41 protein-coding genes and 1 pseudogene (1 of these 42 only partly in view) are annotated in these 51,019 nt (G+C 48.7%); 30 read left to right on the plus strand and 12 right to left on the minus strand.

The features are described from left to right. The 7 genes from C7R73_RS07040 to C7R73_RS07070 all read left to right on the plus strand — a co-directional run. Positions 1 to 8, plus strand: the 3' end of a protein-coding gene (locus tag C7R73_RS07040; protein ID WP_106449815.1) for a polysaccharide biosynthesis protein. The gene continues 1,825 nt to the left of window position 1, outside the view; 8 of the gene's 1,833 nt are visible here — the last part of the coding sequence; the start codon falls outside the window, past its left edge; it ends in the stop codon at positions 6 to 8. A gap of 394 nt (positions 9 to 402) precedes the next feature. After that, a complete protein-coding gene (locus tag C7R73_RS07045; RefSeq protein WP_161525889.1) occupies positions 403 to 1,650 on the plus strand; it encodes an LCP family glycopolymer transferase in 1,248 nt (415 codons plus the stop codon). A gap of 40 nt (positions 1,651 to 1,690) precedes the next feature. Beyond that, on the plus strand, positions 1,691 to 2,632 hold the full coding sequence (locus C7R73_RS07050) for an LCP family glycopolymer transferase (protein ID WP_239992591.1): 942 nt from the start codon (positions 1,691 to 1,693) through the stop codon (positions 2,630 to 2,632). Positions 2,633 to 2,878: 246 nt separating this feature from the next. Next, on the plus strand, positions 2,879 to 3,928 hold the full coding sequence (locus tag C7R73_RS07055) for a glycosyltransferase family 2 protein (protein WP_106449817.1): 1,050 nt from the start codon (positions 2,879 to 2,881) through the stop codon (positions 3,926 to 3,928). Between the two features lie 33 nt (positions 3,929 to 3,961). Then, the gene (locus C7R73_RS07060) at positions 3,962 to 4,936 is read left to right on the plus strand and encodes a glycosyltransferase family 2 protein (protein WP_106449818.1); all 975 of its coding nucleotides are present in this window, start codon (positions 3,962 to 3,964) and stop codon (positions 4,934 to 4,936) included. A 75-nt stretch (positions 4,937 to 5,011) separates the two neighbouring features. Then, positions 5,012 to 6,535, plus strand: a complete 1,524-nt coding sequence (locus C7R73_RS07065; protein WP_106449819.1) for a lipopolysaccharide biosynthesis protein — start codon at positions 5,012 to 5,014, stop codon at positions 6,533 to 6,535. 22 nt (positions 6,536 to 6,557) lie between these two features. Continuing rightward, positions 6,558 to 7,364, plus strand: coding sequence for a glycosyltransferase family 32 protein (locus C7R73_RS07070; RefSeq protein ID WP_106449820.1), 807 nt, complete (start codon positions 6,558 to 6,560; stop codon positions 7,362 to 7,364). Between the two features lie 91 nt (positions 7,365 to 7,455). Here the strand turns inward: C7R73_RS07070 and C7R73_RS07075 are convergent, their stop codons facing one another. Beyond that, complete coding sequence (locus tag C7R73_RS07075) at positions 7,456 to 13,002, minus strand: polysaccharide deacetylase family protein (RefSeq protein ID WP_106449821.1); 5,547 nt, start codon at positions 13,000 to 13,002, stop codon at positions 7,456 to 7,458. A gap of 451 nt (positions 13,003 to 13,453) precedes the next feature. Between C7R73_RS07075 and C7R73_RS07080 the strand changes: the two genes are divergently transcribed. The 9 genes from C7R73_RS07080 (at position 13,454) to C7R73_RS07120 (ending at position 27,937) form a co-directional block, all read left to right on the plus strand. Then, positions 13,454 to 14,539 carry an LCP family glycopolymer transferase gene (locus C7R73_RS07080; protein WP_161525890.1) on the plus strand — a complete coding sequence of 362 codons (1,086 nt, stop codon included), beginning with the start codon at positions 13,454 to 13,456 and terminating at the stop codon, positions 14,537 to 14,539. Positions 14,540 to 14,610: 71 nt separating this feature from the next. Next, positions 14,611 to 15,624, plus strand: coding sequence for a UDP-glucose 4-epimerase GalE (gene galE, locus C7R73_RS07085; protein WP_106449823.1), 1,014 nt, complete (start codon positions 14,611 to 14,613; stop codon positions 15,622 to 15,624). Between the two features lie 528 nt (positions 15,625 to 16,152). Next, entirely contained in the window at positions 16,153 to 19,893 is a 3,741-nt protein-coding gene (locus C7R73_RS07090) for a glucosaminidase domain-containing protein (RefSeq protein ID WP_161525891.1), read from the plus strand. 115 nt (positions 19,894 to 20,008) lie between these two features. Continuing rightward, positions 20,009 to 20,890 carry a UTP--glucose-1-phosphate uridylyltransferase GalU gene (galU, locus tag C7R73_RS07095; protein WP_338064718.1) on the plus strand — a complete coding sequence of 294 codons (882 nt, stop codon included), beginning with the start codon at positions 20,009 to 20,011 and terminating at the stop codon, positions 20,888 to 20,890. A 94-nt stretch (positions 20,891 to 20,984) separates the two neighbouring features. Continuing rightward, positions 20,985 to 22,028, plus strand: a complete 1,044-nt coding sequence (locus tag C7R73_RS07100) for a glycosyltransferase family 2 protein (protein ID WP_106449826.1) — start codon at positions 20,985 to 20,987, stop codon at positions 22,026 to 22,028. A 21-nt stretch (positions 22,029 to 22,049) separates the two neighbouring features. Next, positions 22,050 to 23,156 carry a glycosyltransferase family 1 protein gene (locus tag C7R73_RS07105; protein ID WP_239992592.1) on the plus strand — a complete coding sequence of 369 codons (1,107 nt, stop codon included), beginning with the start codon at positions 22,050 to 22,052 and terminating at the stop codon, positions 23,154 to 23,156. Next, positions 23,153 to 24,223 carry a hypothetical protein gene (locus tag C7R73_RS07110; RefSeq protein WP_106449827.1) on the plus strand — a complete coding sequence of 357 codons (1,071 nt, stop codon included), beginning with the start codon at positions 23,153 to 23,155 and terminating at the stop codon, positions 24,221 to 24,223. Before C7R73_RS07105 ends, C7R73_RS07110 begins: the two co-directional genes overlap by 4 nt. A 20-nt stretch (positions 24,224 to 24,243) precedes the next feature. Continuing rightward, positions 24,244 to 25,296, plus strand: coding sequence for an EpsG family protein (locus tag C7R73_RS07115; protein ID WP_106449828.1), 1,053 nt, complete (start codon positions 24,244 to 24,246; stop codon positions 25,294 to 25,296). Between the two features lie 175 nt (positions 25,297 to 25,471). Continuing rightward, positions 25,472 to 27,937: a GW dipeptide domain-containing protein gene (locus C7R73_RS07120; protein WP_106449829.1), complete on the plus strand. Its 2,466-nt coding sequence runs from the start codon at positions 25,472 to 25,474 to the stop codon at positions 27,935 to 27,937. 61 nt (positions 27,938 to 27,998) lie between these two features. On the opposite strand, the gene C7R73_RS13680 is transcribed toward C7R73_RS07120, so the two are convergent. From C7R73_RS13680 to C7R73_RS07130, 3 genes are read right to left on the minus strand one after another with little or no spacing between them, the layout of a single operon-like run. After that, entirely contained in the window at positions 27,999 to 28,277 is a 279-nt protein-coding gene (locus C7R73_RS13680) for a hypothetical protein (protein WP_153060372.1), read from the minus strand. 41 nt (positions 28,278 to 28,318) lie between these two features. Beyond that, entirely contained in the window at positions 28,319 to 29,005 is a 687-nt protein-coding gene (locus tag C7R73_RS07125; protein WP_192875248.1) for an HAD family hydrolase, read from the minus strand. Between the two features lie 2 nt (positions 29,006 to 29,007). Beyond that, positions 29,008 to 29,787: a DeoR/GlpR family DNA-binding transcription regulator gene (locus C7R73_RS07130; protein ID WP_106449831.1), complete on the minus strand. Its 780-nt coding sequence runs from the start codon at positions 29,785 to 29,787 to the stop codon at positions 29,008 to 29,010. A gap of 232 nt (positions 29,788 to 30,019) precedes the next feature. Between C7R73_RS07130 and lacG the strand changes: the two genes are divergently transcribed. From lacG to C7R73_RS07150, 5 genes and pseudogenes are all read left to right on the plus strand, one after another. Next, positions 30,020 to 31,420: a 6-phospho-beta-galactosidase gene (gene lacG / locus C7R73_RS07135; protein WP_106449832.1), complete on the plus strand. Its 1,401-nt coding sequence runs from the start codon at positions 30,020 to 30,022 to the stop codon at positions 31,418 to 31,420. A 34-nt stretch (positions 31,421 to 31,454) separates the two neighbouring features. After that, positions 31,455 to 31,769 carry a PTS sugar transporter subunit IIA gene (locus C7R73_RS07140; RefSeq protein ID WP_106449833.1) on the plus strand — a complete coding sequence of 105 codons (315 nt, stop codon included), beginning with the start codon at positions 31,455 to 31,457 and terminating at the stop codon, positions 31,767 to 31,769. A 12-nt stretch (positions 31,770 to 31,781) separates the two neighbouring features. Further along, a pseudogene (locus tag C7R73_RS07145) lies at positions 31,782 to 33,054 on the plus strand (PTS transporter subunit EIIC); the annotation flags it as partial. A 35-nt stretch (positions 33,055 to 33,089) separates the two neighbouring features. After that, positions 33,090 to 33,470 carry a lactose/cellobiose PTS transporter subunit IIB gene (locus C7R73_RS13925; protein WP_414718261.1) on the plus strand — a complete coding sequence of 127 codons (381 nt, stop codon included), beginning with the start codon at positions 33,090 to 33,092 and terminating at the stop codon, positions 33,468 to 33,470. 239 nt (positions 33,471 to 33,709) lie between these two features. Beyond that, positions 33,710 to 36,757, plus strand: a complete 3,048-nt coding sequence (locus tag C7R73_RS07150) for a GW dipeptide domain-containing protein (RefSeq protein ID WP_106449835.1) — start codon at positions 33,710 to 33,712, stop codon at positions 36,755 to 36,757. Between the two features lie 254 nt (positions 36,758 to 37,011). Here the strand turns inward: C7R73_RS07150 and C7R73_RS07155 are convergent, their stop codons facing one another. Together C7R73_RS07155 and C7R73_RS07160 are read right to left on the minus strand one after the other, a co-directional pair. After that, entirely contained in the window at positions 37,012 to 37,713 is a 702-nt protein-coding gene (locus tag C7R73_RS07155) for a metal-binding protein ZinT (RefSeq protein WP_106449836.1), read from the minus strand. A gap of 323 nt (positions 37,714 to 38,036) precedes the next feature. Then, positions 38,037 to 38,663, minus strand: a complete 627-nt coding sequence (locus C7R73_RS07160; RefSeq protein ID WP_106449837.1) for an FMN-dependent NADH-azoreductase — start codon at positions 38,661 to 38,663, stop codon at positions 38,037 to 38,039. Positions 38,664 to 38,857: 194 nt separating this feature from the next. On the opposite strand from C7R73_RS07160, the gene C7R73_RS07165 reads away from it, so the two are divergent. From C7R73_RS07165 to C7R73_RS07175, 3 genes are all read left to right on the plus strand, one after another. Beyond that, positions 38,858 to 40,015 (plus strand): acyltransferase family protein, encoded by a 1,158-nt coding sequence (locus tag C7R73_RS07165; RefSeq protein WP_161525892.1) that lies wholly within the window; start codon positions 38,858 to 38,860, stop codon positions 40,013 to 40,015. Between the two features lie 74 nt (positions 40,016 to 40,089). Continuing rightward, positions 40,090 to 41,064: a glycosyltransferase family 2 protein gene (locus C7R73_RS07170; protein WP_106449839.1), complete on the plus strand. Its 975-nt coding sequence runs from the start codon at positions 40,090 to 40,092 to the stop codon at positions 41,062 to 41,064. After that, positions 41,057 to 41,455 carry a GtrA family protein gene (locus C7R73_RS07175; RefSeq protein ID WP_106449840.1) on the plus strand — a complete coding sequence of 133 codons (399 nt, stop codon included), beginning with the start codon at positions 41,057 to 41,059 and terminating at the stop codon, positions 41,453 to 41,455. Before C7R73_RS07170 ends, C7R73_RS07175 begins: the two co-directional genes overlap by 8 nt. A gap of 259 nt (positions 41,456 to 41,714) precedes the next feature. Here C7R73_RS07175 and C7R73_RS07180 read toward each other — a convergent pair whose 3' ends face one another. Then, positions 41,715 to 42,476 (minus strand): glucose 1-dehydrogenase, encoded by a 762-nt coding sequence (locus tag C7R73_RS07180; RefSeq protein WP_106449841.1) that lies wholly within the window; start codon positions 42,474 to 42,476, stop codon positions 41,715 to 41,717. A gap of 166 nt (positions 42,477 to 42,642) precedes the next feature. On the opposite strand from C7R73_RS07180, the gene C7R73_RS07185 reads away from it, so the two are divergent. The 4 genes from C7R73_RS07185 (at position 42,643) to C7R73_RS07200 (ending at position 45,678) form a co-directional block, all read left to right on the plus strand. Further along, positions 42,643 to 43,293: a YdcF family protein gene (locus C7R73_RS07185; RefSeq protein WP_106449842.1), complete on the plus strand. Its 651-nt coding sequence runs from the start codon at positions 42,643 to 42,645 to the stop codon at positions 43,291 to 43,293. 183 nt (positions 43,294 to 43,476) lie between these two features. Continuing rightward, positions 43,477 to 44,706, plus strand: coding sequence for an AAA family ATPase (locus tag C7R73_RS07190; RefSeq protein WP_106449843.1), 1,230 nt, complete (start codon positions 43,477 to 43,479; stop codon positions 44,704 to 44,706). Beyond that, complete coding sequence (locus C7R73_RS07195) at positions 44,696 to 45,310, plus strand: RloB family protein (RefSeq protein WP_106449844.1); 615 nt, start codon at positions 44,696 to 44,698, stop codon at positions 45,308 to 45,310. The genes C7R73_RS07190 and C7R73_RS07195 overlap by 11 nt, the downstream gene beginning before the upstream one ends. Positions 45,311 to 45,423: 113 nt before the next feature. Further along, on the plus strand, positions 45,424 to 45,678 hold the full coding sequence (locus C7R73_RS07200) for a hypothetical protein (RefSeq protein ID WP_106449845.1): 255 nt from the start codon (positions 45,424 to 45,426) through the stop codon (positions 45,676 to 45,678). Between the two features lie 289 nt (positions 45,679 to 45,967). On the opposite strand, the gene C7R73_RS07205 is transcribed toward C7R73_RS07200, so the two are convergent. The 4 genes from C7R73_RS07205 to C7R73_RS07220 all read right to left on the minus strand — a co-directional run bounded on the left by C7R73_RS07205 (position 45,968) and on the right by C7R73_RS07220 (position 47,911). After that, entirely contained in the window at positions 45,968 to 46,678 is a 711-nt protein-coding gene (locus tag C7R73_RS07205; protein WP_106449846.1) for a LysM peptidoglycan-binding domain-containing protein, read from the minus strand. A 104-nt stretch (positions 46,679 to 46,782) separates the two neighbouring features. Continuing rightward, positions 46,783 to 47,016: a DUF2922 domain-containing protein gene (locus tag C7R73_RS07210; RefSeq protein ID WP_161525893.1), complete on the minus strand. Its 234-nt coding sequence runs from the start codon at positions 47,014 to 47,016 to the stop codon at positions 46,783 to 46,785. Positions 47,017 to 47,073: 57 nt separating this feature from the next. After that, the gene (locus C7R73_RS07215) at positions 47,074 to 47,280 is read right to left on the minus strand and encodes a DUF1659 domain-containing protein (RefSeq protein WP_086985959.1); all 207 of its coding nucleotides are present in this window, start codon (positions 47,278 to 47,280) and stop codon (positions 47,074 to 47,076) included. Positions 47,281 to 47,371: 91 nt separating this feature from the next. Continuing rightward, positions 47,372 to 47,911, minus strand: a complete 540-nt coding sequence (locus C7R73_RS07220; protein WP_106449848.1) for a sigma-70 family RNA polymerase sigma factor — start codon at positions 47,909 to 47,911, stop codon at positions 47,372 to 47,374. A 273-nt stretch (positions 47,912 to 48,184) separates the two neighbouring features. Here C7R73_RS07220 and C7R73_RS07225 point away from each other — a divergent pair, with 273 nt between their 5' ends. Both C7R73_RS07225 and C7R73_RS07230 read left to right on the plus strand, forming a co-directional pair. Next, positions 48,185 to 49,204 (plus strand): competence protein ComK, encoded by a 1,020-nt coding sequence (locus C7R73_RS07225; protein WP_106449849.1) that lies wholly within the window; start codon positions 48,185 to 48,187, stop codon positions 49,202 to 49,204. 116 nt (positions 49,205 to 49,320) lie between these two features. After that, entirely contained in the window at positions 49,321 to 50,325 is a 1,005-nt protein-coding gene (locus C7R73_RS07230) for a general stress protein (protein ID WP_161525894.1), read from the plus strand. Positions 50,326 to 50,528: 203 nt separating this feature from the next. On the opposite strand, the gene C7R73_RS07235 is transcribed toward C7R73_RS07230, so the two are convergent. Continuing rightward, on the minus strand, positions 50,529 to 51,019 hold a 491-nt coding region (locus tag C7R73_RS07235), incomplete at its 5' end, for an IS3 family transposase (protein WP_153060373.1).

Consider the following 51,019-nt stretch of genomic DNA (forward strand, 5'->3'; position numbering starts at 1 on the left):
ATGTCTAAGTAGATTGCGTTTAAAATTGAAGAGGGGAGGGGGCTGGGCTGTTAAATGTCTCAGGCCTCTTTTCTGTTTTGCTTGAAATCCATATTCAATGACATTACTCTGAAATATTGTAATTATGTTACAGTCAACGGTACCATCTTGAAAATTTATTGATTTATTGGTACTATGGAAAAGATTACTCTGCCTCATTGTGTAAATCATGCAATAGATAGTATGCTCACTATTTATTTTATTGTTTATCTGTAGCTAATGAGGCAAATGGGATAGAAAATTTTGACTTAGCATGTTTCAGGGAAACTGTATCACTTGATGAGAATGGATAGAGAAAAGGAAAATCGGAAAGCGTACCTATGCGGACTCAGAACTCTCAAAGAGAAAGAGGATAAATACAAGATGAACGAAACCAGAAAAAAGTTCCAAGGGAAAAAGCGAGGCATCAAAATTACTTTAGCACTTTTATTGTTAGTTGGCGTAGGTGTAAGTGCGTATCTGATCAAAGCTTACAATGATGTAGGAGACACGGCATCTTCAATTTATAACGAGGTAAGTATTGAGAAGAAACGGGAGGATGCTGTAGATGTAGCGGACGCTACGCAACCAATCTCATTCTTGCTTCTCGGAGTGGATACAGGGACCGCTGAAGAAGAGCGGGTCGAGCAAGGCAGATCTGATACTGTCATGGTTTGTACAGTAAACCCAAATACTCGGACAACAACGCTGTTGAGCATCCCTAGGGACACCTACTCAGCGATTGTCGGATATGAAGATGAGTATGATTACGTTGGGGATTATTATGATAAGATAAATCATGCCTATGCATATGGCGGCGTAGAGATGGCTATTAATTCCGTCCAAAATTTCTTGGATATTCCAATCGACTATTACGTCGAAGTTAACTTTGACGGTTTGGTTGATGTTGTGGATGCTATAGGGGGAATAGAAATTACCAGCCCCTTGACGTTTGATTTTTATGGACCACAATTCATTGAAGGCGAAACAAGAGTGCTCACTGGTTATGAAGCTCTGCAGTTTTCGCGTATGCGAAAACAGGACCCTGAAGGGGATCTTGGTCGCCAAAAAAGACAACAAATGGTCATCAAAGCGATTTTGGATAAAGTACTAAGTATGGGCAGTCTGGTGAATTACAAGGACTTATTGACATCAGTTGAAGACAATGTGCAGACAAATGTTACTTTAGATGATATCATTTCAATCGCATCCGGTTATCGAAATGCGCTAGAGAGTTTTGAACAAACTTACTTGTCCGGCACTGAAATGTATATTGATGAAATTTACTATTATTATGTCGATCCGGAAGAAAGATTGCGGTTATCAAACATGCTGAGAGCACAGCTGGAATTACCGGAAATCAGCTTGGATGAACTCGAAACATCATCTAATGAGCCTTATTTTAATCCTGATACTTATTATGAAGACGAATATGAGGACTCTTCAAGTGAAGTATATTCAGACCCGTATGTAGATCCGAGTACTGACTCCGAAGAATACTATTATGTGGAACCGGAGACTTCCTATTATTCAGAAGAATCCTATTATCCAGAAGAAACATATTCTTCAGATGAAATCATTTACTCGGAAGAATACGATGATACAGGTGCATATACCGATTCAGGCTATTAAAACCGGAAAACGGTATATAACAAAAGTAAGGAGAGAAATCATGGCTGAAAAAAAGAGAAAAAGTAAGAAGAAAAATTTGGGGTTGAAGATATTCTTAGGTGTTATGTCGACCCTTATACTCGTCATCGGGGGTTATGTTTATTCTGTTTATCGTAACCTTAATTATACAAATGATGCCATCTATAATCCTGTTCAAACACAAAATTTACGTGACAGTGCAGTCGATTTGAAAAATCAAGATTCCATCTCCATATTGTTATTAGGAATTGATAATGGCACAGAAGGTCGGACGGAAGAAGGGCGATCTGATACGATGGTTGTAGTAACAATCAATCCGAAGACACAGAGAACAACTTTTGTGAGTATTCCCCGTGATACTTTTTCAGAAATTGTCGGAAACAATTCGTACGATAAAATCAACCATGCCTACTGGTACGGTGGAGCAGAAATGTCAATAAATACAGTGCAAAAACTATTAGGTATACCTATTGATTACTATGCATCAGTGAATATGGAAGGGATACAACAGATTGTTGACGTACTAGGCGGAATCGAGGTCCAAAGTCCATTGGCGTTTACGATTGGTGAATACACTTTTACTGAAGGAGCGAATCAATTGGATGGCGCTGCTGCTTTGGCTTTTTCCAGAATGAGATCTGATGACCCTGAGCAAGATACTGGCCGTCAAGAAAGACAACGGATAGTCCTTGCGGCAATCATCAAAAAAGTACTTTCCATGGACACGTTACAAAATTATCAAGATATCCTACACTCCCTGTCTGTAAATATGAGCACGAATCTCCAAGCAACTGATTATATAGCGCTCCAGAAATATGGATATGTGGATGCAACAAGAAATATCCAGCAAGACCATTTAGGTGGGGTAGGCGGTTTGCGTGACGACATTTACTATAGTTTTGTCGATGGTGCCGAATTAGCGCGCGTGCAAGATTTATTGCAGGTGGAATTGGAACTGAAATAAACCAAGCAGCGTTTGTTAAGGAAAGCAGCGCAAAAGAGAATAGTGTGAGGCCGTAGCGGCTCATCCTATTCTCTTTTTTTTTATGTTTTATTTTTTAAGATTGTTATTTCGGCTTTTTCAATTCTGTTTATTGTTCTATACTAGAGAATAGTGGCAGTAAGACAAAATATTCAGGAATGAGTTCGTGTCATTTAACGGCTATCTAGTAAATATCCCTAGTTAAGAGGGGCTAGGAGGAAAATAATCATGAAACCAATGGTCAGCATCATCGTGCCGGTCTACAATGCGGCACCTTATTTAGATCAATGCATCAGCAGTCTGACAGCTCAGACGCTGAAGGAAATCGAAATCATATTGATAAACGACGGGTCGACGGACAACAGCCTGGACGTGTGCGTCGAACTTACCGCCAAAGACGACCGAATCCGCTTGATCGACAAACTGAACGGTGGTGTCTCAGAAGCGCGAAACGATGGTCTGCGCGCAGCGACTGGGGACTATGTAGGCTTCGTCGATCCGGATGACTGGGTGGATGCGGACATGTACGAACGGATGCTTGCGACGCTGACGACGGCGCGGGCGGACATCTGCATGTGCAATTATGTCAAGGAAACTAAGGAAGACACCGTGCCTGTTCTGTTGAAACAAACCGGGATCATCGAAAAGGAAGCTATCCTCGGGGATATCGTCGCGAACGTCATCGCCAAGCCAAGCTTCCGAAGCGGCGAAACGGACATCATGGGCAGTGTCTGCCGGCTTCTGATCAGCCGCAAGCTGCTTGAAAGGGAGAATATTTGGTTCGATAAAGAAGTCGTCTTCATGGAAGACTTGCTTGTCTGCGTCGAAGCTTTCCTGAAAAGTGAACGCATTGTCATCGATGCCGGTGCTTATTATCACTATCGCGTCCATGAAAGTTCGACCGTGATGGCCTTTAAGCCGCATTTCTACGATCGTCAGAAACAGGCTTTTGCGAAGCTGCAGGAGCTGTTGTTGCGAGAGGATAAAGCAGCCGCACTGGCGCCGCGCATGGCGAACCGATACATCATCATTGCCTTGCTGTCGTTGGCGAACGAAGCGCATAAGGATAATACGGCGCCATTCAGCGAGAAAATCGGCAATGTCGGTAAGATACTGGCAGATGACGAATTGGCCGCCATACTCGAAAAAATGGACTTGAAAGCAGTGGAATCGCGAAAAAAATTGGAACTGAACCTGATGAAGAAAAAAGCGAGTGTTATGCTGTACTTGTACTATAGCGTGTTCAATAAAATAAAGTCCGCATTGGGTAAGGGCTGATGCCCGGTCGATGCCACAAGAAAGGATATTGAGATGAATGAATTGATCAGCATCATCGTGCCGGTCTACAAAGTGGAGGCGTATTTACCGCGCTGCGTAGATTCGATTTTGGCACAGACTTACAAAAATCTGGACATCATCCTGGTGGATGACGGATCTCCGGATAACAGCGGGATAATCTGTGATGCCTACGCCAAACAGGACAATCGCATCACGGTCATCCATCAAGCCAACGGTGGTTTGTCGGATGCCCGCAATGCCGGCATCGATGCAGCGAAGGGTGCATATCTAACCTTCCTGGACAGCGATGATTGGGTTCCGGCAGACTACATCACCTATCTTTATAATCTGTTGAAGGAAACCGGCAGCGCCATTTCGCTCTGTAATTTCCTGAAGACGACGACGGAGGAATTGCCGCAGATGACCGAGCCGGAAATGGTGACGGTCATGAAGAATGATGCTATCTTGGCGAAATACATCGACTTGGGGGATGAGTTCCATCCGCAATTGGTCATGGCCTGCGGAAAACTGTTCGAGGCCAGCTTATTTGAAACGATCCGTTTCCCGGTCGGCAGACTGCATGAGGATGAGTTCACGACGTACAAACTCTTCCATTTCGCTCCGCAGACGGTGCTATCCAAGAAGCCGCTCTATTATTATTGGCAGCGTGAGGACAGCATCATGGGGGAATCCGGCTTCCGACTGCAGAGCAAACTCGATTATATGGATGCCTTGGCCGAACGAGCAACCTTTTTCCGTGAGGTAGGCAGATTGGCCCTAAGCGATCGTACCTACAAATCGCTTTTCTCCGAAGCTTTGTCGGTCAATCTGCAATTGGACAAGCGCAAAGACACAACAGTCAAAAAGTCGATCTTGGGAAAATTGGATAAAGTGCATAAGGAATTGAAGCGTACTGGTCGATCGAAACTGAGTTTCCTTTATGGCAGCTACTTGAAGTTCGAAATACCGATTGTCTGGGCATACCGCACTTATAAAAAATTGAAGTAATCAGGAGTCGAGTACGGCGGCCCCGATTACTTCGGTGCCGCTAGAATCTCCTTCCTGATTGAAAAGAGGGTTACAGTGGATAAAAATAAACAATTCGCCATCAATATGATAGCGCAGGTCGTTGGCTTCGTCGTGATGATGGGTATCAGCTTCCTGTTGACCCCGTTCATCGTGGAGCATGTCGGTAGCGAGGCCTACGGGTTTGTCGGCTTGGCCAACAACTTCGTCAGCTACGCGCAGGTCATCACCGTCGCTTTGAACTCGATGGCCAGCCGGTTCATCACGATCAAAATAACGGAAAACGATGTGGAAGGATCGAACCGCTACTTCACCTCGGTTGTCATTGCCAACGTCGTGACAGCCTTGGTATTGAGCGTACCGTCGGCCATCATCATTCTGAATCTGAACAAAATCGTGAACGTGTCAGAGGCGATTCTGATCGATGTCCAGTGGTTGTGGGCATTCATCTTCCTGAATTTCCTGGTCAGCATCATCTCTTCAACTTACAGTGTGGCGACTTTCGTCCGCAATAAACTGTACTTGACCTCGCTGCAGGGCATCATCTCCAACATCCTGCGGGTAGCGGTGCTGATTGCGGCATTCAGCTTTTTTGTTCCGTCCATCTGGTATGTCGGCCTGGCTGCATTTGTAGCCACCGTCTACGTCTACATCTGGAATGTCTATTACACGCGCAAATTGACTCCCGACATCAAGGTGAGGAAGCGATATTTCGATGTGAAAGTCATTAAAGTACTGCTGTCATCGGGTATCTGGAACAGTTTTACGCGGTTGAGTTCGATCCTGTCGACCGGACTTGATTTGCTGGTGACGAACCTGTATGTCAGTTCGGCCGCGATGGGCGTGCTCTCGGTCGCCAAAACGGTGCCGAGTGCGATCCTGACCCTGTTCGGGACTTTGGCGAGCGTCTATGCGCCGCAGCTGACGATCAGCTATGCGCAAAAGGACTACAAGGAAATGAAGAACCAGTTGATGTCGTCGATAAAATTCCTCGGCCTGTTCGCCTGCATCCCGGTAGCGGCTCTGTTCGCCTACGGGGAAATCTTCTACAGACTGTGGGTGCCGACACAGGATGCTCATCTCTTGTACATGCTGACGATTTTGTCCTGCATCGAGTTCATGTTCGTCTTGCCATTGGAAGGGCTGTGGAACCTCTTTACGGCCACAAATAAGGTCAAACAGACATCGATCTACATGTTCGCGAACTCGATCGTTACGATCAGCATTGTCCTGGTCGCGTTGCAGTTCACAACCGATGACACATTGAAGCTGTACATCATTGCAGGGACGAGCACAGCCTTTGCGGTGATCCGCTCCCTGTTCTTCCTGCCGATTTACGGGGCGCATTGCCTGAACATCAAATGGACGGCCTTTTATCCGTCCATCCTGAAGAACACTTTGTCGGTCATCGTGGCTTCGGTCTTTTCGCTGTTGGTCCGGAACATCCTGGCGATCGACGGCTGGGTGATGCTGATCTTTGCCGGCATCCTGACTAGCATCTTTGCGATCGGCTTCAACTTCATCGTCCTTTTGAATAAAGAGGAACGCTCTGCGGTCGTCAAAAAAGTGTTGCGCAAATAAAAGAGAACGGAAGGGGAAACTCATGACGAAGATACCAAAAATCATCCATTACTGCTGGTTCGGCGGCGCGCCGATTCCGGAAAAAGACAAAACCTGCATCGAAAGCTGGAAGAAATTCTGTCCGGATTACGAAATCATCGAATGGAACGAAAGCAATTATGCTATAGCCAAAAACCGCTACATGAAGGAAGCCTACGACGTGAAGAAATGGGGGTTCGTGCCGGATTATGCCCGTTTGGACATCGTCTATACGCAAGGCGGCATCTATCTGGATACGGATGTGGAGATCATCCGCAATATGGATCCGTTGTTGGAGGATGAAGCCTTCATGGGCTTCGAGGACGGAAAATTTGTCGCGTTGGGGCTTGGCTTCGGTGCCGCTAAGGGAAATCCGCACATCAAGGCGATGCGCGATGTATACGAAGGCGTCTCCTTCATCAACCCGGACGGCAGTTTCAACACCTTGCCGAGTCCTCATTATACGACCGATTATTTGTTGGAGAAGGGCTTGAAGCAAAACGATAGCTATCAGGAAATCGAAGGCATCAGCATCTACCCTAAAGCCTATTTCTGCCCGCGTGATTACTACACCGGCGCCATGAGCTTGACCGAAAATTCCTACACGATCCACCACTACAATGCATCCTGGTTATCCGACAAGGAGAAGAAGAATTATGAACGCAAGCTGCGCCTGATCGAACGCTACGGAAAAACGGTCGGTACCGGCCTACATTACGTCCTGTCGGTACCGGATATCCTGAAACGGAACGATATCGGCGGTTTGGTTGGGAAGGCGTTGAAAAAGTTTGGCGGCATTTTCCGGAAATAACCCGCTAAGCACCTGATATAAAAAACACCACCCTTATTGCGTATTATCGCGGTAAGGGTGGTGTTTTGCGTTTTCGGACGCTATTCAGGAATTAGGCTATTTCTGTGTAGAGGCCGATTGTGTATTCGGCTTGACCGGTACTTGCTGCGTAATAGGCAAACCCATCGACAACGTATACGTAGCCGTCACCGTAAGGGGCATGAGCGATATGGTGCATCGCGAGATCGTTCCACTGTCCATTATCCTGTGCACCAACTGCTTCACCAAGGTATTCAACAGTTACGGTTGTCGTTGAGAAATCGGACAGTTTGTACCAACTCGTATATTCGCCGTAGACATTGGTTGCGACCGGTGTCACCTGTACTGGCATCACGATGTAATCTTCAAACACGAATGGATTGCCGGCGCCGCGGTAACCTTTTTCCGACCAGTCCTCTTCGATGATGAGACCGGCTGGATGAAGTTGCCATTGATTATTGCGCCAGTCGCCAGATGTGTTGTAGTACAAAGAGATGCTGTTGTATGGTTGTTCGGATGTCGTTAAATACCAAGTGCCCCCAACTTCGAAGACGTTCGTGTCGACGAAGTTTCCTTCCAACAAAGTGGAGTGGTAATCCCAACCGAGTGGGAAAGAAGTTGCAAAGTAGGCTTCGACATTGCCGGCTTGATCGGGAACCATGTAGTAGTTTTCATTGTATTCGAAAACACTGGGATAGGCTGCCCGAATGCCATCGGTTTCCGGACCGAGGACTACTTGGGTGTAGGTCCAGTTGACGAGGTCGCTGCTGTAGGCGTGGGCGACACTGTCCGTGAAGCTTTGCGTTGCAATGTTGTAATCCCTCAAAACCTCGAAGAACATGTGGTAGACACCATCGACTAGGATGATGAACGGGTCGGCTGTTCCCAGCGGATTGGAGACATCGGTCACATCGTTCCGGGTGATGACTGGATTGGTGATGTTTCCGAAATCGTCCAGCACAGGGATATTGAATTCCGGCTCAGGTTCTACGTAGCTGTAGTCACCTTCATAAGCAAGCAACTTGCTGATGGTCGTGAATTGATAACCAAGGGCGCGGGCTGCTGTGATCATTTCCAACAGTGCGGTAGGGGTTGTGCTGGCTGAGCTGTTACCGTGCAGCAAATAGATGGCACCAGCGGAAAGGTTGTTCAGGACCGCCGCACTTACTTGGCTGGCTGAAAGTGTTCCGGACCAGTCGCGGGTGTCGGTCGTCCAACCGATCGTGTAGCTGTAGCCAAGACTGCCGGCTGTCGCCAATACGGTTGCGTTCGTTTCGCCCATCGGAGCGCGGAAGTAAGGCGTTGTGCTTTCGCCGGTTGCGGTCTTCACCAATTGTTCCAGTTGATTCAGATCGGCCGTCAATTCCGCAGTAGTCATCTGAGTGGCATCGTCTTGGGTAAAGGTGTGATTCCCTATCTCATGACCTTGGGCAAGGATGTCATCGATCAGAGTCGGATCTGTCAGTCCGTTAAGGAAGAAGGTCACTTTGACGTCCAGCAGCGCCAAGTTCGCCAATATCTGACGCAGATTAGAGGCACTGGAAACATCACTGATGGTCAAGGAAATGATTTGCTGATTAGTATTGACTTGATTGATCAACTGCGAAGGTATTGTGATAACCGGCGGATTAGGATCTACCGGGTCTACGGGATCAACCGGTGTTTCCGGATTGATAGGATTTTCCGAATATACGCCATCCAGTTGGATCAAATCACTGATGGTTGCGAAGGAGTAACCAGCGTCGCGGGCCGAAGTGATGATTTCGTACAAAGAACCTGGTGTACTGAAGGATTCCGGAACGGCATGCATCAAGTAGATGGCACCTGGTGCTAATTGGTCCAATACGTTGAAGGCGATTTCTTCAGAAGATAATGTTCCAAGGTAATCCAAGCTATCGACTGACCAGCCTACAGTGTAGGTATAGCCAAGGCTGCCAAGAGTTTCCAAAACAGACTGATCGTAATCCCCATATGGCGGACGGAAGAGCGGTCTTGAGGTTGCACCGGTCGCATCTTGGATTTTATTTTCCAGTGCATTCAGATCAGCGGTGAATTCTTCTATGGTCAAGTAGGTAGAGAATTCATGCGAGTAGCTGTGGTTCCCTAATTCATGACCTTGTGAGACGACTTGATAGAGCATATCCGGATCAGCTGTGCCGTCCGCGAAGAAAGTCGCTTTGACATCCAATTCAGCCAAAGCATCGAGGATTCCTTGGAGGACTTCGCTGTCACCCAGATCGTCAAAGGTCAAGGAAATTACTTTTTGGTTCGTGTCAATTTGTTCAATGAATTGTGATACGCCATCAGCAACGTCACTGGAGCCATCACTGCCATCGTCATAGACACCTTCCAGAGCCATCAGTTCGTCGACCGTGACGAATTCGTATCCCTGGTTGCGGGCTTCTGCAATCATGTACCACAAAGATTCAGGCGTTCCGACAGCTGTTGGGTTGGCATGCAGCAGATAGATGGAGCCTGCATCCAGATAATCGGTTACGCTGGATGCAATAGTAGTATCTGAATAACCTTCCCAATCGCGTGTATCCTGCGTCCAACCGATCGTGTAGGCATAGCCGAGGCTGCCCAGCGTTTCGAGTACGGCGTCGTTATAGACTCCTGCTGGAGCACGGAAATAGGGTTTGGAGGATACGCCTGTCGTATCAAGGATGTACTCTTCCATCAGCTCCAAGTCATAAGCCAACTCATCAGCTGAAAGGGAGGTGGAATCGTCATTGTGCGAATAAGTATGGTTCGCCAGTTGGTGCCCTGAGGCGACGATTTCAGCCATCAATCCAGGATCGGTTGTGCCATTGAGGAAGAAGGTAGCTTTCGCACCGAGTGAATTGAGATTGTAGAGTATATCATGCAGGTTTGTGTAATCATCTCCATCATCAAAGGTGAGGGCGATGACGTTCCGCCCGGTATCAACATGATCTACGTATCGGGATGGTCCGGTCCCGTAGTCCGTTTCACCGCTATCCGGTTCGACTACGACTGGCACTTCTCCGGTATATATACCTTGGTAAGCAAGCAATCCGGTGATGGTCTCAAAGCGGTAGCCGAGTGCTTGTACCGCTGCCACCATCTGCAGGATTGCAGCAGGTGTAGCAACTGCGTCGGCGCTACCATGCAAAAGAAGGATCGCTCCTGGCGCGATGCTGTTCACGACAGCAGAACTGATTTGTGCTGCCGTCTGTGTTCCGCTCCAGTCACTTGTTGAGATTGTCCAACCAATGGCGTATTGATAACCAAGACTGCCGGCTGTCGTTAAAACGGTTGCGTTGGTCTCGCCCATAGGTGCACGGAAGTACGGAGTTGTGCTCGTGCCGGATGCATCTTGGACGAGTTTCTCAAGGGTGTTGAGGTCCGCCGTCAACTGTGCTTGGGTCATTTGTGTGGCGTCTTCGTGGCTGAAGGTATGGTTGCCGATTTCATGGCCTTGGGCGATGATGTCATCAATCAGGCTCGGATCGGTGAGGCCATTCAGGAAGAAGGTTGCCTTGATACCCAACAGCGCAAGGTTGTTGAGAATTTGCCTTACATTCTCGGTTCCGGATGCGTCACTGATCGTCAAGGAAATGACCGGTTCGTCAGTGTTGATTTGATTGATGAGTTCCGCCGGAGAAGTGCCGATTGGCGTTTGCGGATCCGGATCGGTTTCTTGATCACCAGGTAAAGTAGTGACCGGTGGTTCCGGATCAGGTTCTGTTACTGTTGGATCCTCACCCGGTGTTGTCGGATAGGCGCCTTCCAAAGCGAGCAAGCCGCTTATGGTAGCGAAGTTGTAGCCGAGTTGACGGATCGCCGTGATCATCTGCAATAAAGCTGCAGGGGTCGTGCTGGCGGATGCATTTCCGTGCATCAGGAAGATGGCTCCTGGTGCCAAATTATTCACGACTGCTGAGCTGACTTGTGCTGAGGTCAAAGTGCCGCTCCAATCACGGGTATCGACTGTCCAGCCAATTGTATACATGTATCCCATGCTAGCTGCGGTCGCAAGGACTGCGTCATTTGTCGCTCCCATCGGTGCCCGGAAGTAAGGGCGGGTAGTAGCTCCGCCTGTGCTGTCCTGCACCAAGGTTTCCATAGCATTGAGTTCCCAGACGACTTCATCCACGCTCATCGCAGTGGCATCATCGTGTGTGTAGGTATGGTTACCGATTTCGTGTCCTTGTTGAATGATTTCGTTGATCACAGTGGGATCAGTCAAACCGTTCAGGAAGAAAGTGGCTTTCACATCCATTGTGGCCAAGTTGGCAAGAATATCGCGGACGTTTTCGGCATCTGATGCATCGCTGATAGTCAAGGAGATGGTTTTCTCGCCGGTAGAAACTTGGTTGATGACTTCTGATAGGATATCATCCGAATAATCCTCTTCGATTGGCGCTTCTTCTTCGAGTGCGAAATAACCGCCCAATGCCAACAGGTCGCTGACTGTGGAGAAGCTGTAGCCAGCTTGTTTCAAAGCTGCAATCGAATACCACAAAGATTCAGGTGTGTTGGCTGCGCCTACGCTGGCATGCATCAGCACGATGGATCCCGGTTTTACGTTATTGACGACTGCATTGCTGACTTCAGTAGCAGAAATGCCGGTCCAATCGAGTGTATCGACGTCCCAACCAATCGTGTATTGGTAACCTAGGCTTCCGACTGTATCCAAAACGGAACTGTTGTACGAACCGTAAGGAAGGCGGAAGAAAGGAAGGGAAGACGTTTCGGTTGTTGTTTGGATGTAATCCTCCATTAGATTGATGTCGTTCGCTAAGACGGATGAAGATAATGTCGCGGAGTCACCATGAGAGTAAGTATGGTTCGCCAATTGATGGCCGTCCGCAACTATCTGTTGCAGCAACGAAGCGTCAGCATCACCGTTCATGAAGAATGTAGCCTTTACGCCTAAATAGTTCAAATTATATAGAATGTCGGAAAGGTTTCCGTAAGAATGGCCGTCATCGAAGGTCAGTGCGATCACGTTATCTGTGATATTCACTGAGTTGATGATTTGCGAAGTTCCCGAAAAGTCGCTGACTGCGGCTGCAGCCATCATTTGCATCGGTTCTTCGTAGATGATTTCGGCTTCTTGTTCTTCCGTTTCTTCTGGTTCTTCAATCGGTGCAATTGCTGCGGGTTCTTCTGGAACTTCAACAGGTTCTATCGGGTCGGTCGTAAAGGTCGGATTTTCCACAGGCACTTCCGTTACGATCGGGTTTTCTGTTTCTTCTGCAGGTGTTACCTTGTTAGTTGGTGTTGTGCCGGTTGCTTCCTCAGTAGGCGTGATCGCCGGTGGGGTTGTTTCTGTGGCGGTTGGTTGCGGTTCGGCCGGTTCCATCAGAGGCTGTTCTGTAGACGATGCAGGTGTTTCCGTCATCTGCTCATCTACCGCAGTCGGTTCTGTGGGCGGAGAGCCCGTGGGTGTTGTCGCGGTTGCGCTTCCGTCATCGGTTTCCAACACTGTTTCCGGCAGCTGAATACCTGGCGGCTGTTCATTGAGTATGGGCTCTTGGAGTGTCGTTTCAATTATCCCTGTTGTCCCTTCCGTTGCTGCAGATACGTCTGTCAGCGCGCCGTACATCGTAAATATGACTAAGAAAGGAGGCAGTATCATAAATCTTTTTTTCATAATTCAGCCCTCCTTCAATCGCTAAATCTGAAAACAAGCCTATTCGGTTAAATGATTCTATTTCTGTGGCGGGGTGTATGCTATGTAACCATCAGGACCATCTCCTTAAAATTGTAAATAAAAGTGGAATGAGCCGGAAACAGTGTAAGAGGTCAAGTGTTGATAGGTTTATTTGCCTGATTAACTTAACCACTTTATGTTATTATAACGCATATGTAAGCGTTTTAAAAGAATTTGAATGAATAACTGAAACCCGGAAAGAAACGTGCTAAAGGGTTTCTGGAGTTATCTGAAAATTGAATGGTGTTATTTTGCGATAGGTTTGCTTTTTTGTTAAGTTTTTGAATAGCCCTTTTTCATTCGCCTGAATTGTTCTATACTTGATGAAGCGATATTAAGTAGGGTGATGGGCTGTCATGCAGCAGCATTGCTCAGAAAGAGGCTCGAACCGATGAATGACACAAGAAGCAATTATTTTAAGAAGAAAAAACGGAACCGAATCATTATTCTATCATTGATGAGCCTTGTCCTCGTCGCTTTCGCATTGTTCTGGACTGTCTACGACGATGTGGAGAGCACGTTGAAAACTGTTTTCGAAGATGTCGAAACGGAGAATATGCGGGAAGAGGAGGTTTCGGTTGATGCGACCCATCCGATTTCATTCGCACTGTTGGGGATCGACATGTATGGGGACGGAATCGCGGAAGGTGGTGGTCGTTCGGACACGATCATCGTTGCGACGGTCAATCCAAAGACCAAAACAACTACAATCGTTAGTGTGCCGCGCGACAGTTATGCCGAGATGGTGGGCTATGAAACGAATATCTATCCGGAGTACAACGACAAAATCACCCATGCTTATGCGTTCGGCAGTACCCAGATGGCTATCAACTCCATTCAGGAATTCCTGAATGTGCCGATCGACTATTACGTCGAAATCAATATGCAAGGGCTGCATGATATTGTAGAAGCAATCGGTGGCATCGAATTGACGAGTCCGTTGACGTTCGAGTTTGAGGGGTCTTCCTTCGTCGAAGGCGAAACCGTCACAGCGGATGGTTGGGATGCTTTGGCTTTCGCCCGGATGCGCAAAGAGGACCCAGAAGGCGATTTAGGCCGTCAGAATCGACAACGGATGGTCATCAAAGCGATTTTGGATAAGCTGATCAGCATCGACAGCGTCACGAATTACAAAAAAATCCTCAGTGCAGTGGAAGTGAACATCCAAACCAATCTTTCCTTTGAGGATCTGCTTGATATCAAATCAGGTTATGTGGATGCACTCGACACGTTCACGCAACTTTCGATCGCTGGGGAAGAACTGTATTATGATGAAATCTACTATTACTATGTCGATCCGGAAGAGCGTCTGCGCATCGCGAATACGCTGCGTGATGAATTGGAAATTGATCAGGTGAAGTTGAGCGATATGAACCTTTCGGATGCCGACTCATCCTTTGGTTTTGGGAAGATGACCAGCGCCGGATTGATTACAGAAACGTCCGATTTCGACATTGTCCAAGAAACTGAAGAATAAGCAAACGAGTCGTTCGCTGCAACAATGAAAAATAATATAAACGATTACAGCCAATTGGAAAGAGGGATCATATGTCAATATTAGTAACAGGCGGCGCCGGTTATATCGGCAGCCATACAGTAGTGGAATTATTGAAAGCAGGCCAGGAAGTCGTCATCGTCGACAACTATTCGAACAGCAAACCGGAAGTATTGAACCGGATCAAAACAATTACGGGCAAAGCACCAACTTTCTATGAAGTTGACGTGTTGGACCGCGAAACGTTGGATGCTGTCTTCGCAAAAGAGGACATCGATTCGGTCATCCATTTCGCGGGCTACAAAGCAGTGGGTGAATCTGTCGCCAAACCAATCGAGTATTACCACAACAACATCACGAGCTCTTTGGTACTGTGCGATGTGATGCGCAGCCACGGAGTGAAGAAGATTGTTTTCAGTTCCTCAGCTACGGTCTATGGCATGAACAACATCTCGCCATTGACGGAGGACCTGCCTACTAGCGCAACGAACCCTTACGGCTACACGAAAGTGATGATTGAACAGATCCTCCAAGATGTGGCCGTTTCCGATTCCGAGTGGAGCATCGCCTTGCTGCGTTACTTCAACCCGATCGGCGCCCATGAATCTGGCTTGATTGGCGAAGATCCAACAGGCATCCCGAACAACCTGATGCCGTACATCACTCAAGTGGCGGTCGGCAAATTGCCGCGCTTGAGCATCTTCGGGGACGATTATGATACCCCGGATGGCACCGGAGTCCGCGACTACATCCATGTCGTCGACTTGGCGTTGGGCCACATCAAAGCTCTGGAAAAAATCAAAGAGACAAGTGGTGTCGGCATATACAACCTCGGGACGGGGATAGGATACAGCGTGCTGGACTTGACTTATAACTTCCAGAAAGCCACAGGCGTCGAGATTCCGTACACAATCATCGACAGACGCCCAGGGGATGTCGCGACTTGCTATGCGGATGCGACGAAAGCGAAAGAAGAATTGGGATGGATAGCCCAGAAGACTTTGACGGACATGTGCCGTGATTCCTGGAATTGGCAAAAGAATAATCCGAACGGTTATGAAGCGTAAGTCGGCGGATGGACTGCAATAACTTTTCAAAAAGGAGGAAGCCAAAGCGGCTTCTTTTTTTTGACCATCAAAGAACACAGCAACTTAATAGTAGCATCGGGCTTGGCGCGGCTATAATTTAGATAATGGTAAAATAGACTGGAAGAGGCATTTTATGAAAAAATAATCATACTAATGACTGTATTGGCATCTTTAAGCTTCCTTTTTCTTGGTTATCGTAAGGAAACTCCCACACTAATAGGTTTGGGTGATATACCTTCTGCAACCGCGATTCACTACGCCAATACAATTGCCGGACTTAAAAAAACAGGATTATGCAGAAAGAGACATTGTCAAAACAATAGGCTACTACAAAATGCTTTCGTTTAGTTCAATTTCATCGTTTCATCGCATGCGCGTTTGTGTTGTGAACAACAATGGTCTAATTAGTGTTTTTTTGTTAATTAAATATTAATTAGATTGTATTATTTATTTTTATTTAATGTTAATATTGTGATGTTTTTATCTTTTCATTTCAGGAGGGAAATAATGAGGCAAGTACTGCACAAGGTCAAATCACAATGGATAGTGGTAGGTGTAACGGGTGCTACAGTTGTTGCTTTAGGAATAGCAAACGTACAGCAAGTTTCAGCTGCAGAGATGGATGATGTAGGAATTGCCGGAAATACTGGACAAGCAGGCAACCCATTGATACCTAATGAACCAATTACACTTGTATCGGGAGAGACTCTTATCGAAGATGCTCCTAATTTTACAGCAGAGATCGATGACAGCACTCTCGAAGAAGGTAAAACGGAAGTGCTACAAGATGACAATGCTCCGGTTATTGACAGTTCTTCGATTAACATATCTAAAGTGGAGGTTATGGAAGGAGAGAGCATTCGTGTTTCAGTAAGAATTACGTATGATGTAGGTATCGCTTCGGCTTCTATTGCTTATCTATCACCAATCACAGCGCGAATGGAAACGATACCACTCTTTAAAAATGAAATCAGCGGCTTATTCGAAGGAGCGTTCACGGTTACCGACGCCACCGAGTTAGGTGCTTGGGAATGCAGCATCATAGAAGCCTTCGATACCCAAGGACATTCAACCTTGTTATCCGGTTCTGATACTGATTTATCCGGAGCAGTTTTCACTGTCAATGAAACAACGGCAACAACTGATACAAAATCAGTAACGGAAGCCACCTCTGTTGAGGTGCTCCAAGCATCAGCTGCCTCAGAAGAAGTAACTGCAATTTCTGCTGCGGTAATCGCTCCGATGCAAGTGCAGGAAACACCTGTTGTCAATCTGGAAACTGAAGGAACCGTCAGCACATCTGTTAACTTTGACAATATCTCTTACGCTACCGATACGCAGACGGATAATACCGCTGATTATGCGCGTGGCGCGTCCGGTTTGCAGTGGGTGCAGGTGGATTTGGGCGCTTCCTATGATCTAAACGGAATCCAGTTGTGGCATTACTATGGTGACGGCAGAAGCTACCACGATGTGGTCGTGCAGCTTTCGGATGACGCAACTTTCTCCAGTGGAGCCGTGACCGTCTTCAACAATGACAAGGACGGCAGCGCCGGTATGGGAGTGGGCGCGGACAGCGAATACAACGAAACGAGTGCCGGCAAGACGATAGTCTTCGATACCCTCAATGCCCGCTACGCAAGGTTCTACTCCAACGGGAGCACGGTGAATGGGGCGAATCACTATGTGGAAATCGAAGTATACGGCAGTGAACCGCAGGCAGCACCAACCGTAAACCTGGTGCCGGAAGGCACCCTCAGCAGTTCCGTCCCATTCGACAACAGCTCATTCGCAACTGATAAGCTTGCGGATAATACCGCCGATTATGCACGAGGTACCTACGGACTGCAGTGGGTGCAGGTGGATTTAGGGTCTGCTTACGATCTCGATGAGGTCAAATTATGGCATTATTTTGGCGACGGCAGAAGCTACCGCGATGTGGTCGTGCAGCTTTCGAACGATGCAAGCTTCTCCAATGGCACCGTGACCGTTTTCAATAATGATAAGGACGGCAGCGCCGGCTTTGGTGTGGGTACCGACAGCGAATACAGCGAAACGAGTGCAGGGAAGTCAATCGCCTTCGATATTGTCAATGCCCGCTACGCAAGGCTCTACTCCAACGGGAGCACGGTGAATGGGGCGAATCACTATGTGGAAATCGAAGTATACGGCAGTGAACCGCAGGCAGCACCAACCGTAAACCTGGTGCCGGAAGGCACCCTCAGCAGTTCCGTCCCATTCGACAACAGCTCATTCGCAACTGATAAGCTTGCGGATAATACCGCCGATTATGCACGAGGTACCTACGGACTGCAGTGGGTGCAGGTGGATTTAGGGTCTGCTTACAATCTCGACGAGGTCAAAATATGGCATTACTTTGGTGATGGCAGAAGCTACCGCGATGTGGTCGTGCAGCTTTCGAACGATGCAATCTTCACCAATGGCGCCGTGACCGTTTTCAATAATGATAAGGACGGCAGCGCGGGTTTGGGCGTGGGCACCGACAGCGAATATAGCGAAACGAGTGCCGGCAAGATGATCAGCTTCGCTGCCGTGAATGCCCGCTACGCAAGGTTCTACTCCAACGGTAGCACAGTGAATGGTGCGAATCACTATGTGGAAATCGAAGTATATGGCAGTGAGGCGGAGGTAGTGGAAGTAAGGACGGAAACGTTTATTGAAAATAAAATCGGATTTGTCAGTAGAGAGCAGAAAGACAATGAAATTCCCGCGGGTGAGCGCGTGATCATTCAAATCGGAGCAAACGGCTATGACACAGTGACGTATGATGTGATGTATATCAATGGTGTCGAAATTAACCGTGCGGAAGTGAAACGATTAACTGTAGCACCGGTAAATGAAGTCGTCAAGGTGGGTGCTTTTATCGATAGCCAAGTTCCTACTGCCATCGTCGATACTCAGTACGATAGTGAACGGAATGTCGTAAATATTCATCTCTCTGTAGCTGATGATGATCAAGTCAAGTATATGTATGATCCAACCGGAAAAGTATACGAAGGTAACGAATTATTCTATAGTGTTGGGTCAAATGGGATATATGAATTTATTGTGGTGGATGATTCCGGAAACTCACTGACCATAAAGGTGGATGTCACTGCAATTATTATGGACACATCAATCGATTATGCTCTTGTAGAAAATAGAATTATGGAACTTCTCAATAATTTACGGGCAGAGCAAGGACTATCCATCTTGATCAAAAACGATATTCTTAAATTAGCTGCTGATCAACGTGCTATTGAGACGGAAGCACTATTTTCTCATACGCGGCCAAATGGAACTGCAAACAGTACAATAGTAGAAAATAAACCCTATTTCTACAATTATCAAGCATTCGGAGAGAATCTGGTGATGTTTACTTATTCTGGCAATGAAAAGATTATGGCGGAGTTTTTATTCGAAGCATGGTTGAACAGCTTGGGTCATTTAGCAAATATGCGCAGTATAAATTACCAAGAAGTAGGCATAGGCATCCATTACAGTAAGGGCATCCTATATGCTGTGCAGCTTTTCGGCACCCAGCAAGTTGTACCCATAGCAGGTGCTGATGTCAGCACAGCTGATGGAGGGGGAAAATACCATCGTGTAGTGGATGGAGACACACTTTGGGATATTGCATTAACTTACAATCAAACGATGAAACAATTATTGATTTGGAATGATATCTCGGATGCAAATGCTCTATTTCCTGGAAATCTGATAAGTATCGATGGCTATAACCGTTATGATGAAATCGTTAAAGAAAACCAACATTTTGCATCGAATGATGAATTTTTTGAATACGTGGTACCTTTAGCTAAGCAAATGGCAGTTGAAAATGGATTGTACGCTTCAGTGATGATTGCCCAGATGATATTGGAGTCTTCGTGGGGTACGAGTGATCTCACCACTTTGGCAAACAATTTATTCGGCGTCAAAGGCTTATATGATGGGAATACAATCGTTATGCCAACTTGGGAAGAAGAAAATGGTGAAAAATATTTGATTGATGCTGGTTTTCGTGTGTATCCCGATTTAGCTGCATCCATGCTTGACTACGTGGAGTTGCTTTTAAATGGGGTGGATTGGGATACGAATCGTTATGCTGAAACATGGGTGGCAAATACGGCATCATATGAAGATGCAACTGCATGCCTGACAAATAGATATGCAACAGATTCAGCTTATGGGGAAAAATTAAATAACCTTATTGTGATGAATAAATTATGGCAATATGATTCAGAATAAGCAAACAGGTAAATTAAAAAAAATAAACGACTCGCATCTTCCGTAAGATGCGTTTTTTTTTGGCGTCATCTTTGTTATAATGAAGCAGACTATACATGAAAGAGGGAGACACATGATAAAAGTACGGAAAGCAGTTATACCTGCAGCAGGATTGGGAACACGTTTTTTACCAGCAACAAAAGCAATGGCCAAAGAAATGATGCCGATCGTGGATACGCCGAGCATCCAGTATGTTGTTGAAGAAGCCATCGCCGCCGGTATCGAAGAGATTGTCATCATTTCCGGAAAAGGTAAAAGCCCGATCGAGGACCATTTCGACGCGAACTTCGCCTTGGAGCAGAACCTAAGAGAAAAAGGCAAGACCGCGATGCTGGATATGGTGCAGAAAACAAACATTCCGCACATCCACTATGTACGCCAAGCTTATCCGCACGGACTGGGGGATGCGATTCTGCAGGCTGAAGCTTTCATCGGCAATGAGCCATTTGTTGTACTTTTGGGCGATGATATCATGCCGAATGAAATCCCGCTAACGAAATCCTTGGTGGATACCTACGACGAGACGAAGTGCGGAGTCGTTGCGACGATGCGCATCCCTGAAGACATGACGAACCGCTACGGCATCATCGACATCAAGGAGAAGATCGGCGAACATATCTATAGCGTCAACCACTTCATCGAAAAGCCGGCTCCGGAAGAAGCTCCAAGCAATCTTGCCATCATCGGCAGGTATCTGTTGACACCGGAAATATTCGACATTCTGCGCAACCAAGCACCGGATACAGGCGATGAAATCCAACTGACTGATGCGATTGAATCATTGAACGCGATTCATCCGCTGGTCGCTTATGAATACACCGGCAAGCGCTACGACGTAGGCGATAAATACGGCCTGTTGATCGCAAACATCGAATTCGGTCTGGAGAACAAAGACACAGCCGACAAGATGCGCCCTTATCTGAAAGAGTTGGCGAAGGAATTAAAGAACAAAGCATAACGCGTTGCAGCGACAGGAGCAGCTTCTATCAACCCAGACCTGGATCAAGCCGGGTCGGGTGCTCCGTCAAGCCCAACGTCAGGAAGGAAAACTAATGGAAAATAAACCTTTTTTCAGCATTGTGATCCCGGCCTACAACTGTGCCGGCACCATCCGTGCCACTTTGGAAAGCATCGCCGCACAGACGGTCAGCGATTTTGATGTCATCATCGTGAACGACGGTTCGAAGGACGCGACAGCGGACGTTTTGCAGGCAGTTGCTGCCGAAGACAGCCGCTTCTCTTTCATCACCATTCCGAACAACGGGCCGGGGAATGCGCGCAATCAAGGGATTGCGCGCGCGAAGGGGACCTATCTCTTCTTGATGGATGCGGACGATGAAATCGAGTGCCATACTTTGGAACGCTACCAAGCGATTATCAAAAGCGAGGCACCGGACCTGATCGTGGCTTCCTACAATCTGCGGGTGCTAGACAACCAGGAGATCGTTTCGGAAAAGCAGGTCATCGCCGAAAATCGGGTCTATGCTTCGAACGCGGCGTTTCTGGAGAATCTGTATCCTTTGATGAACAAGCAATTGATGTATGTCATCTGGAACAAGATTTACCGTCTGGACATCATCCGTGAGCATCAGATCGCCTTTCCGAGCTACAGCAGCTGTGAGGACCGCCTGTTCAACATCGCCTACTACCGTCATGCCGAAAAAGTCGTGACGACCAGCGAAGTGCTGTACCAGTATGCCTTCGAAGGCAAAAGCAGCTTGACCAACAAATATTTCGACAATAAATTCGAGACGTTCCTGGAATTCTACAATGAATTGCTGGAACTGACCGACAAGGATCTGGGCGGTTTCAGCGCGCTTTTCCTGAAAGGCACGATGTCCTGCATCATCCCATTGCACGGCGCAAGTTGCCCGTTGGATTGGGCAGGCAAAAGGGCCTATATCCAAAAAATACTGCAACATCCGCGCGTCCAGTATGCAACGGCGCACAGCCTGACCGATACGCCGATCCGGAAAATCATGCAGTTCCTGTTCCGGAGAAAATCGGTAAACTTGAACTATATCGCTTCCGGCATGATGCATCTCTTGAGCAATGCGTCGCCGAAACTGATCGAAAAACTCAAAGGAAATTTCTAGACAGATGGGAGAACTACACTAATGACTCAACCTAAACGTGTCCTGCATTTCCAGGGCAGAATGGGAAAAGGCGGGGCGGAAACCTTCATGATGAACGCCTACCGCAACATCGACCGCTCCAAGTTCCAATTCGATTTCGTCATCTATGAAGAATTTGCCGATGTGCGTCCCTACCATGACGAAATAGCCGCATTGGGGGGCAAGATTTTCGTCGTGCCGAACCCGAACAAGCATCCGCTGCGCTACATCAAAACCGTCAGCAAACTGCTGCAGGAGAACCAAGTCGATATCGTCCACAACGAAATCTTCTTCGGCGGCGGCCTGAACCTGTGGCTGGCTGCCAAAGCCGGCGTCAAAAAACGCATCGCCCACAGCCATGCGACTTCCGACGGCAAAGGCAACCGATTCCCGTACAGCGTCGTGCGCCCGATTTTCAACAATCTGATGATGAAATATGCGACTGATTTCATTGGTTGTTCAGATGAAGCCGGTATCGGCCTGTTCGGCAAGGAACAGCCTTTCGTTATGCTTCCGAACGGCATCGACCTCGACCGCTACCGCAACGTGCCGGTGACGAAGGCAGTGATGCATGCGCAGTTGGGCATTCCGGAAGACGCCTTCGTGATCGGTCACATCGGCCGTTTCGAGGAACAAAAAAATCACCGGCTGTTGCTGAATATTTTCCAGCACATCCTGAAGAAACACCCGAACACGTATCTTTTGTCGGTCGGGGCCGGCAGCCTGGAAAAAGAAATCCACGGCTTGGCCAAGGATCTAGGCGTATCCGACCATGTGGTTTTTTTGGGCGAGCGCGAAGATATCGCCGAACTGCTGAAAGCGATGGATGTCTTCCTGTTGCCTTCGTTGTATGAAGGTTTGCCGATCGTGGCGGTGGAAGCGCAGGCCGCCAACGTCAAGTTGGTGATGTCGACGGAAGTGTCGGAGGACACGGTGTTATCCGAGAATGTCCGGTTTGTGCCACTGGATGCGGACTTGGACCGCTGGGAAGCCGAAGTCATGGGCGAGCCGAAAGGCAACAGTCCAAAACCGGAAATGGAAGCTTTTGGCATGCGGAAGACCGCAAAAGCTCTGGAAAAAATCTACGACGCGACGGAGGGTACAGCATGAAAAACTTACCTACAATGAAGGAAACAAAGGGATTTCTGCAGGACAACAAAAAGACGATCTTCGGGACTGCTTTTGCACTTGTTCTCCTGTACGCATTGGCGATCGCCTACACGCTGTTCAGTGATGATAAAGTCGAAGAAATCAAGGAAATCGATCCGGCCACCGGCTTGGAGCTGCAGCTGATCACTGACACTGAATATGAAGCATTGTTGGAAGATGCCGTCCGTTTCGATTTCTATGTGGAGAATACGGAAGGTTATGCTTTCACGAACTTTAATCTATTGGAAGCGGTGCTGTTGTCTCCGCAGGTCTACGAGGCTATCAATTCATTCGAGCCAATCGCTTCAACCGATGAAATCGAAGCGATGGAGGAAGGCGACATTCCGGCGAACTACATGATCGATGTGGATACGGATTATGATACGAGTGAGCTGCATATCACGGTCGGAACCGGGGATGAAGCAAAGAATGAAGCCATCGCAACAGTGCTCTATGAAGCAATGCAAGAAGGAACGATCCCGTTCTTTGAAAATAAGAGCATTTACCTTTTGTCAGAGCCGCATGTTGTCCAACTGGAGAAAGGTCCGGAGCAGACGGATGAAACAGGAAGCACTAGCTTGTTGCTGTATCTCGTCATGGGAGCCGGCCTTTTCATCGGCGGCTTGTTGTTGGGCATGTTGTTGGGATTCTTCCGTCTTTTCTTCAAAAAAGAGATCACGGATGTATTCAACTATCGCATGAGCGATGACGATACCGTGCTGGACTTGTCCCGTACAACTGCTGCAGATCAGGAAACAGCATTGGTGCACGGCATACAGCATCCGGCGGCAACCCGCAAACTGATCCTTTCCGAGGAACCGTTTGCGCCGACTGTGCAAAAACGCTTGGAGCAGCTGGAAGGAACGCCGTACGTATTCGCGCAATCCGTCCTCTCGGCAGACCCACTGTTGAGCTTCGATGAAGTTATTTTTGTTTCCCGTAAGAACGGCACAACGAAGGACTGGTACAAGAACCAACGCACGCTATTGGAAAATTATGCCACTCCAATCAAAATCATCTTAGTCTAGCATTGGAGGAGGAATAAAGGATGGCGCTCTACGTCTTTACGTTCATCACCTTGCTGCTGCTCAGCATTGCTGAAGTGTTCTATGATAACAAAAAAATCGTCCTGATCGGTGGCGGCCTCTTGGCTATCTTGGCCGGGTTGCGCTATTACTCGGGATACGATTTCGTTTCTTATTATTACTTTTTCTACGACTTGACCGGTTTGTCGGATGTCTTCAACGGCAGCATCGATGCTGAACCCGGCTATCTGTTATTGAATTATCTTTTCCTTAAGCTAGGTTTGAATTATTATGCGTTCATTCTCTTCTTCGCCTTCCTGAGTATGGGGTTGTTAATCAATTATCTCTACAAGAATGTCCCGTATCCGTCCTTGATCCTGTTCTATTATTTCTCGCGCTTCTTCTTGGCGAGGGATATGGGACAGATCCGCGGTTCGATTGCCAGCATCATCCTGCTTTATTCGGTGAAATACCTGAAGCAGAAACAGCTGTTCCGTTTTCTGCTCGTGGTGGGGATTGCGTCGCTGTTCCACATCACCGCGCTCATCTTCATCGTCGGCTACGTCTACGAGAACTATCTCTATGCCGGCAGCCGGCTGCAGGTGATGGTGCTGTTCGGCTTGGCGGTCGCTGCAGGAATTGTTGTGCAGATGCCGCAGCTTTACTTATGGGCAGTGCCGGATCGTTACGCTCCGTATTTCACGAATCCGGCCTATACTAGCGGTCAATGGCTGATGAATCCGGTCCTGTTGATGCAGCTGCTGATTTTCTTCGGGACATTGCTGTTCACGAATGTCCGCAAGGATGAAAAATATCGGACTTACCATAATCTCTACTTCCTGGCGTCGTTGATCCTGATCGCTTTCGGGAATTTGGCGACGGTGGGAGGGCGTCTGAGTTCGCCTTTCGCAACCTATGAAATGTTTGTGGCGCCGTATTTCATCCTGAATTTCACGAAGAACAAAATGGTCAATCTGATTTTCTGCCTGGGATTCACGGTCGTCATCTTCCTGCTGATCTTCATCCTGTCAGGGGATTACACCTACTTTATCCCGTACGATACGCTTTTGAAATAGTAATTACAGCCACGCTAGCTTTCCTAAGGCATTATGGGAAGGCAGTGTGGTTTTTTTTCGGATAAAGTGAAAGCGGATTCTGAAAAACAGGGTGTCATGCGGATTAAAAAATGGTAAGATAACGTTGTATTGTTAAAATATATGAATGGACTAATTATCTGGTTGGAGGGGTACAATGAAGAGGAAGTTTCAGAAAAATACATTGGATTGGTGCACATTTTCTTTGGTAGGGGCTGTGCTTTTGGCTTTAGGCACGTCCAACATTCCGGTTGCATCGGCCACTGAAATAGATGGCGCAGCCGCGGTTTCGGCAACGGCTTATGTCCAAATCTTATCAACGACGACTGCGGATTACGAAGCTACGGTAACACGCGGTACCGACGGAATCAATACGCTGCCTTGGGGAACGCAAGGGTACCAGACGGTCGGCTCCAGTTCGAGTTACCTTGGCAAGACTGTCACGGTCAGCCAAGAAAAGTTGGCCGATAACGGTGTGACGTGGGCGTTGATTTCCTTGGATGGAAAGCAGCTAGGCTGGATCGCCAAAGATGCTTTGACCGAAGCGGCCTATCTGGCTGTTCTTTCGACAACGCCTGTGGATTATCTGGCAACGATCACACGCGGAACGGATGCGATCAATGCAGCGCCATGGGGCACACGCGGGTTCAAAACGCTCAGCCAGAGCGCCGCTTATCTGGGTAAAAGTGTGACCGTCAGCCAAGAAAAAGTTGTGGAAAACGGTGTGATCTGGGCCTTGATTTCCTTGGATGGCACACAACTGGGCTGGATCGCCAAAGCCGCTTTGACTGAGCCGACTTATCTGACTGTACTATCCACGACAACAGTGGATTATCCGGCGACAATCACGCGCGGAACGGATGCGATCAATGCAGCACCATGGGGCACGAAAGGATTCAAGACGCTGGGGCAGAGCGCCGCTTATCTGGGCAAGAGCGTGACCGTCAGCCAAGAAAAAGTTGTGGAAAACGGTGTGATCTGGGCCTTGATTTCCTTGGATGGCACACAACTGGGCTGGATCGCCAAGGACGCCTTGACGGAGCCGACCTACGTGCAGATTTTGTCGACGACCAATGTGGACTACGAAGCGACGATCATCCGCAGCTCCGATGCAATCAATTCGCAGCCATGGGGCACGAAAGGCTACAAAACGATCGGCAACAGCAGCACTTACGTGAACAAACAAGTGACTGTCAGCCAAGAAAAAGTGGCGGACAACGGCGTAACGTGGGCTCTGATTTCTTTTGACGGAACGCAGCTCGGCTGGATCGCCAAGGATGCGCTGAAGAAGACTGTCTATGTGCAAATCCTGTCCACGACCAACGTGAATTATCCGGCAACGATCACACGCGGAACGGACGGCATCAACACGCAACCGTGGGGCACAAAAGGCTATCAGACAGTCGGAACAAGCGTCGCTTACCTCGGCAAGCAAGTGACCGTCACGCAGGAAAAAGTGGCGGACAACAGTGTGACGTGGGCGTTGATTTCATTGAACGGCACACAGCTCGGTTGGATATGCAAAGCCGCTTTAACGGAGCCGACCTACGTGCAGATCTTATCGACGACAAATGTCAATTACCAAGCTACAGTGCTCCGCGGCACCGATGGCATCAACACGCAGCCTTGGGGTACGAAAGGCTATCAGACGGTAGGCTACAGCTCGGCTTATCAGGGTCGAACGGTTACGGTCAGCAAGGAACAGAAGACGGACAACGGCGTGACGTGGGCACTGATATCGCTGAACGGAACGCAATTGGGCTGGATCGCGAAAGATTCACTATTCAATCAAGTGGTTTCAACGATGAATGTTTCCTACAATGCGACCGTCACGCGTGGAACTGATGGCATCAATACATTGCCATGGGGCACCGAAGGCTATCAGACGGTAGGCTACACCTCTACATACCTCGGCACCGGCGTTACCGTGAGCCAGGAGAAAGTGACTGCCGATGGCGTGACGTGGGCATTGGCATCGCAGAACGGCAAAGTGTTGGGTTGGGTGGCCAAGTCTGCTTTGACGGTGACGCCGACGGGGAAGGTCGTTTTCCTTGACCCAGGCCATGGCGGTTCAGAAGCTGGCGCTGCCTACAGCGGTGTCATGGAGAAGACAATCAATCTGGCCGTCTCGAACAAAGTGAAAGCGAATCTGGAAGCTTTGGGATTCACGGTCATCATGTCGCGCACAACGGACGCTTATGTCGGGTTGTTGGAGCGATCGGAAGAAGCGAACGCGTCGGGAGCGGACATTTTCGTCAGCATCCACCACAACGCGATGCCTTCAAATGCGACCGTCACCGGAATCGAAACCTATTACTACGAAGCTAATCCGTATTATCCACCGGTAATCAACGAAGAAATGCATAACGATCCCACGCGGATTATGGAGAGCGCGGAACTGGCGGTGGCCATTCAGGATGCGCTAGTCGACAACACGGGGGCGGCGGATCGCGGCGTGCGGAAAAATACGTTTGCGGTCCTGCGCGAAACGGCCATCCCGGCAGTCTTGCTTGAGCTGGGCTACATGAGCTCACCGACCGAACTGGCCAAGCTGACGACAGCCAGCTACCAGACTACGCTGGCGAAATCCATCACTGTCGGGATTGTGGCTTATTTCAATTAAACGGCTCATTAAGTAAAGCCAATATCATTGCACAAAAAGCGGAAGCCGGCAGAAATCATCATTAGCGATGATTCCTTCCGGATTCTTTTTGTGGTTGGATTGGTTGGACGAGTTGTTCGAAAGGTGTGGTGAGGACTGATTTCCCGATGAAGGCAGGTTCATCGGGAAAATGAATGGCTGGGAAGGCTGAATTCCCGGTGAAGGCAAGGTCACCGGGAAAATGTAGTGCTGCGAGGGTCAAGCTCCCGATGAGGGCGCGCTCACCGGGAATATCATGCAAGCAATGTTGCTGTTTTGCACCAACACTATAAATTTCAAAGAGGAAACGCACAATCGACAAAGCAGAAAACTGCTGAGTCGATTGTGCGTTTTTTTTGCTGATCAGGCTTGCTCCGCGAAGATAAGGTCCGTGAAGCCCTTGAAGTCCGTGATCACGCCGTCCTTGCAGAGGTTTTCCTTCTGGAAGGTTTCCCGGTTCTTGAAGAACGGGTCGATCGCGATGATCATGCCGATGTTCGCGCTGTTGGCCGCGCGCAGACCGGAATACGCATCTTCGATGACGAGACATTCTTCGGGAGCGACCCCGAGTTTTTTTGCGGCATGCAGGAAGATGTCCGGCTCTGGTTTGCCGGGGAAGGAACCGTCATCGAAGACGACCTTTTCCGGATTGAACCAGCGATCGAGCGCGAAGGTTTCGAAATAGAAAGTGACATTTTCTTTGATCGTCGCAGTGGCGATCGTCAATGGCAGCTCGCGTTCCTTCAGATCATCCAACACTTCGATCAAGCCATCCGTCAGAACGAGTTGCTCCGGCTTGTTCAGGCAGAGATTGCGGTAATGTTCTTCCTTCTCCAAAGAAAGTTTCTGTACTTCCTCGTCCGTAAGGGTAGGGGAAACGAACTGTCTGAGGATTTTATCGTTGGTGCGGCCGTGCAATTCAGTCAGGATCTCTTCATCGGTCAGGCCGTTGCCTGGACTGTATTTTTGGATCATGTCGATCCAGGCCTGTTCATGCAGATGCGAATCCTGGAACATGGTGCCATTGAAGTCAAAAATGATGCCGTTCAGTTTCATAAGTCATCTCCTAGGTCTGTTTTGGCTTGCGTTAATGCGACGTACTGTGAATAGTGGGTAATCAGATCTGCGCTGACATGATCATCTGTGACCAGATAATCGATGTCGTGAAGGTTGTAGAAATTATAAAAGTCGTCCCGGTTGAATTTCTTGTTGTCCGCCAGCAAGTATTTAGTGCGGGAGTTGTTCAAGGCGATGTTCTGGGTTTCGCCTTCCGCCATGCTATAGGTAGAGATGGCTTCATTGTGGATTCCGTTGGCGCTGATGAAGCACTTCGTGAACTTCAATTTTTTCAGGTTGTCGTTCGCTATCGGGCCGAAGAAGGCACCCGTATTTTTCCGGTAATCCCCGCCGATCATAATGATGTCCGCGGAGTCGTATTGGCGCAGGTTCTCGAAAACCGGATAACTGTTCGTGATGATGCGGATCTTTTTGCCGCCGAGATAGCTTGCCAGCATTTCGATCGTCGTACCAGGACCGAGGAAAATCGTGTCGCCATCTTCGACATAACTTGCCGCCAACTTCGCGATCGCTCGTTTTTCTTCTTTTTGGACTTCCTGTTTTTCCGTGTGCGAGAGCTCTTGGTCCAACGCGTAGCTGATGCTCTGGGCGCCGCCGTGGATGCGCAGGATCTTCCCTGCCTTATCGAGTTCATCAAGATCCCTGCGCACAGTCATATCGGAAACATTCAATTGTTTGACGATGTCGGTTACGGTGATGATGCCTTCTTGATTGACGATTTCAGTGAGTTTTAATAGTCGTTCTTTTTTCAACATTCCCATTCACCTCTCTAAGTTATTCATAATTTAGCACAGTTTCATAATGCGGTCAATGGAAATAAACAAAAACAAACAAAAATATGACAAAAAAGTGGATTTTCGAACAAGTTATTGTTTTTTTATGATATAAAAACAAAATTATTTGTTGACATGTCGTGTGGATGCGGTTACTATAAGGACATAAAGAAACATTAACAAACAAAAACGAACAAGAATAGGGGAGAGTCAGATGTTACGATTACCTGAAGATTTTATTTTTGGCGGGGCCACTGCTGCATATCAAGCGGAAGGTGCCACGAAAGAAGGCGGCAAAGGACCAGTCGCTTGGGATGATTATCTGGAGAAACAAGGAAGATTCTTGGCGGATCCTGCCAGTGATTTCTATCATCAGTACCCGCAGGATATTTCGCTCTGCAAAAAATTCGGCGTGAACGGTTTGCGTCTTTCCATCGCTTGGAGCCGAATTTTTCCGGACGGAACGGGTGAAGTGAATCAAGAGGGTGTGGACTTCTACCATAAAGTCTTTGCGGAATGCGAAAAACAGGGCGTGCTGCCATTCGTGACCTTGCATCATTTCGATACGCCGAAACGGCTCTTCGACCAAGGAGATTTCCTGAACCGCGACACGATAGATTCTTTTGTCGCTTACGCCCAATTCTGTTTCGATGAGTACCCGGAAGTGCGCTACTGGAGCACCTTCAATGAAATCTACCCGGTTGCGAGCAATCAATACTTGTTGGGTGTTTTCCCTCCAGGCATCCGCTTCGATCTAGGCAGCACGATTCAATGCCTGCACAATATGATGGTTGCACATGCACGCGTCATCAATATTTTCAAAGACAACAATTACCCAGGAGAAATCGGTGTTGTCCATTCCTTGGAGCCGAAGTATCCGGCCAGTGATTCGGAACCAGATAAGCATGCAGCCTTCCTGGATGATGCCTTGTCGGTCCGCTTCTTGTTGGATGCAACCTATCTGGGCCATTATTCAGAGGAAACGATGCAGGCTCTGGAAGAAATCTGCGCAGCCAATGATGCAAGCTACACGTTTCTGGATGAAGATTTTGCCGAGATGGAAAAAGCCTCGCACCGCAATGACTACTTGGGCATCAACCATTATCAATGCCACTTTGTGAAAGCATATGACGGCGAAAGCCAAGTCCACCACAATGGTACAGGCGACAAAGGGACTTCGGTCTACAAAATCAAAGGTATCGGCGAGCGTGTCTATAAAGAAGGCGTTGCGCGTACGGACTGGGATTGGATCATCTATCCGGAAGGGATGTACGACCTGTTGCTCCGCATCAAGAAGGAATACCCGCACTACAACAAGATCTACATCACCGAAAACGGGATGGGCTACAAGGATGAATTCGAAGACGGCATCATCATGGACAAGCCCCGCATCGATTACCTGCGCGTCTACCTGAATGAACTGAGCAAAGCCATTTCAGCCGGTGTGAACGTCAAAGGCTACTTCCTCTGGTCGTTGATGGATGTCTTCTCTTGGTCAAACGGCTACAACAAACGCTATGGCTTGTTCTATGTCGATTTTGAAACGCAAAAACGTTATCCGAAAGAATCAGCTTATTGGTACAAATTGGTGAGCGAAACAAAAACGATCATTTAAAATCAGATGAACCATCAGAAAAGGAGAATGCATAATGAACAGAGAAGAATTGCAGATGTTGGGATTTGAAATCGTGGCCTACTCCGGTGATGCCCGCAGCACTTTGCTGAAGTTGTTGAGGGAAGTGCGCCAAGGCAATTTCGAAAACATCGAAAAAGAATTGCAGGATGCCGACGAAAACCTGAAGTTGGCCCACAATGCGCAGACAAAAATTTTGGCGCAGGAGGCATCCGGGGAAGAATTGGATATCGGGTTCATCTTCATCCACGGGCAGGATCATCTGATGACGACCTTGCTTTTGCGGGATCTGATTCAAGATTTCATCGCATTGTACAAAGAACGTCAATAAGGAGGAGAAAAAATGAATACGCTGATCAAACAGATCGAAAAGGGGAAACCGCTGTTCGATAAAATTGCCCGCAACATGTACATCGGAGCAATCCGTGATGGCTTCCTGACCGCTATGCCGGTGATCCTGTTCTCGAGTATCTTTATCCTGTTCGCAGCTGTGCCGGAGATATTCGGCTATGCTTGGCCTGAACCCGTTTCGGCTTGGCTGTGGAAAGTCTACGGCTATTCGATGGGTATTGTCGGGTTGCTGGTAGCGGCCACGACCGCACGCTGCTTGACTGAGTCCGTCAACCGCAAAATGCCGGACACCCGCCGCATCAACGCTACCTCGACGATGCTTGCGGCCATTGTCGGATTCCTGTTGCTGACGACTACGCAGATCGAAGGCGGCGTATCGATGGATTACATGGGAACAAAAGGGATCCTAGTCTCCTTCATCGTGGCGTTTTTGACGGTGAACATCTACAAATTCTGCGTGCTGCATAACATCACCATCAAAATGCCGAAGGAAGTTCCGGGGACGATTTCCCAGACTTTCAAGGATGTGTTCCCGTTTGCGTTCTCTGTTTTTGCGGCGGCAATCTTGGATCTGATCATCCGCCAACTGTTCGCCGTTTCGTTTGCTGAAGCCATCATCAATTTATTACAACCTTTGTTCAGTGCGGCGGATGGGTATCTTGGACTGGCTTTGATCTATGGCGCTATGGCTTTCTTCTGGTTTGTCGGTGTGCATGGCCCTTCCATTGTGGAACCGGCGATCGCCGCCATCATCTACGTCAATGTGGAAACCAATCTGCAGTTGTATATGGCGGGCGAACAAGCCTCCAACGTGCTGACTACCGGCTTGGGACACTTTTTAGGCACGATGGGCGGAACCGGAGCGACATTGGTAGTGCCGTATCTGTTCATGCTCTTCGCCAAATCCAAACAACTGAAGGCGGTCGGTAAAGCGTCGTTTGTTCCCGTATCCTTCGGTGTCAATGAACCCGTGCTTTTCGCGGCTCCGATGATCCTGAATCCTTATTTCTTGGTTCCGTTCCTGTTGGCTCCGATCGTCAATGTCTGGGCATTCAAATTCTTCGTCGATGTCCTGGGCATGAACAGCTTCATGTACGTGCTGCCTTGGGCGACGCCGGCTCCGATCGGGATCATTCTTGGTACCGGCATGGGCTTGTTGGCAATCGCGTTGACTTTCTTGCTGATTGTTGTCGATTCGCTCATCTATCTTCCGTTCATCAAAGCCTATGATGCTTCATTGGTGGAAGCAGAAGCGTTGGCTGCTGCTGGGTTGGAAGAAGAAACGGCTGCTCGGCCGGTTGTGGAAACACTGGCTCCTGCCGGAAAAGAGGTTGCAGTCCAGACTGTCGCGGCTACAGCTGCGGATCAGAAGGACATCAATGTGCTCGTGCTTTGTGCAGGTGCAGGGACAAGCGCGATGTTGGCGAACGCGTTGAAAGAAGGGGCGGAATCATACGGCTTCCCGATCAAATCCGCTGCCGGAGCTTATGGCTCGCATTACGATATCATGCAGAACTACGACGTCATCGTGCTGGCTCCGCAAGTGAATTCCTACTACGAAGACATCAAAGAGGACAGCGACCGCTTAGGCATCAAGCTGTTGGCGACAAAAGGCGCTGAATACATCAAACTGACGCGCGATCCGAAAATGGCTGTCGACTTCATCATGGCACAATTCTGATAGATAAAAAACCAACGATGGTTTCATTACGTCGCTGGTTTTTTTATTTGCGCTGAACTATGCTGATTTTTCAATTCATTTTGATAGCTGAGTCATTCAATCAATCTTTCTGTCAAGAAGTATTCCGACGATGGGAATAATCAAAAAATATTGGTAGGTTCCATTTCAATGATGGTATAATGAGGAGGTAATATTTAAAGGAATCTTAAGATATCTGACGATGGAGATGGAGGGGTACTATGATTGTTCAAAATAAATACTTACGCACTTGTCTCGCTTTATCGAGTATGGCAGCATCCAGTCTTTTTTTCGGTAATAAATATGCCTACGCCGATGAGCAGAATGTCATTATAGAATCAGTGCCGGTGGATTCTGCAAGCTTGGCCATTTCAGCGCAGCAACCTGCTAGTGAGACAGGGGAAGCAATCTCCTATGAAGAGGCGACACAAGAAAATGAATTGCAAGCGGTTACCCCTGAGGCGGTCTCGCCCGCAGAAACAGAAGAAATGGCATCCATTGGAACTGCCATGCCTGTTTCGCAAGAGAGTGTGGCTAACTTCAAAAAACTGGTTCTGGATCCTGTTTACACAGATGCCAAAGAAATCAGCGGTACTGCCACTCCTAACAGTTACATCGTTTTCCTGAATGAGGACGGGTCCGTGATGGAGACTTCCGTCGATGAGACTGGGGCATTCCGTCTGCCGGTAACCGGCACCGCAGCAGCGGGAGTTATTAAAGCGGTCGTATACAGCAATCCGAGCAAGACGAAGATTTTAGAAGAATCCGAGTGGGCCGTTTTGCCGGCTCACACAGAATCAGCTGAGAAGACATCGGCGGAGTTAACCGCTTCGGCGATCGGTGTCGGAGTAATTAATGAAGAGGCATCGTTAGCGGAACCCACCGCAAAAATATCGGAAACAGCCCCAGCAGCAGTGGCTGCTTCATCTGCAGAGGCTGTTGCACAAAGCGAGGAGGCTACTCCGACTGAGGAAGTGTCAGCATCAGCGACAATGTCACTGATGAGCGTCTCCAGCACAACTATGACGACTGTGCAGACCGTCGTCCAAGAAGCGAAAGGCACTTGGTACTATTATGTTCAATCCGGGGATACATTGAAGTCAATCGCAGCCCATTATGCTACGAATACAGACAGCCTGATCCGCTGGAATTACCTCACCGATGCCAACCTGATCTATGTCGGGCAATTGTTGAGCGTCAACGGAACGAATGTTTATTCAAACATCGACAAGGAGACCCGGACTTTCGCTAGTTCAGCGGAGTTCGTCGAATATTTGGGCGGCTATGCAACCGAAATCGGCAAGGAGTACAATTTGTATTCATCCGTCATGGTTGCACAGGCTTCGCTGGAAACGGCATACGGTACCAGCAAACTGGGCACGGTAGGGAATAATCTCTTTGGGATCAAAGGCTCTTATCAAGGTAATTCCATTGTGATGCGCACATGGGAGGAGGAGAGCGACGGATCGGTCATCTGGATTGATGCTTTCTTCAGACTCTATCCTTCCTATTACGAATCGATGGTCGATTACGCGCTGAAATTGCGCAATGGGGTCAGTTGGGATGCGAATTTCTACAAGGGCACTTGGATCGAAAACACGACCAGCTACAAGGATGCCACCCTCTATTTGACGGGGCGCTATGCGACGGATTCTTCCTACAACACGAAATTGAATGCCATCATCAGTGCATACGGATTGACGAAGTTCGATCAGGCTGCTGCCGCTGCTCTCAAGACTGTTTCCGCCGACTATAACGCGCTTGTTTCCGGCTACGGCTATTCGATCGATAGCCTGCCTTGGGGAACGACCGGCTACAAATACATCGCATCCTCCACCGACTATTACGGAAAAGAAGTCCATGTATCGAAGAAGACAGCTGACGGGAATTACGCCTATATTTCGATCGGCGCCAAGGAAGTGGGCTGGGTGGACAGCGACGCACTAAAGACTTTTGCCACAGTTTCGGTCAGCTACAGCCTGCCGATCATGGACGGCTCATATTCGATTGATAGCTTGCCATATGGGTATCCTGGTTACAAAAAAGTCGCAGATGCTGCTTCCTATACCGGGAATGTGGCGACCGTCGTGCGGGAAACGGCTGATGGCGCCTTTGCGGAAATCAAAATAAATGGTGCGTATATCGGCTGGGTCAGCAAGAAAGCTTTTAACGCAGCATTCCAGAGCTATGACGCGACTATCCGGAAAAGTGGCTATTCGATCGACAGCCTGCCTTGGGGAACGACCGGTTACCGCACGCTTGCCTGGAGCAATGACTTGATCGGGAAATCCGTCAAAGTGATCGGGAAGTCCGCAAATGGGGCCTATTTCTGCATTTCCTACAATACCGGCGCAGCAATCGGTTGGGTGGACTACAAAGCATTCGAATATTTCAATTCGGCTGCGGCCAATTACAATGCAGTCGTTTCGAAAAGTAATTTTTCGATTGACAGCCTGCCATGGGGCGAAGCCGGATATGCCTATGTTGCTTCCTCCTCCAGTTACCTAGGCAAGGAAGTGAACGTATCGCGGATAACCGCAGACGGCAACTATGCCTTTATTTCCTTCAACGGGAAGGGGCTGGGCTGGATCGACAGCAAGGGATTGCAGACTTTCGCGACAAGAACAGCCAGCTACAGCATGCCGATCATGAACGGCATCTATTCGATCGACAGCCTGCCGTGGGGAGTGTCGGGATTCGCGAAAGTCGCGGACGCCTCAGCCTATTTCGGCAAAATGGCAACGATCTACCGCGAATCGGCGGACGGTGCTTATGCTGAAATCGGTGTGGATGGGAGGTTCCTCGGCTGGATTGACAAGCGGTCTTTCAGCAATGCGAAACAGGTCGACTATTATGTGGGCGTATCCGGCCTGGGCTATTCGATCGACAGTTTGCCGTGGGGGACGGCAGGATACAAACAGGTCGGCAATACGAACAGCTATCTGGGTAATTTGGTGAAAGTCATTGCGGAAACGACGGATGGCGCTTACAAACTGGTCCAAAAAAGCGGCCAGACGCTCGGTTGGGTCGATCATCGTGCTTTGACGGCGCTCAGCACGAAGGCTGCCACTTACAGTGCAACGATCCGATCCAGCGGCTATTCGATCGATAGCCTGCCATGGGGTACTGCGGGCTTCACGTTGCTGTCGTTGACGAATTACCATCTGAACACGCCGGTACAGGTCATACAGGAAACCGCAGACGGCTGCTATGCCTTGGTGGCTGTCAACGGCCAGACGCTTGGCTGGGTGGATAAGCGTTGCTTCTGATGGGTAAAGTAAACGAGTAAAAAAAATCCGGTGAGCAGATGCTCACCGGATTTTTTTATAGGAATGCGGAAGTGAAGAAATGCAGTGATGCGCACCCAGCTCCGGTGAAGGAACCGCTAACCGGAGCAGAAAACAGAAAATAGCCGCCACCTACGGCGAAGAACCCCTCACCGGAGGAGACAATAAACATAAGTAGTCAACTCCGGCGAAGCTGTCGTTCACCGGAGCACAGCTCCAGGTGACCCGCTATAAGATCAGTGTTGCAGCATCTCCTCGACGATTTCGTCTCCATCCATTCCGGCCGGGTAGAAAGTCGGCCAGTTGTCCCTCTCTTCCAGAAGTGTTGCGTGGCTATCATCTCCCAGATAAATGTGGAAGTGCGCGGAAGCGGTGGGTTCGATGATGTGGTCGCTGAACTGGACATACTTGGGTGTATTTTGGGTATCATCTGTCCGTTCGAACAGGTAGCGGACGCCTTTTTTGCCGGATTCGTAGGTCAGAATCTGATAGCCGCTATACGCGTAAGTGCCGGTGCGTGCGGTATCGTCTTCGTAGAATGTGATGGTATCACCTGCGATCGTAAGGCCGGTGAAGGTCGACTCGTAACCGACTGTGTAGTAGTCCTTGTATTCCTCGGCTGTCTTTTCGCCGGTGTCTCTGGCTTTTTCCGCGAATACGCTATCCAGTGTGCCGTCAAGCAGATAAGGGTAGACGGATTGCCATTCGCCTTCCCAATCGCTCAAAGGCCGGTCGGCGACTTGGTTGTCCTCAAAGATGCCGTTGGCGGCATCAACTGTCGCTTGGTTCTGCAGGTTGACGGATTCGATTGTGATTTCGGTGGCAGTGGTATTGGATTCTAGAGCTTCTTCGGTTTCCGGATTGGACTGGCAAGCGGCCAAGCTCAACACGAGCAGGCTACCGATCATCCAGCGGAACGTTCTATGGTTTTGATGCATTTTGTCCTCCTGAAAATTAAATGATTATAAATCGAAATGATTACGTTTTGTATTATTGCATAGTTGTGCGAGGACTGTCAACAATAAATGAAATGATTTTGCTAAAATGAAGTCAGGATTGTGATTGAAAAAGTACAAAAAAAGACGCGCACCAGTCCGACTACTGGGCGCGTCCGCTTTTCTCTGTATTAATAGGTGTCTAGCTGCACGGTTAAGCCCTTCGGAAATTAGATAAATCGTACCTATTGCGCTCTGCGATGCTCAGTCGGCACGATTTCCTAAATTTCTTTCAGGGCTGAACGAACCCGTTCAGCTTTTCGTTTTTATAAAGATTTAGCTAAAGCTTCGACTTTCGCCAAGCCTTCTTCGATGATTGTAGCTGCTTGATCAGGAGCTGCTGCGTGTCCTTCGATGATGACTTCGCCGATGATTTCCATTCCGAATACGCCAGCAAATACGTTACGCATGTAGTTGACGCCCATGTCCATTGGAGCCATTTCAGGAGCGGAGTAGTTGCCGCCGCGTGCGTTCAGAAGGATGACTTTCTTCTCAGGCATCAAAGCAACCATTGTGCCTGTTTCATCATATTTGAAAGCAAAGCCGGCTGCAAAGATGTAGTCGATGAATGTTTGCAATTTAGCTGGGATCGTCAAGTTCCATAATGGGAAGGCGAATACGATCACGTCAGCAGCAGTCACTGCATCCATTGCTTTTTGTTTTGCTGCCAAAAGGCGTGTTTCGATGTCAGTCAATTCTTCGCCGACTGCCATTTTGCCGTATGCGCCGAAAAGATCTTGGCCCAAGTAAGGCATGTCTTCTGAAAAGACGTTGTAAGTTGTTACATTCAAAGTTTCATTTTCTTTGGCTGCTGCCAAAAAAGTTTCGTACATTTTTGAAGAAATAGCTTCTTCTGCTGGTCTGTTGTTTCCTTTTACTACCAAAACGTTCATGTGTATTCCTCCACTGATTGTATATTTTATGCGGTTTTTGTTTCACTTACCGCATGTAAGTACAGTATAACATCTCGGCTTCGAAATAAATAGTCGTAATGCTCAAAAAAATAAACAATTTGAAATTTCGCCACATTTGCACTACCATAGTAAAGAATATTTCGATAGTTTCGAAACAACGGGAGTGAATGTTTATGCAAAAATCCGGCCAAAGCAAACGGATTGAAATATTTGACGGCATGCGGGGATTGGCCTCCGTCATTGTCATGATTTTCCACATGGCGGTCTGGACAGTTTACGGCTACAGCGCCAATGAATACAAAATCTTTGCCAATCCCTTTTGGAGGGTGGCGACGCAGACACCATTGAAAATGATCTGGGGCGGCAATGAAGCGGTGCTGGTTTTCTACATCATCGGCGGTTTCGTTCTGGCGCGCCCTTATCTGAACGGGCGGAAGCTGGATTTCAAACCGTTCATCATCAAACGCTGGATCCGCCTGATGCTGCCTTATGTGCTTGTCATCGCAGTGACGGTCATCCTGATCGCGCTGTTCGGAGCCTGGAAACATGACACGATCGACTTGAGCGGTTCGTTCAATGTGAAATGGAAAAGGGTGCCGAATGCGCTGGAGATGCTGTTGTATTTTCTCGGGTATGACTACAATCTGAATATCCTCAGCGGCGCTTTCTGGAGCATGGTCCAGGAATGGCGCTTGTCCTTCATCCTGCCTTTTGTTGCGGTGGCTCTTCACCGCAACCGGACAAGGGAAGTCCTCGGATATTATGCCGTCACGCAGTTGGGGATAGAGGCGTTGACGAACTGGGGCATGCGCAGCGATATGGCTTGGCTGGCGCAGCTGTCGGAATCGCTCAACCGAACAAATTATTATGCGATCTTTTTCGTGATGGGGGCGGTGCTGGCGAAGCATCTTCCGGCCATTCGGAAATTTGTGCAGGAGCACCGCAGTTTCCGGATCCTTTCGGCCTGGGCAATTCCGTTCTTGATTCCGAGTCAGTGGATCCTGGCGGCGCTTGGTTTGTCGTTCCGGGTGCGGCACGCGCTGTTGCTGACGGGTTTGGGCATCATTTTGTTCCTGTTATTATGCATGGAATCGCCGCGTTTGACTGCCTTCTTCAAATCGAAACCGCTGCTGTTTTTGGGAAAAATTTCCTTCAGCTTGTATTTAACGCATACGACATCGATCATCCTCTTCGTGACGTTCCTCGGCCAGGTCATCCCGCCGGAAATAGCGCTGTTGCTTTCGCCGCTGTTTGCCTTGCCGGTGGCGTACTTGTGGCAGCAGCACGTCGAAACAAGGTGCCTCGGTTTGCTGAAACATTTCAAGAAATAGACGGCCAACCTGCGTCAAGTATGATACGATAAAGGAAAGCTCAGAATTCTGAAAGAACATGCAGGGGTGGACACATGTCAAAAGATATCATTTCCATCATCGTTCCTTGCCATAACGAGGAAGAGATGGTGCCGATTTTTCATAAAGAAATCACAGCGGTCAGCGAGCAGCTGCCGGATGCCGCATTCGAACTGATTTTCGTGAACGACGGATCGAAGGATGCTACGTTGACGGAATTGAAGCGATTGGCCGCGCTGGATGAACGCGTGCATTACCTTTCCTTTTCGCGGAACTTCGGCAAGGAAGCGGCGATGGTGGCGGGCCTGCGCCAAGCGACCGGGGATTACGTCGCCGTGATGGATGCGGATCTCCAGGACCCGCCGGCTATGCTGGTGGAGATGGTTGCCCTGATCCGCACCGGCGAATACGATTGCATCGGCACGAAACGGCTTGACCGCAAAGGCGAGCCACCGATCCGCTCCTTTTTCGCGAGGCAGTTCTACCATTTGATCAACCATATTTCCGATACTGAAATAGTCGACGGTGCCCGGGATTTCCGGTTGATGACGAGCCAGATGGTCGATGCCGTTCTGGAGATGACCGAATACAACCGGTTTTCGAAAGGAATCTTCAGTTGGGTCGGCTTCGAGACGAAGTACCTCTCCTACGAAAATCAGGAACGCGTCGCCGGAAAGACGACTTGGTCGTTCTGGAGCCTGTTCAAATATTCGCTGGACGGAATCGTGGCTTTTTCCGAGGCTCCGTTGGCGATTGCTGCCTTCACCGGATTCCTGTCGTTCGCCGTGGCGATTTTGGCAGCGCTGATCCTGACCGTGCGGACACTGGTGTTCGGTAACGCAACTTCCGGTTGGACTTCGCTCATCGTCATCATTTTGGGGATGGGCGGCTTGCAGTTGCTCTGTCTGGGGATCCTCGGAAAATATCTGGGGAAAACCTTCATGGAAACGAAAAGACGTCCGCTCTACATTCTGAAGGAAACGGATGTTGCCTTGCCGACTAGCCGCAAGGAGGGCCAGGACGATGACTAAACTGTTGGGCCAAGTGGTGAAATTCGGACTCGTCGGCGTAGTGGCGACGCTGCTGGATTTTCTCGTCCTTTATATTTTGGCTGATTTCATCGGCTTGCATTATCTGACGGCCGCCGCGCTGGCATTCGTGGCAGCGACGCTGTTCAATTATGCGGCGAGCATGCGCTACGTGTTTACGAGCCGCTTCGGAGCGGCGGAGAAGCGCCAAGAGTTGCTGCTGTTTGTCACACTCAGCGTCATCGGACTGGGATTGAACCAAGCGCTGATGTGGCTGTTCGTGGATCAGGTGGAAGTACACTATCTGGTGGCCAAGATCGCCGCCACGGTGTTCGTGATGGCCTGGAATTTCATTTCAAGGAAGATCTGGCTGGAGGATAAAAACGTAGGATAAAGAAAAACTTGGTTTTGGACCGGTTCTCCGGTGACAGCATGTTTGGCCAGAGATGGGGATAGAATCAGAAAGCCTACTCCGGTGAGCCGCTTTTCGCCGGAGCAGACATATGAGTCGCGTCGGCTCCTCCGGTGAAGGACTCCTCGCCGGAGGAGCCGCTTCGTTTATCCAGCGGACATCAAGTATATTAGAAAAAACGAATGCGGCTGCATCCTTTCGGAAAAGCCGCATTCGTTTTTTCTGTTAGAGTAATCAGACTTCAGTAGCTGGTCCAGCCCGCGTCCGCGGTCACGACGGCGCCATTGACGAAACTGGAGTCGTCGGATGCCAGAAAGAGTGCGACAGAAGCAATCTGATCGGGCGTCCCGAAAGCCGGGTTGATCACCATGCCGACGCCGGTCGTTTCTTGGCCAAATTTGCTGACATCGCCCATCGATTGGGCGATATTGGTAGCGACAGCTCCGGGGGCAATCGCGTTGCAGCGGATGCCTTTTTTCGCGTACATGAAGGCTGTATTTTTCGTCAATCCGATGACAGCATGTTTGGAAGCGACATAAGCGACACCGGCCCGTCCGCCGTGTAGACCGCCAATCGAAGCGATGTTGATGATATTACCGCTGCCCTGTTCCAGGAAATATTGGATGGCTTTGCGGCTGGCATACATCGGACCGGTGACGTTGACGGCGAAGACCCTTTCCCAGCGCTCGTTCGAGACTTCCCCGACCGGTTCGAAGCCGTCCATGATGCCGGCGTTGTTGACGAGGATGTCCACTTTTCCGAATAGAGCGATGGCGGTATCGATCATGGCGTCGGCATCGGCCTCGATGGAGATGTCGGTTTTTATAGCAGCGGCAGCGTCCAGGGTTTCGGCGTTGATTTCGTTTGCGACTTTCAGTGCACCCTCGTAGTTGTAATCAGCAATAACCACTTTTGCGCCTTCTTTTACGAACCGACGGCAGATTGCTTCGCCCATACCCGAAGCGCCTCCGGTCACAACAGCGACTTTGTTCGTCAATCTCATGGTGATTTCCTCCTTATGCCTTGTTGGTTCAATCATAGCACGATAGCGCTTGCAAGTGTCGGATGATGATCTGTGCAGAAGAAAAATACAAAAAGCGATGGCTTATTTTCACATTTCAGATAAAATAGAGTGATAATAACGTGGTAAAGGATGTGGAAAGCGGAAGATGACAAATTATCCATTCGACAAAGAGCGCAGCCTCCTGAAGACGGACGAATCGACCCGAATAACGATGCTGCTGCTGAATGTTTTTTTGATCGTGACCTCTGTCTCCTTGGCGATCAGCTTCTACATCCTCGCTAATCTGGAAATAAATGAAGAACCGGTCGTTTCCGACATCATCATCGTACCGGAAGGCGCGCCGGAACGGGGAGTCAAGGCCTCCGAGCTGTTGGAAGAAGGTTATTCCGAGTCCGGCAAGATCATCGTCTCGCCGCTGCTTGTGGATGCCGAACTGCTGCATCTGCAGCCATACGGCGAACTGGGCATGATGGATGATGACATACTGGCGGATTACCAGGCGACCAGCACTTGGACCAATGCCGTCTTCAGCATCGCGCTGATGGAGGAAAACGGCTATGACTCCGCAATCGTTGTTTCGAGCGATTATCACATGAACCGGGTCAAGTACAGCTTCGAGAAAGCGGCAAAAGGGAAGGACTTGACGTTCATCTACGTTTCCGCAGGTGGCCCATACGGCTTCCCTTGGATCGAAACCCAACTCGGTAGGAGATTGGCTCAGTATGAGATTTTTAAGACAGTCGGTTATTGGTTAGGGTTATATAATTTCATCGATATAGGGGAAGGCGGCTCTTGAATGGGGAGCGCGCCTTTTTTTATTTCATGGGGGATTTTCCTTATGCAAACATCCAACAAATACATACAAATCCGCACTCATGTATCCGTTTGCAATAACGTTCCCCACTTTTGCATTCTTGACGGTTATTCTTAGAAGAAACGCCGCCATGGTGCTATACTTTTTTGTATAGGAGGTGTCGAAATGCTCGTGGAAATTGTGATGGAGAACTTTTTTTCCTTTAGGGATGAGGCTACTTTTTCGATGGTTGCCAGTCCAATCGCTGAACACCCGGAGTCCGTCTATGGCAAGGACAATATCGCTGTGACGAAATTGGCGACGATCTATGGGGCGAACGCCAGCGGAAAAAGCAACTTGCTGAAGGCAATGAAGATGATCCAGGAAGGCGTACTGTTGCAGAATTACACGTCCACGGAATGGCTGAACCACATTGAACCATTCCATCTGGATGCGCGCACCGAGAAAAAGGACACAATGTTGGAAGCCAGCTTCCTTTTGGCCGGTAGGCTTTATCGCTACGGTTTTTTCGTCAATCGCAAACGGGTGACCGAGGAATTCCTTTATCTGGAAGGCGAAGCGCAGAAGGATCTGTTTTTCCGGAATGCGACAGGCAAAATCGTCGGCGGGGAATGGGCCGAACTGTTCAACCACATCATTCTGGATGATACGCGGTTGGCCTTGTCATCCTTGCTTTCAGCACCTGAATCAGCCGAACATCCGGATTTGAAACTGTTTCTTGAGTGGTTCACGGAGATGCGCATCATCCTCGATGCGTCGAAGATCGGATTGTCCATTTCGATGGCGAAGATGCACCTGTCCAAATACAAACATAATCTCTTGGCCTTGATCCGCGTGGCCGATCCATCCATTCAGGATATCGTTCTGCATGAACTCAGCAATCCGCGCAATGGCCGATCAGAACTGGCATTTTTCGTCGTTAAGACCCGGCGCAATGAAGCAGGGGAAGCAGAGCCGCATTGTGAAAATTTTCGATTCCAGGATACCGAATCAGCCGGGACAGTCAAACTGTTGGCATTGGCCGGCCCGATCATCGAGGCGCTCGAAAAGGGTGGCCTGTTGATGGTCGATGAGATGGACACGCAATTCCACACCTTGATGACGCGCTATGTGCTGGAACTTTTTTCCGGTGAAGTCAACGATAAAGGCGCCCAGATGATCTATTCGACGCACGATATCACGAACCTGTCCAGCAGCCTTTTCCGCAGGGATCAAGTCTGGTTCGTGGAAAAGGACAGCTACAGCGCCAGCCACCTGACTTCCTTGGTGGAATATCGTTTTGATGACGAAGAAAGGAAGAACAGTTTTGAATTTTACCGCAACTACCTGAACGGCAAATACGGGGCGATCCCGTTCCCGTTGCCGGTGGATTGGTGGGTCGACAATGGAAAATAGAAGAAGGGGCCATAAGAAAAAATTTGAACGGCCGGTCGGAACGAAACGGCCGGAAAAAACTTTCCTGATCCTTTGCGAAGGCACCAAGACAGAGCCGAACTACTTCCGCAGTTTTCACGTCATCTCTGCGCAGGTCGAAATCGTCGGGACGGCGATGAACACGATGTCCTTGGTCAACCATGCGCGCGAAGTTATCGATACCCGGCGTGACGAGTATGATGAAATTTGGCTCGTTTTCGACAAGGATTCCTTCGACCGGGACATCTTTAATGAAGCTGTTTTTTTCTGCGAAACGCATTACCGGCAAGGTTTCCGTGCTGCCTACAGTAACGAAGCTTTCGAAATCTGGTATCTGCTGCATTTCGAACTGATCAAAAAATCGATTTCGCGTTTCCATTACCCTGACATGCTGTCGAAACGGCTGGGATTTTTCTACAAAAAAAATCATCCGCATATGTACAACGTATTATTATCAAGGCAGCCGGCCGCCATCCAGAATGCCAAGAAACTCTACAGCCAGCGCTCGCCTTCGCCAGCCCGGGACAACCCATCCACTACCGTATTCATGCTGGTGGAGGAACTGAACAAACACTTGCGAAAATAATTTAAAAAATTTGAAAATAAAAAAAGCTGGCGCGAATTATTGCGGATAATACCAGTGTAGGTCTTATCAAGCAGCAAAGGCCACTTAACAAGACGAGAAGGGATCGATTGCATATGTTCATGACACCGGTATTAGGGATGGATTTCACGGAGGACAAAAAAGGGGTCGTCATTCATTTTGTTGAAGACGACGCAGTGGCGGAAGAGTATCTGTTTGAAACGACGGATGAGGCGGCCGCATTTTTCAGAAGCTGCCAGAACTTGTGCGATGAGGTCAAAGAGGAGCCGCTTGAGACTCAATATGCCATCATCAGAGAGTTTTTGGATCTGGATATCGGTAAATTCAACTACGAACGCGCTTATTATTGATGGGAAACACAAAAGAAGGCCAGCCCCGGTATGATTCGGGGCTGGCCTTCTTTTTCTGGCGCCGGAATCGGCGCGCTGTTCCGGCGAGGGTCCTGTTCGCCGGAGGACACCGGTAATAATCGCCCTCACCTTCGGTGAAGCCGGCCTAATCGGAGGAGGCAGTGAAAAATGTAGGCTCACCTCCGGCGAAGCCTGCGTTCACCGGAGAAGGGATTTTAATGCATATTCAACGGCACCGGCGGCAGCGACAGAGGTGATCCGGATCCCCTATGCATGTTTCTGGTATCTTTCAGTATTGGCGCACCTTCAGTTGCTGGCCGATCAAGATCAAATCGCCCGATAGCTGATTCAGCTGCTTCAGCGTAGCCGGGGTCGTTCCATATTTGCGCGATAGCGCCCAGAGCGTTTCACCTTTCACGACGCGGTGCAGCAGGAATGTGCCTGGTGCGCTCGCAAAGGGAGGCAGCGCGGAGAGGCCGGCTTCGATGTCCTGGCGGAACCGGGCCTGGGATACACCCCAACTCGCGAGATAGCCATCCGGATCGGTATGGTTGGTTCCGCCGACATTCTTGGAAACCCAGGAATGGGTTTTGATGCCTCTGTCCTGCACGCTCGTCCCGTTGTTCAGCGTGCAGGGGATGCCTGCTTCCAGCGCTAATTTTTGCAGCAGCCAAACATAGGCTTTGCAATCCTGTTCAAAGATGGAGCGATTGTTCGTCCGTGCCAGCTCGACTTGGGCATAGGCATAGCCGTTCGCTTTCGGGCCGACACCCCATTGGACTTTGCCGGTGTTGGCGATCTGGATTATTTTCCCGCCTCCGCCGACCCAGTGGGAAACAAAGGCGTTTTGCCAGTTGCGTTGCATGTAGCTGACTTCGTTCTCGAGGCTGTTGCGGCCGACGTTGTCCGGGTTGCCGGACTCGTGGGCAATGATCAGGTTGGCCGCAGTTAGTGAATTCTGATAAATGGAAAAAATACGCTTTTCGATTGTGTAGTTCATGGTGTTCCTCCTCGTGTTTGTTCTTGATGGGATAAGCGACAAAAAAGGTGCCTCCGAATGAGACACCCTTGGGCGTTGTTGATGAAAACTTAAGCTAAGTTTGTTTATTCGGCTTCGGCGATCAGGTCAGTGATGGTGCGTTCCACGTAGCGGGCGCTGTTGACTGCCGTGAAGGGGTTGATGCCTTTCACTTCGAACGCGTTCAAGCCGATGATGGCGTCCATTGCCGGTTGCAGTTCAGCCGATGTTAAGCCGCTTTTCGGCTTCTTGACACTCAAGTTGCGGGTTTTCCCGTCGGCCGTCAAAAATTTCAATTCCAAGGTTACTGTTGTCGTCATGTTCATTTCCTCCTAGATGTCTGATGGGTAGTGATTATCGAGCTGCTTTCGGTTGGCTTAGGCGATGGAGTAGCGGTTCTTTTCGACAACGACTGCGTAGGCTGCAGGCAGGTCTACGAGACCGGATACGGCTGATTGGAAGGATTGGACCTGTTCAGCAGTGACGCCTGGTTTCAGGTTCGCGAATGACTGTTTGATTTCCTTCTCGTTTGCAAAATCATTGAAATAAAGCTCGATGTTTCCTTCTTCGTATTGTTTCACCATTTGGCATTCCTCCGTTTTCTTTTCTGGTAAGTGTCATGACTACTTACACCTATAACGACGAAGGGGGACAGGCAATATGTAACCCTGTCTTTCAGACCTTCAGAAAAGGGCTGGCTTTGGTTTGGATGTGGCGTCTTCTTTTGTAGATCGTTTTACGCGAAATCTTTTGTTTTTTGGCGATTTCGGTGATGTTCAGTCCTTCCAGTGCGTCCCGCAGATAGGCATTCTCCTCGGCTGTCAGACAGGCGCAAAGGCGTTGCAGCAGATCTTCTTGCTCCAGTTGGTCTTCAAATGAGGCTGCATTGGGGATTTCTTCCAGCGCCTCTTCGGATAGGTAGGCTTCGCGGCTTTCTTTTTTCCGGTCCTTGCGGATTTGGTCCAGGAAGGTCCAGTGGATTTTTTGTTTGGCATAGCTGACGAAAAGAAAGCTGTTCTCGGTTGCAAGCGCGTCCTTCAGGCAAGTTTCGTAAGTGTCAAAAAGGGTGATCAGCCCTAATTGGTAGAAATCGTCGTAGTCGTTGTGGTCCGGATGCCGATTGATTGTTTTCAGACAATGATGGATGACACCCGCGTACAGCTCGCTCAAAAGTGTGGCGGCTTCATCGGTGCAGATTCTTTTTTTGATATTCATGGTTTTGCCTCCGTAATGTAGTGGATGGCGTGATGCAGGGGATGTCCCTGTGCATGCTCATCACGGCCCGGCAAGCTTGCTGATGCCCATATTAGCTTTCCGGAGGCGTAAGGGTCAAAACGGCAAATGCGGCAAAAAATATGACAAAACCGAAGATAATCAAACATTTGCATACAAATTTTCCGAATATGCGACAAAATGTAAGCGTTCTTATGTCATTCTGATAAAAAGTAGTATATATTTTTGTTAGACATTCCTAGTTGGGGGGATTTTATGGGAAATAAAGAAGCTAAAAATTATCGTAAGGTGCTGAATCGGCAATTGGCGCACCAATCCACTGAAAAGAGAAGCAAGCAGACTGAAGCGCATCACATAAGCGGTTCAGCGGCAACCAAAGATGTGGGCAAAATACTCGATCCAGCAACGTTGGATGCAATCATGTCGCATTTCCGCACGTCGCTTGAGGCATCGTTTGCGCATAAAAGCCAGAAGAATGAGGAGCCGGAACCATTCCTTGTCCTGCTCGATCCGGAAAGTATCCAGAGCTATCTGGATAAGGCTTGGGATCTGGACCGGTTTGTGCTGGACAACAGTTTTCTCTACCTGCTTAGTCTGGACCCTAAGCTGCACCGGACCGATTTCAAGACACTCATCTTCTTCAAGGACGGCCGCCTCATCAAGACACGCGAAAGCAGCAATAATGTGATGCGTTCGTTTTTTGAATTAATCGGGTTCAGTTATGATTTCATTCGGGGAATCTCGACGCGTGTCAACGGAAAAGAGGGCCATTGCGTGCCTTATATTCTCGGGAGATACAGTTTTTTGCCGTTGAGCGGACCGACCCGCAGGCAGAGTTCGTGGGTCAACCTTTCGAAGGTGCAGCATTATCGGGCTCTGAAAGGGGAAAAGGGGGTGGAAATCCATTGTGAAAATCAGCATGTTTTCCAGCTTCCGGTGCGCCCGCAATTTTTTGTCGATAAGGTCAAACAGGCTGGCCAGACTATCCATCGCCAAGAGCATCTTTTACGCAATGTTTTGAAGAATTTCGATTATGTCGACGGAAGGAAAGTGGAGCGTGAGAATAATCTGTTAGGGAATGCATTTCATGCGCACACCGATCGGATCTCGCTGATCTCGATGGAAGATTACATCCGGATTTTTCAATTTTCCTTTGCAGAGACGGCTTTGAAGCATCCTTCGTTGCGTGACAATCCAGTGACGGACGAAGCGCTGCACCTCTTGAGAGAGAATCTTTACGACGATTTGCCTCATCTCAGGAACACGGCGCGATAGCCAGCCGCACAGATTTTTGATTTGTATGCTATTGCAACAGCTATCATTTGTGATTCAGGTGGAAGTATTTTACAATGAGTTTAAAGAACACATCATCAGTAATGGGAGGAATCGTAATGGATAAAAGAATCGAAGGTACCTTTGCTAATCAGGAAATGGTGATCGATGAAATCACGCATCTGATCAAGCATGAGGGGTATGCGCCTGAGCAACTGCTGGTCATCACCCGCAACGGCAAAAGTAATTACATTACGGAAGAGACGGCGGTGCAGGTAATCATAACCGGGGAAGACCGCGAGGAAGATTCATTATGGGACAAGATCGTTAAATTCTTTACGGTTGATTTGGACGAAGAAGAGGAAGAAACTATTTTTGAACGTTACGGCATTGATGAGGATACGTACGAACGCTTTGAGGATGCGTTGGATGATGGGGAATTGTTGCTTCTGATCGATGATGCGGCTCCAATCAATGATGAGCATGCTGAGTTTCTTGTGCGCGATGGCATTTTGCCTGACGAAAAAGTCGTCCCTGTCGAAGCAGTCACAGCTGTCACTGCCACGAAACCGGATTGGACGCCTGCCGAAAGCGAGGAAGTCGGCGATGTGCCGGCTCATTCCATCGAAGCCGCGAAAAAAATTGAAGGCACTGAAGCTGAAGTTGCTGCGCCGACTCAACCAGCCGATGTGACCGACGATATCATGGGACAGCCAATCGAAACGGAAATCACTACTGTCGCTGCGACCAAACCGGATTGGACACCCGTAGACAGCGAAGAAGTCGGGGAAGTACCGGCTCATTTCATCGATGACGCGAAAAAACTGGAAGCCACCGAAGTTTCAGCTGAGTCACCGACTCAGCCCGCTGATTTGATCGACGATATCACCGGACAACCGATCGAAGCGGAAAAGGTAGCGGACCCTATGATGGCTGAGGACAATCAAAAACTTCCGGAGATGCAGTTCGACGAAGACGATTCCTTAGTGAAAATCGCGGAAGAGAAAGAACAGTTTTCCAAAGACCCGTTCGGAGGCGACACTGTCGTTGCCGCAGCCGGCGAAGATGCGGAAGATATCGAACCTGATTATGACGAGACGGACAAACCAAAACCGGCTCTGTGATTGATGAAAACACCAAAGGCTGCCTCGAAAATGGTATGCCACCCGTCAATAGGACAGTAAAATATTTAAACAGTTTTACAGACTGCTCCCCGTAATGTGGGGGCAGTTTTTTTCGTATATAAACCTGCCGCGCTTACGCTTGGCGGCCCACACGTTTTATGAGCGAAGCACAAACCGCTTCACTCACCAAACGTGAGGGTGCATTAGGCGGCCTCGAAATACTGGTCATGAAACTCCATTGGAGTCATGATATGCAACTTTCTTTGGATGCGTCTATTGTTGTAGTATTCCATATAATCGTGGATCATCTTAACCAAAGAAGAACGACTCGTAAATTTTCGACGGTAATATTTTTCACGCTTGATCAAGGCCCAAAACCCTTCCATAGGGCCATTATCAATACAACGGGCGACACGGGACATGCTTTGTATCATACCAGCCTCTTTCAAACGCGCATTGAATTGCTTGCTTGTATATTGAAATCCGCGGTCACTGTGAAACAACGGATGAGCATCTGGCTCATTTTGTATGGCCGCATCAAAAGTCTGGAGGACTAGCGGCATATCGTTTCGATCACTAATGATGTATGCGACAATTCGGCGGTCATAAAGATCTAAAATGGCACTCAAATATACTTTCTTGATTGCCGGTCCTTCGTAATACTTGAATTCGGTCACATCGGTCAACCATTTTT

Origin of the sequence: Trichococcus alkaliphilus (assembly GCF_003008695.1) — a bacterium.
In the GTDB taxonomy this organism is placed as follows: Bacteria; Bacillota; Bacilli; order Lactobacillales; family Aerococcaceae; genus Trichococcus; species Trichococcus alkaliphilus.

Bases quoted from the DNA above. Each gene is read 5' to 3' on its own strand.
- C7R73_RS07185 (WP_106449842.1), top strand. From the start codon at position 42,643: ATGACAAATTATCCATTCGACAAAGAGCGCAGCCTCCTGAAGACGGAC.
- C7R73_RS07100 (WP_106449826.1), top strand. From the start codon at position 20,985: ATGGAAAATAAACCTTTTTTCAGCATTGTGATCCCGGCCTACAACTGT.
- C7R73_RS07195 (WP_106449844.1), top strand. From the start codon at position 44,696: ATGGAAAATAGAAGAAGGGGCCATAAGAAAAAATTTGAACGGCCGGTC.
- C7R73_RS07130 (WP_106449831.1), bottom strand. From the start codon at position 29,787: ATGTTGAAAAAAGAACGACTATTAAAACTCACTGAAATCGTCAATCAA.
- C7R73_RS07050 (WP_239992591.1), top strand. From the start codon at position 1,691: ATGGCTGAAAAAAAGAGAAAAAGTAAGAAGAAAAATTTGGGGTTGAAG.
- C7R73_RS07080 (WP_161525890.1), top strand. From the start codon at position 13,454: ATGAATGACACAAGAAGCAATTATTTTAAGAAGAAAAAACGGAACCGA.
- C7R73_RS07215 (WP_086985959.1), bottom strand. From the start codon at position 47,280: ATGGTGAAACAATACGAAGAAGGAAACATCGAGCTTTATTTCAATGAT.
- C7R73_RS07160 (WP_106449837.1), bottom strand. From the start codon at position 38,663: ATGAACGTTTTGGTAGTAAAAGGAAACAACAGACCAGCAGAAGAAGCT.
- C7R73_RS07200 (WP_106449845.1), top strand. From the start codon at position 45,424: ATGTTCATGACACCGGTATTAGGGATGGATTTCACGGAGGACAAAAAA.
- C7R73_RS07210 (WP_161525893.1), bottom strand. From the start codon at position 47,016: ATGACGACAACAGTAACCTTGGAATTGAAATTTTTGACGGCCGACGGG.
- C7R73_RS07070 (WP_106449820.1), top strand. From the start codon at position 6,558: ATGACGAAGATACCAAAAATCATCCATTACTGCTGGTTCGGCGGCGCG.
- C7R73_RS07205 (WP_106449846.1), bottom strand. From the start codon at position 46,678: ATGAACTACACAATCGAAAAGCGTATTTTTTCCATTTATCAGAATTCA.
- C7R73_RS07175 (WP_106449840.1), top strand. From the start codon at position 41,057: ATGACTAAACTGTTGGGCCAAGTGGTGAAATTCGGACTCGTCGGCGTA.
- C7R73_RS07110 (WP_106449827.1), top strand. From the start codon at position 23,153: ATGAAAAACTTACCTACAATGAAGGAAACAAAGGGATTTCTGCAGGAC.
- C7R73_RS07230 (WP_161525894.1), top strand. From the start codon at position 49,321: ATGGATAAAAGAATCGAAGGTACCTTTGCTAATCAGGAAATGGTGATC.
- C7R73_RS07225 (WP_106449849.1), top strand. From the start codon at position 48,185: ATGGGAAATAAAGAAGCTAAAAATTATCGTAAGGTGCTGAATCGGCAA.
- C7R73_RS07105 (WP_239992592.1), top strand. From the start codon at position 22,050: ATGACTCAACCTAAACGTGTCCTGCATTTCCAGGGCAGAATGGGAAAA.
- C7R73_RS07055 (WP_106449817.1), top strand. From the start codon at position 2,879: ATGAAACCAATGGTCAGCATCATCGTGCCGGTCTACAATGCGGCACCT.
- C7R73_RS07150 (WP_106449835.1), top strand. From the start codon at position 33,710: ATGATTGTTCAAAATAAATACTTACGCACTTGTCTCGCTTTATCGAGT.
- C7R73_RS07220 (WP_106449848.1), bottom strand. From the start codon at position 47,911: ATGAATATCAAAAAAAGAATCTGCACCGATGAAGCCGCCACACTTTTG.
- C7R73_RS07090 (WP_161525891.1), top strand. From the start codon at position 16,153: ATGAGGCAAGTACTGCACAAGGTCAAATCACAATGGATAGTGGTAGGT.
- C7R73_RS07120 (WP_106449829.1), top strand. From the start codon at position 25,472: ATGAAGAGGAAGTTTCAGAAAAATACATTGGATTGGTGCACATTTTCT.
- C7R73_RS07140 (WP_106449833.1), top strand. From the start codon at position 31,455: ATGAACAGAGAAGAATTGCAGATGTTGGGATTTGAAATCGTGGCCTAC.
- C7R73_RS07060 (WP_106449818.1), top strand. From the start codon at position 3,962: ATGAATGAATTGATCAGCATCATCGTGCCGGTCTACAAAGTGGAGGCG.
- C7R73_RS07075 (WP_106449821.1), bottom strand. From the start codon at position 13,002: ATGAAAAAAAGATTTATGATACTGCCTCCTTTCTTAGTCATATTTACG.
- C7R73_RS07045 (WP_161525889.1), top strand. From the start codon at position 403: ATGAACGAAACCAGAAAAAAGTTCCAAGGGAAAAAGCGAGGCATCAAA.
- C7R73_RS07180 (WP_106449841.1), bottom strand. From the start codon at position 42,476: ATGAGATTGACGAACAAAGTCGCTGTTGTGACCGGAGGCGCTTCGGGT.
- galE (WP_106449823.1), top strand. From the start codon at position 14,611: ATGTCAATATTAGTAACAGGCGGCGCCGGTTATATCGGCAGCCATACA.
- C7R73_RS07155 (WP_106449836.1), bottom strand. From the start codon at position 37,713: ATGCATCAAAACCATAGAACGTTCCGCTGGATGATCGGTAGCCTGCTC.
- C7R73_RS07165 (WP_161525892.1), top strand. From the start codon at position 38,858: ATGCAAAAATCCGGCCAAAGCAAACGGATTGAAATATTTGACGGCATG.
- C7R73_RS07190 (WP_106449843.1), top strand. From the start codon at position 43,477: ATGCTCGTGGAAATTGTGATGGAGAACTTTTTTTCCTTTAGGGATGAG.
- lacG (WP_106449832.1), top strand. From the start codon at position 30,020: ATGTTACGATTACCTGAAGATTTTATTTTTGGCGGGGCCACTGCTGCA.
- C7R73_RS07115 (WP_106449828.1), top strand. From the start codon at position 24,244: ATGGCGCTCTACGTCTTTACGTTCATCACCTTGCTGCTGCTCAGCATT.
- C7R73_RS07170 (WP_106449839.1), top strand. From the start codon at position 40,090: ATGTCAAAAGATATCATTTCCATCATCGTTCCTTGCCATAACGAGGAA.